We start from the raw sequence: 48,066 nt of genomic DNA on the forward strand, positions 1-48,066 counted from the left end.
CCCGGCACCAGCACCACCCGCAGACGGGGTAAATGGCACTGACTTCTATGGCACGCTGTTGAGTTCTCAAGGAGCGGACGCATGAACCGGATCCACACCCTACCAGGCGAATCACCGGCGCGATTGTTCACTCGCGCTTTTCCGAAGTATTCGGAAGGATCGTGTCTGGCCTCTCCGATTGCTCGGTGACCGCCACGTCCCATACGCCCAGATTGGGGCGCTACCGGCACCGGGGCGAAGCCCGAGATTTCTCGGGTGAGCCCTAGGGGCTCCGCTGTCCGCCGTGTCCGGCGCTGTGGAGAGAACATTACGGTCGCGCGGCGGCAAGCGTCAAACGCAGACGGCCCGAATCGCTGTGACCTCCGTCACATCGCAGGCGACCAGCTGGACGACCTCCCGGGACATGGGAGGCTGGTTAGCCGGGCCCTGAACAGGATCCGCCTCTGGCGGCCCGCCTGCACGGCGTCCGTCGGCACGGCATCCGTCGCACAGCATCCGTCTGCGCAGCGCCCCTTGGCCCGGCAAGCCCTGGCCATCGGCCCGGCGGCCTCCGCGCCCGCCGACGCATCCGACGCGATCAGGTCCAGACCCGCCTCCACGGCCCGCGATCCCGCCCGCCTCCTCAGCGTGGCCGCAAGCACCGCCCGCGGCTGAAGCACCGCCCGCCGTCAGGGCACCGCCGGCCTTCGCCCCGGCCCGCGCCACGCGCTGACCGTCGGGTTGTCGGCGAGCCAGAAACGCCAGGGCCGGTCATGGGCGGCGCGTACTCCGACCCTCGGGCCCACCAGCACCGGGCCCGCCGGACCGTCCGCGGCCGGTTCGACCACGAGCGGGCCGTCCCCGGTGACCGGGCAGCCGGTCAGGGTGCCGTCGATGCCCAGGGCACGCGCGAGGCGGCCTGGGCCGCGAGCGAGGTCCCGGTCGGCCAGCCGGGGCGCGCGGGCGCGCGCCGTCTCCAGCCCGTCGATCACCGCGCCCGCCCGGATCAGGACGGCGGCGGCCGATCCGGCCGGCTCGCAGACCAGGTTGAGGCACCAGTGCGTGCCGTAGATGAAGTACACGTAGGCCCGCCCGGGCGGCCCGAACATCACGGCCGCCCGCGGCGTCGGGCCGCGGGCCGCGTGCGAGGCCGGGTCGTCCAGGCCCGCGTACGCCTCCACCTCCGTGATCCGGACGGCGACCGGCCCGTGCCGGACCGTCGCGCCGAGCAGGTCGCGCGCGACGGCCAGCACGGGCCGGTCGAAGAACTCGTCCGCGACCGACGGCGCGGACGGGCCATGATCCCCGCCTCCGGTCATGTGCCACCCCGTACCTTCCGCATCAGCCCGGGATCGGGTCCGGGCGGGCACGAAGCGCCCGGCCACGCGGAGCACCCGCGGTTCCCGCTGGCTCGGCGAAGCCGATCCGGCAAGCAAGCGATCTGGGAGGTCCGGGGCGCGCCAGCGCCCTTCTAGCGATCGCCCCATTTCCGGTCGGTGGCGAGCGTCGGGCGCAGCGCCGCGATCTGCTCCCGCACCCGCGACGGCGCCGTGCCACCGGGCGCGGACCGCGCCTCGAGGGCACCGGCGACCGACAGCACGGCGCGCACGTCCGGGCCGAGCACCGGGTCGATGGCCGCGAGCCGCTCGTCGGACACCTCGTGGAGGTCGACGTCGTGCTCGACGCACCAGGCGACGAGCGCGCCGACCGCCTCGTGCGCCGACCGGAACGGCACCCCCCGGCGGACCAGGTGCTCCGCCACGTCGGTGGCCAGCGAGAAGCCGTCCGGCGCCGCGGCCGCGAGCCGCTCGGCGCGGACCCGCATGGTCGCCACGGTCCCGGTGACCGCGGGCAGCACGACCAGGAGCGTGTCGACGGCGTCGAAGACCGGCTCCTTGTCCTCCTGCAGGTCCCGGTCGTAGGCCAGCGGCAGGCCCTTGAGCGTCGTCAGCAGGCCGGTGAGCGCGCCGATGAGCCGACCGGACTTGCCCCGCGCGAGCTCGCCGACGTCGGGGTTCTTCTTCTGCGGCATGATCGAGCTGCCGGTGGCGAACGCGTCGTCGAGCTCGACCCAGCCGAACTCGCGGCTGGTCCAGAGCACGAGCTCCTCGCCGAGCCGGGACAGGTGCACACCGATCATGGCCGCGGCGAAGAGGAACTCCGCGGCGAAGTCCCGGTCCGACACGGCATCGATGGAGTTCGCGAACGCCCGGGAGAAGCCGAGCTCGGCGGCGACGCCCTCCGGGTCGAGCGGCAGCGACGACCCGGCGAGCGCGCCGGCGCCGAGCGCGCAGACCGCGGCCCGCCGGTCCCAGTCGCGCAGCCGGTCCACGTCACGGACGAACGCGTGCACGTGGGCGAGCACCTGGTGGCCGAACGAGATCGGCTGGGCGTGCTGCAGGTGGGTCATCCCGGGGGCCGGGGTGTCGACGTGCGCCTCGGCGACGTCGACGAGCGCCTCCGACAGGTCGGTCACCGCCGCGGCGACCTGGCGGGCGGCCTCGCGCAGGTACAGGCGCAGGTCGGTGGCGACCTGGTCGTTGCGGCTGCGGCCGGCGCGCAGCTTGCCGCCGAGCGCGCCGAGCCGTTCCACCAGCGCCCGTTCGAGCGCGGTGTGCACGTCCTCGTCCTCGATGGTCGGCAGAAACCGGCCGGCCGCGACGTCGCCGGCCACCTCGTCGAGGGCGCCGAGCATCGCCGCGAGCTCCGCGTCGTCGAGCAGGCCCGCGCGGTGCAGCACCCGGGCATGCGCCTTCGAGGCCAGCAGGTCGTACGGGGCGAGCCGCCAGTCGAAGTGGACGCTCACGGAAAGCCGGGCGAGCGCCTCGGCCGGGCCGCCGGCGAACCGCCCGCCCCACAGCCGCAGCGGCGCTCCCCCGGCCTGCTCCACGCTCTGTCCAGCCGTCTCGCCCGTCCCGGCCGGGCCGGTGCCGGTCGTGTTCACCTCAGTTGCTCCCTATGTCGCTGATGGCCACATGCGGCCGGTGTCCCTGGTGGCCGGCCGGACGAGGACCAGACCCGGACGAGGATCCGTGTCCGAGGTCCTTCGTGGCCGGGCTCGGGCCTGTGCCCACGCGGGCCTGCCCGCGTGGTGGTCTCGACCGTCCTGTCCGCCGTCCTCGGACGCGGCCCCGCCGTCGTCCTCTTTCGGCTTCACGTCCGCTGGGCGTGGGCCCGTTCTCCCACGGGCATCGGCACCGACGGCACCCCGGCGACGGGTGGGTCCTCGCCCGGCCGGTCGCGCCCCTCGGCGAGGCCGAGCAGGCGGTCGGCCAGCCGCGGGCCACTCGGGGCGGCGGCCCGGGCCAGGCCCCGCTGGACCGTCCCCTCGAGGACGCCCCCGCCTTCCGGGCCGGGTTCCTGGTCGGACAGCGGCAGGGCGCGGCAGACGACCAGGATGGTGTCGTCGCCGGCGATTGTGCCCATGATCTCCGGCAGCGCGGCGCGGTCGAGCGCGGAGGCGAACAGCTGCGCGGCGCCCGGCGGGGTGCGCAGCACGACGAGGTCGCCGTTGGCCTCGGCGGAGACGAGCAGGTCCTCACACAGCCGGGACAGCGGCAGGCGCACCGTCTCGGCCGGGGCGAGCCCCGCGTCGACGGTGTAGACGAGCGTGCCGTCCTGTCCGCGAACCTTCGTGGCCCCCAGCTCCTCCAGGTCCCGCGACAGGGTCGCCTGGGTGACCCGGACGCCCTCGACGGCCAGCAGCCTGGCGAGTTCCGTCTGGGAGCGGACCGGGTGCGCCGAGATCAGTGCCGCGAGCCGCGCGTGCCGGGCGCGTTTGGTCAGCGGCGCCGCTGGCCTGGTCCCTGATGTCATGCCCGTCCCGGTGGTGTCCTGCGAGTGGAGGGTCCGTGAGTGGGGGTCCGTGAGTGGGGTCATGGTCGGTGGTGAGCGTCGTTCGGCGCTGACGGCCGGGCCGGCCGTTAGGCGGCGGGCGACGGCGGAGTCGGGCGAGGTCAGACGCCGGCGCCCGCCACGGCGGTCGTCGGGGTGGCCGTGTTCGCGCCGTCCTGGCGGGTCAGCAGGAAGGTGAGCAGGGCCTTCTGGGCATGCAGCCGGTTCTCGGCCTGGTCGAAGACGACCGAGGCCGGGCCGTCCATCACGCCGGCGGAGATCTCCTCGCCACGGTGCGCAGGCAGGCAGTGCATCACGATCGCCGACCGCTTGGCCGCGGCGAGCACGGACTCGTCGAGCCGGAACGGCTGGAAGGCCGCGAGACGGCTGACCGCGTCGGCCTCCTGGCCCATCGACGCCCAGACGTCGGTGTAGAGCACGTCGGCGCCCTCGGCGGCGGCGTGGGCGTCGTCTCGGACCTCGACCGCGCCGCCGGTGCGGGCACCGATCTCGGCGGCCTGGCGGACGACCTTCGGGTCCGGCTCATAGCCGGGCGGGGTCGCGACCCGCACCCGCAGGCCGGCCATCGCGCCGGCGAGCAGCAGCGAGTGCGCGACGTTGTTCCCGTCGCCGACGTAGGCCAGCGTCACGCCGGCGAGCCGGCCCGTGGCGGCGCGGATGGTCTGCAGGTCGGCGAGTCCCTGGCAGGGATGGGCGTGGTCGGAGAGCGCGTTGACCACTGGCACGGTCGCGGCGGCGGCCAGGCGCTCGATCCGGTCCTGGCCGAAGGTGCGGATCACGATCGCGTCGACGTACCGGCTGAGCACCCGGGCCGTGTCCTCGATCGTCTCGCCGCGGCCGAGCTGGGTGGTCGCGGCGTCGATGACGACCGGGTGCCCGCCGAGCTCGGCGACCCCGACCTCGAAGGACAGCCGGGTCCGCGTCGACGGCTTCTCGAAGATCAGCGCGACCGACCTGCCGGCCAGCGGGCGCTGGGCTTCGGGCGAGCGCCGCTGGGCCCTGAACCGGTCGGCCGAGTCGAGCAGCGCCGCCTGCTCGGCCGGCGTCAGATCGGTGTCGAGGAGGAAGTGGCGGACGGTCATGAGCTGACCCTACGGCCAGGCGTCGCCGGCCCGCCGGCCTCGGCGCCCGCGGCGACCGCCGCCGCCGCGATGCCCGGGAGGGCGGCCACGAACGCGTCGGCGTCGGCGTCGGTGAGCACCAGGGGCGGGGCGAGCCGGACGGTGGCCGGGGCGATCCCGTTGACCAGGAACCCGGCGGCGCGGGCCGCCGTCTCGAACGCCGCCGCGGTCACGGGCGCCTCGGCGGCCTCGGACCCGGTGGACAGCTCGATCGCCAGCCACAGGCCCACGCCGCGCACCCCGGCGATGCCGGGCACGCCGGACGCCGCGGCGGCGCGGATGCCGTCGGCGAGCCGCTCGCCGACCCGGGTCGCCGAGGCGAGCAGCCCCTCGGACTCGATCGTGTCGAGCACCGCGAGCGCGGCGGCGCAGACGACGGGGCCACCGCCGAAGGTCGAGCCGTGCTCGCCGGGGCCGAGCAGCCGGCCGGCGGCGCCGATGCCGACGCAGGCGCCGATCGGCAGCCCGCCGCCCAGGCCCTTGGCCAGGGTCAGCACGTCGGGCAGCACGCCCTCGGTCTGGTGGGCGAACCAGGCGCCCGTGCGGCCGATGCCGCTTTGCACCTCGTCGAGGACCAGCAGCGCGCCGGTCTCGTCGCACAGCGCCCGGGCGGCGGCGAGGTAGCCGGGCGGTGGCGGGATGATGCCCGCCTCGCCGAGCGTGGGCTCCAGGAACACCCCGGCGGTGCGCTCGCTGATCGCGGCTTTCAGCGCGGAGACGTCGCCGTAGGGCACGAACGTCACGCCGGGCAGCAGCGGTTCGAACGGCGCCCGCTTGCCGGGCTGGCCGGTGATCGACAGGGCGCCCAGAGTCCGGCCGTGGAACGAGCCCTCGGTGGCGATGAGCTCCGTCCGGCCCGTCTTTCGGGTGATCTTGATGGCGCACTCGTTCGCCTCGGCGCCCGAGTTGGCGAAGAAGATCCGCGCGTCGACGCCCAGCAGGCCGACCAGCCGCTCGGCGAGCAGCACCTGCGGCTCGTTGACGTACAGGTTGGACGTGTGGCCAAGCTGGGAGAGCTGGGCGGTGACGGCGTCGCGGACGGCGGGGTGGGCGTGGCCGAGGGCGCTGACGGCGATCCCGGCGAGCAGGTCGAGGTACTCCTTGCCGTCGACGTCCCACACCCGGCTGCCTGCGCCGCGGGCCAACGCGACGGCCGGCCGGCCATAGGTGCCCATGACGACCGCGTCCCGCCGGTCGTACAGGTCGGGCCCGACGCCCGGCTGGGCCGCGGGGGTGCCGGCCGCCGTGGAGGTGGCGATACCGGTGGAGGTGGCGATGTTGGTGGTCACGCGTGGCCTCCGGTCGGCGCGGTCGGCGCGGCGGGCTCGCCCGCGTCCTGTTGGTCGGGGCGCTGGGGGTCGGTTCCCCCGGAGGGCTTCGTCTTGAGGGCCGGGGTGATCAGGGTGCCCACGCCCTCGTCGGTGAAGATCTCCAGCAGGACGGCGTGCGGGACGCGGCCGTCGAGCACGTGGGCCTGCGGCACGCCGCCCTGGACGGCGCGCAGGCAGGCCTCCATCTTCGGGATCATCCCGGCGGTCAGGGTCGGGAGCATCGCCTCGAGCTCGATGGCGTCCAGCTCGCTGATCACCTCTTCGGAGCTCGGCCAGTCGGCGTAGAGCCCTTCGACGTCGGTGAGCACGACGAACTTCCCGGCGCCGAGCGCGACCGCGAGCGCGGCGGCGGCCGTGTCCGCGTTGACGTTGTAGACGCCGCCGTCCTCGCCGCGGGCGACCGTGGCGATCACCGGGACCTTGCCCGAGTCCAGCAGCGCGTTGACCGTCTCCGGCGCGACCTCGACGACGTCGCCGACGAGGCCGATGTCGACCTCCTCGCCGTCGACGACCGCGGGGCGGCGCCGCGCGGTGAACATGTTCGCGTCCTCGCCGGACAGCCCGACGGCGAACGCGCCGTGGTTGTTCACCAGGCCGACGACGTCGCGGTTCACCTGGCCGACGAGCACCATCCGGACGATCTGCATCGTCTCGGGCGTCGTGACCCGCAGGCCGCCGGTGAACTCGGACTTCACGCCCAGCCGGTCGAGGTGCGCGGTGATCTGCGGGCCGCCACCGTGCACGACGACGACCCGGATACCGGCGAGGCGCAGGAACACGACGTCCTCGGCGAACGCCTCCCGCAGCGCCGGTGAGGTCATCGCGTGGCCGCCGTATTTGATCACCACGGTGGCGCCGTGGAAGCGGGCGAGCCAGGGCAGCGCCTCGACGAGCACCCGCGTCTTCGGCAGCGCCGCGTGGCCCCGCGCGAGCGCGGACGGCTCGCGCGGCGGGACCGCGCGAGCCATCCGCGCGGCGGCCTCCGTGGCCGGCGGAGCGGTGGACGCGTCCTCGGCGTCGTTCGCGACCGTCATGACCCCATCCCCCGCATCCACGCCGTCTCGCGCGCCGTCTCGCGCCTGTCCGTGCTCGCGCGGCCCGCGCCGCGGACGCTGGGCGCGCTCACGTCGAGTACGCCGAGTTCTCGTAGACGTAGCCGTCGGTCAGATCGTTGGTCCAGATCGTCGCCTCGGCGGCGCCGGCGTGCAGGTTGGCGACGATGGTGATCTCACGGCCGGACAGGTCGACGAGGTCACGGGACTGGCCCGGCGCGCCGGCCCTGCACACCCAGATGCCATTCATCGCCACGTCGAGCTCGTCGGGCTCGAAGGCGGCGCTGGTGGTGCCGATCGCGGCGAGCACCCGGCCCCAGTTGGGGTCCTTGCCGTAGAGCGCGCACTTGAGCAGGTTGTTACGGGCGATGGACCGGCCGACCTCGAGCGCGTCGTCCTCGGACGCGGCGCCGGTCACGGTGATCGCGATGTCCTTGGTGGCGCCCTCGGCGTCGCCGATCATCTGCTTGCCGAGGTCCATGCAGACGTCGGTGACCAGCGCCGTGAGCTCCTCCTCGGGCAGGGTCACCCCGGACGCGCCGGAGGCCAGCAGCAGCACGGTGTCGTTGGTGGACAGGCAGCCGTCGGAGTCGATCCGCTGGAACGTCAGCCGGGTCGCCTCCGTCACCGCCCGGCGCAGCGTCCCCGCGTCGGCGACCGCGTCGGTCGTAACGACGACGAGCATGGTCGCGAGTGACGGCGCGAGCATCGCGGCGCCCTTGCCCATGCCACCCACCGTCACCGAGCCGTCCGCGGACGTCCGCGCCGCCTGCTTGCTGACGGTGTCGGTGGTCCGGATCGCCTCCGCGGCCGCCGGGCCGCCGTCCGTCGACAGCAGGTTCGTGACCCTGGTGACTCCGTTGAGCAGCAGGTCCATGGGCAGCCGGACGCCGATCAGGCCGGTCGAGCAGACTCCGACGTCGCCGGCGCCGATCCCGATCGCCCTGGCGACGTGCTCGGCGGTGTGGTGGGTGTCGGCGAACCCGTCCGGCCCCGTACAGGCGTTGGCGCCGCCGGAGTTGAGGACGACCGCGCGCAGGCGCCCGTCCGCCAGCGCCTGGCGGGTCCACTGGACGGGCGCGGCCTGCACCCGGTTGGTGGTGAACACGCCGGCCGCGGCGTCCGACGGCCCGTCGTTGACGACGAGCGCGACATCCGGACGCCCGGACGGCTTCAGCCCGGCCGCGACACCCGCGGCCCGGAAGCCCTTCGGGGCGGTGACGCTCACGCGCTTCCTCGATTCGTTTTCGGTCGACCGTTGTGTCGCACTTCTGGTTGCCGCTGGGACTCTGGTTACCGCTGGAACGCCCGCCTCAGGTCCAGGCCCCGCTGAGGCCGGTCCTGTTCTGGGGCGTGCCTGCCGGCCCGGGGCCGCGGCGTGGAGGCACCGGGGGCGCGGGGCGTGTCAGGGCGCGAGGCCGGTGACGGGCAGGCCCAGGGTCTCGGGCAGGCCGAGCATCAGGTTGGCGCACTGGATCGCCTGCCCGGCGGCGCCCTTGGTGAGGTTGTCGATCGCCGAGATGACGACCACCCGGCCCGCGCCCTCGTCGAACGTCGCCTGGAGATGGACGGTGTTGCTCCCGAGGGTGGCCGACGTGCGCGGCCACCGCCCGGCGGGCAGCACCTTCACGAACGGCTCGTCGGCGTAGAAGGCCCGCAGGATCCCGGTGATCAGCTCGTCGTCGAAGGCGAGGCCGACCCCGAGCTCGTCGGTGCCCGCCTTCGACGAGGGCCGCGCGGTGCACGTCGCGAGGATGCCGCGCGGCATCGGGGCGAGTGTCGTGGTGAACGAGAGCGTCACCGGCGCGCCCGCGACGCGGCCCAGGTTCTGGACGATCTCCGGGCCGTGCTGGTGGCGGCCGACCTTGTAGGCGGTCACGTCGCCCATCACCTCGCTGCCGAGCAGGTTCACCTTGGCCGACCGGCCGGCGCCGGAGGTTCCGCTCGCCGCGACGGTCACCAGGTCCGCCGGCTCGATGACACCGGCGGCCAGCAGCGGGGCGTAGGCCAGCGAGACCGCGGTCGGGTAGCAGCCGGGGGCCGCCACCCGCTCGGCCGCGGCGATCTCGGCCCGCGCGCCGGGCAGTTCCGGCATGCCGTAGGTCCAGGTGCCGGCGTGCGGCACGCCGTAGGCCCTGGCCCACTCGTCGGCGTTCGCGAGCCGGAAGTCGGCGCCCAGATCGACGACCTTGACGCCCGCCGGGATGGTGGCCGCGACCTCGGCCGACCGGCCGTGCGGCAGCGCCAGGAAGATCAGGCCGGCCCCGGACGCGACGGCCGCCGCCGTGTCGACGAAGGTCCGCCCGGCCAGGTCCGGCAGGTGTGGGTGGACGTCGGCGATGTCCTCGCCGGCGTTGCTGTGCGCCGCCACCGCCCCGATCTCGATCTCCGGGTGCGCGAGCAGCAGGCGCAGGAGTTCGCCGCCGCCATACCCGCTGCCGCCGATGACCGCCGCCGTCATGCCCATGGCCGCAATTCTATGCACACGCACGTATGGACATCCAGTCTTTTCCTGTTCCCAGCACGACTGGTCGGCGGCCGGTCGGGTCAAGGACAGCAGCGTCTGGTCCACGCGCCGCTCTGCCACGATCGCGGTGTGACCGGGTTGATCAGCCTTGGCGAGCGCGGACCATGGCGCTGACCATCCTGTTCGCCGTCTGCTATCCGGTCGCCGTCGGCGTGACCGGCCTCGCGCTGTTGGCCCTGCGCCAGCGGATCCGCGGGCCGGGCTACTGGCCGCCGGTGGATCCCCAGCTGGTGCCGGTCGAGGAGCTCGCCCTGCTCGCCGGCGGGCCGCGCCGCGCCGCCGCCACCGCCGTCGTCCGGCTCTATGAGGCCGGCGCGATCGCGCCGTCTCAGGCCACCGGACTCCTCGCGCCCGTCGGGCTGCCACCGATCGGGACGCACCCGATCTCCGCCGGCTGCTACGACCTGGTCCGCCAGGCGGGCCACGTGGACCCGCTCGCGGTCCGCCGCGCGGTCGCGACCAGCCCCGCGACGGACGCCACCCGCCGCGCCCTGGTGGCCAGCGGCCTGCTGCCCAGCCCGGCCAGCCGGCGGCTGCTGCTCGGTCTGCGTCGGCTCGCCGTCGCGCTGGCCGTCCTGGGTGTGGCGGCCTTTCTGGTGTCCGCCGTCGTCGACAGCCCGGTGAGCGCGGTGTTTGGCTTTCTGGTCCCGCTGACCGTGTTCATCGCGCTGGGGACCTCCCCGCCGCACCGCCGGTCCGGCGCCGCGCTGCTCGCCGCGGCCCGCCACCGGGCCTGGGCGCTGGCTGGCGGCGGGCTACCCGGCCAGCGGGCGCTGGCGGTGGCGGTGTTCGGCCCGGAGGCGCTCTGGAGCGCGGATCCGCGCCTCGCCGCCGGCCTCGGCGTCGTCCCAGCGGCACCGCGGCGAGGCGGCTCAGGTGGCGGCCACGGCTATCGAGGGGACTCCGGCTGTGCCAGCGCGGCCGGCTGCGGCGGGGGCGGCGGCTGCGGCACCGGTGGAGACGGCGGATCCAGTGACAGCGGATCCGGTGATAGCGGCGGATCCGGTGGCAGCGGGGGCGGCTGCGGCGGAGGCGGAGGCGGGGACTGAGGCCACCGAGCCCCCTCCCACCGCGGCGCCGCTCCCGCCGGCGCTCCGCACGGGTGCGGCGGTCCAACCGCCGCACCCGCACTGGATGTCGCATACCGGACAGCACCAGGCGCGACAGTTGCTCATCATCAGGATGCTCCCCAGCCCGAGACCGTCAGCTCCCTGCCCTCGTCCTCGGGATCCGCCCGTTCCACACGCGACAAGGACACCGCCCATGTCGTCCGCCACGCTGGGCCTGTTGTGCTCCGTCGGCTTCCTCGCGCTGCTGTTCGCGGGAGCGTTGACCGCCCGGCGTCGCGCCCTCGCCCCGCGGCGACTGGCGCCGCGGGACCCGCGGCTGGTGTCGGTCGAGGACCTGGCGCTGCTCGGCGAGCAGTCCCCGACCGTCGCGACGGTCCTGCGCCTGCACGAGGCCGGGACCATCGGCCCAGGCCCGACGCCGGGCCGGCTGATGGTGACCGGCCGGCCACCCCCCGATCCGCGTCCGGTCGCGGCGTGCTGCGTCGAGGCCATCCGGTCAGCCGGGGAGTTGCCGTTCTCAGCCGTGTGCGGCGACGTGTCGTTCTCGACGTCCGACGGCGCGGCGGCGCCGTCGGTGCGCGGCGCCCCGGCAGAGGTCGCCGGGGCGATCGCCGCGAGCCATGACGGCCTGGTCGCCCGCGGGCTGGCCTGGAGGCCGGGCGGGCGCCGGCTGGCCCAGCACGCGGCCCGCGTCGGCTTCGCCGTCATGTACCTGGCCACCACCGCGCTCGTCGCGAACTTCGTCCTGCTCGCCATGGACCGGCCCGACTGGCCGGTCCTGCTTGGCCTGCTCGCCGTCACGGTGTTTCTGATGTTCGCGGCGCCCATCTCGCTCGGGGACCTCCACGAGCGCCCGCCAGCCGCCGGGGCGCTGCTGAAAGCGGCCCGCGAGCAGACCAGGCAGTCCTACGGCCGAGGCGACACCGGCCAGCTCGCGATCGTGGCGGCGCTGCTCGGCCCGTCCTACGTCTGGGATGTCGATCCCGAGCTCGCGCCCCGTCTCGGCGTGCCCGATGGACGGTATGGCTACCAAGCGCCGATCCCGCGTCCAGGAGCAACTGACAGTGCTCCCGGCGGAGCGACGAGCCATGCGGCCAGCGGCTCCTCCGACGACGCCCGCGGCGCGGCCTGGATGGCCATCCTGACGGCACTGTCCGACGCGGACCGTCAGGACAGTGGAGGCGGGAGCTGCGGAAGCGGATGCGGAGGCTGTGGCTGAGCCGTCGGCCGGGTCCGCGAACCCGTGGGAGCGGCCCGGCGGGAGCCGGCCAGCGGGCAGGCCGGGCAGGACCGCCACCGCCGCGTTCCGCCCCGCGTCGGTTTCCGGACAGCGCCGGGGCGGCCCGTTGCGCACCATCTGTGGCGAAGGCACACCTGCGCACTCCGGTAACCCGCGCCGACGCGCGTCCACCTCGCAAGGAGGACAAGCCGGATGATCTCTCCTCCCGCCACGAGACGCCGGGCCGACATCCCGGCTACGCCGGGTGACCCCGAGCCGCGCTCCGCCCCGGGGGCGGCGGTGACCGGGTTCGGGGTCGGGTGGCGGCCGGAGATCGCCGGGATGCTCGCGGCTCGCGCCGACCTCGGGTTCGTCGAGGTGATCGTCGAGAACATGCCCGGACGCGGCCCGCTGCCGCCGGCGCTGCTCGGCCTCGGCGTGCCGGTCGTGCCGCACGGCATCGGCCTGTCGCTGGGTGGCGCCGAGCCGCCCGAGGCAGCGCGGCTGCGCCGGATCGCGACCCTGGCCCAGGCCCTGGACGCGCCGCTCGTGAGCGAGCACGCCGCCTTCGTGCGCACCGGCGGGCACGAGGCCGGGCACCTGCTGCCGGTCCCCCACACCCGGGACGCGCTGGCCGTGCTGACCGCCAACGTCCGGATCGCGCGGGCCGAGCTGCCGGTGCCGCTCGCCCTGGAGAATCCCGCGTCGCTGCTGCGCTGGCCGGACAACGAGCTCACCCTCGCGGACTTCCTCACCGAGCTGGCCGAACGGACGGACGCCCCGCTGCTCCTCGACATCTCGAACCTCTACGGCGACACCGTCAACCACGGCCTCGACCCGGCCACCACGTTCGACCGGCTCCCCTGGGAACGCGTCGCCTACCTGCACGTCGCCGGGGGCGTCATGCTCGGTGAGCACTACCACGACACCCACCTGCACCGCGTCGGCCCGGGCCCGCTGGAGCTGCTGGCGGAGGCCGTCCGCCGGCTGCGCGCGCACGGCCGCTCGGGCCCCGGCCAGGCGGCCTACCTGCTGGAACGCGACGGCCACTACCCGCCGCCCAGCCGGTTGCACGACGAGCTCGACGAGGTCGTCACCGCCGCCGGCGACCGACCAGCCCGCCGCCCCCTGGCCCCGCCTCCGCCCGGAGCGCTCTGGTGACCGCGGTCGGGCCGCCCTGCCCGGTCGGCCCGGTCGGCCCGGCCGGGCCGGCCGGCCTGCCGGACGTGGAGGCCGCGCGGACCCGGCTGGCGGCGGCGCAGGCGGAGCTGCTCGCGGCGCTCGTCGCCGGTGGCCCGGATCCCGACGGCTTCGACCGGGCGGCGCTGGCGGTCACCCGGCGCGCGCTGCTCGACAAGCGGCTGGCCGGCGTCGCCCGCCGGTGGCCCGCGCTCGCCGCCGAGCCTGGCTTCGCCGAGAAGTTCGCCGCCTTCGCCGCGACCAGGCCGCCGCTGGGCTCCCACCAGGACGGCCTGGCGTTCGCGGGGGCGCACCGCGCCGGGCTCACCGGGAACGCCCGCCGCGAGCTGCTGCTCGCGCGCGCCGCCACGCGCCGGTTCGCCCTCCTGGCCGACCGCCCCGGCGGCCGTGCCCTGGTCGCGGTCCGCGCCCCCGGCCTGGGCACCCGCCTCCTGTCCTTCCGTCTGTCCCTCCGTACGTCCCCGCGCGCTCCAGGACACGACAGCGACCCCGCCTGACCACGACGGCTCCCTCGCCCACGACGGTGACAAGGACGTCCTGCCATGTCGACGATCACGTTGGTCTTCGTCTGCTACGTCGGGCTGCTCGCGCTGCTGTTCGCGGGAGCGCTCGCCGTCCGGCCGTGGCTGCTCCGCCAGGAGCGAGCACGGCCGGACCCGCGCCGGGTACCCATCGAGGACCTGGCGCTGCTCAACCGGCAGCCGGTGGTCCTCGTCGGGATCCTGCGCCTGTACGACGCCGGCACGATCGGCCCGGCCGCGGCGCCCGGGAAGCTGACGGTGACCGCGCAGCCGCCGGACGCCCTGCATCCGGTCACCGCGAGCTGCTACGAGGCGGTCCGCTCGGCCGGCGAGCTGCCGTTGTCCGCCATCCGTGACCACGCACAGGTCCTCGCGGCGAGGAACGCCGCGCGCAAGGCGCTGGACGCCTCGCTGCTCCCCAGCCCGGTCTATCGGCGGTTCGTCGGGGTGCTGGCCGCGTGCGCCGGCGGCCTGGGGCTCCTCACCAGCCTGGCGGTGCTCGCGGACATCGTCACGATCGCGGTCGATTCCGCCGATGTACCGCTTCTCCTGGGACTGATCGTCCCGATGATCGGCCTCACCCGGGGCGTCGGTGCCGCGCTCCCGCCGTCGGCACGCGCGAAGGACGGGGCGGCGCGGCTTGGCGCCGCCTCGCTCGTCGCGCCCGCCCGCGAGCAGGTCCGACGGTCCTACGACGCCGGTGAGCTGGTCCCGCTCGCGGTCATCGCCGCGTTGCTCGGCACGTCCGAGCTCTGGAAGGCCAATCCCGATCTCGCGCCGCGTCTCGGAGTGCCGGACGGGTCGTTCGGCTACCGGTCGCCGGACAGGAAGATCCCGCCGAGAAGCTCCTCGAGGACCACGACGGGCTTCCCCGGCGCCACGGCCTACGTCCCCAGGAGCAGGACCGCCGCCTCTGCCTCCTCTGCCGCCTCCGACGGCTCCGACGGCTCCGACGGCTCCTCCCGGACCACGAGTGGCGGAAGCGGCCGCTCGTGGCGCCCAGCCGCGGGTGGCGTCTCCTGGGCCGACATCGCGCACGACCAGGCCACCTCGAACGACTCCGGCGGCCACAGCTGCGGCAGTGGGTGCGGCGGCGGCTGTGGTGGCTGCGGCTGACAGCCACCGGTGACAGAAATCACCACGACCGAGCGAGCCGCGCCGCCCGCCGGGAGCCGGCGGGAGGCACGCTCGCTGTCCGCTTCCGTCAGGCGCGCAGGCTCGCGCCGGTGCGGCGGGTGGCCTCGGCGACGGCGGCGTCGCGGACGCCGTTGGCCTCCTCGGCGGTGAGGGTGCGGTCGGTGGCCCGTAGCCGCAGGCCGAAGGCCAGCGAGCGCCGGCCCGCGCCGACCTGGGCACCCTCGAAGACGTCGAACAGGGTCAACGACTCGAGCAACTCGCCGGCGCCGTCGCGCAGCGCCGCCGTCACCTGGGCCACCGGCGTGCCGGCCTCGACGACGAGCGCGACGTCCCGGTCGGCCGGCGGGTACTGCGAGACCACCGGGGCGGTCACCGGGCCGCGCCGAGCCGCCGCCTCGATCAGCTCCTCCAGACCCAGCTCGAAGGCCACCGACCGCTCCGGCAGGCCGAGGTGGGCCACGACCCGGGGATGCAGCTCACCGGCGTGGCCGACCAGCTCCCCGTCGGCGCGCAGCGCCGCGCACCGGCCGGGATGCCACGGAGCGTGCTCGTCGGGGGCCGCGGTGAGCTCCACGCCCACGGCGCGCGCCGCGACGCGCGCCGCCTCGACGGCGTCCGCCCAGTCCGCCCGGCGGCCCCCGGCCAGCGCGCCGCCGGCGACTCCGGCCGGCTCGCGCAGGCCGGCGAGCACGCCCGCGACCCGACGCGGCTGCTCGGGCAGCGCCGCGTTCAGCGCCGCGACCTGCCCGTCGGACGGGCGGTCGAGCACCGACGGCGTCGGCACCGGCGCCGCGGGCGCCGCCAGCTCGCGAAACACCTGGCCGATCTCGAACAGCGCGACGTCGGCCTGGCCACGGCCGATGTTGCGCGCCGCCGCGTCGAACAGCCCCGGCAGCAGGGTGGTGCGCAGGTAGGCCGCGTCCTCGGCGATCGGGTTGGCGATCCGCACCGCCGCCGCGCGCCGGTCGTCCTCCGGCAGACCGAGCGCGTCGGCCACGCCGGCGCCGACGAACGGCAGCGTCATGACCTCGGTGAGGCCGTCGTAGGCAAGCGCCCGGGAGATCGCCCGCACCATCCGCTGAGCCGGGGTGAGCCCCCGCCCGGCGGGCAGCCGCGGCAGCGTCACCGGGATCGTGTCGTAGCCCTCCAGCCGCATGACCTCCTCGACGAGGTCGGCCGGCCGGGTCAGGTCGGGCCGCCAGGAGGGCGGCGTCACCGTGACCACGCCCGGCACGTCGCTGTCCTCGACCGCGCAGCCGACCTCGGCCAGGCGGGCGCGCACGACCTCGTCCGGGTAGAGCCGGCCGCCGAGCCGGGTCGGCTCGGCGAGCGGGAAGGCCACCGTGACCGGCTCCCCCCGGTGGTCGACGTCGGTGACGCCGGGCTCGGCGCGCCCGCCGGCGAGCTCCCCGAACAGCCGGACCGCCGCCTCGGCGGCGACGGGCGCGAGCGCGGGGTCGACGCCGCGCTCGAACCGGCGGGACGCCTCGGAGAACAGCCGGTGCCGCCGCGCGGCGCGGGCGACCGTGACCGGGTCGAAGTGCGCGGCCTCCAGCACGATGTCGGCCGTCGTCTCGGAGATCTCGGTGCTCGCGCCGCCCATGACGCCGGCGAGAGCGATCGGCCCCGAGTCGTCGGCGATGACCAGGTCCTCGGGGTCGAGCGCCCGGTCGACCCCGTCCAGGGTCAGCAGCCGCTCGCCGGCGCGCGCCCGGCGGACCACGATCGGCCCGGTGAGCTTGGCCCTGTCGAACGCGTGCAGCGGCTGGCCCAGCCCCAGCATGACCGCGTTCGTCACGTCGACGGCCGCGGAGATCGGCCGCATGCCGGACAGCGTGAGCCGGCGGGCCCAGCGCAGCGGGGTGACGGCCGCCAGGTCGACCCCGGTGATCACCCGGGCGACGTAGCGGTCGCAGGCGGCGGTGTCCTCGACGGTCACCGGGTATCCGTCGCCCGGGGCGGCGGTCCCGACGGGCGACCCCGGGTCGGTGAACGGCAGGCCGGACGCGGTGGCCGCCTCCCGGGCGATGCCGCGGATCGACAGGCCGTAGCCCCGGTCGGGCGTGACGGCGATGTCGAGCACGTCGTCGACCAGGTCGAGCAGCTCGGCGACGTGCGCGCCCAGCGGGGCGTCCTTCGGCAGGATCAGGATGCCGTCGTGGTCCTCGCCGATGCCCAGCTCGCGCGCCGAGCAGATCATGCCGTCGGACACGTGCCCGTAGGTCTTGCGCGCGGTGATCTCGAACCCGCCGGGCAGCACCGCGCCGGGCAGCGCGACGGCCACCCGGTCACCCACCTCGAAGTTGAACGCCCCGCAGATGACCCCCCGGCTGCCGGGGTCGGTCTCGCCGGTGACCGGCTCGGCGACCCGGACCTGGCACCAGCGGACGTTCTTCTTCTTGGCGGCGACGACCTCGATCGAGGTCACCTCGCCGACGACCACGCCGGCGAGCCCGCCGACGGCCTCGACACCCTCGACCTCGAAGCCGGCGCGGATGAGGGCATCCGCGACGGCCCGTGCCGGCGGCAGCCCGGGCACGTGCTCGCGCAGCCACGACATCAGGATCAGCACGGCGTCAGCCCTCGATTCCGAAGGGGAGGCTGAAACGGACGTCGCCGTCGACGAAGTCGCGGATCTCACGGACCCCGTGGCGCATCATCGCGGCCCGCTCCAGGCCCATGCCGAACGCGAAGCCGCTGTACCGGGTCGCGTCGATCCCGACCGCGCGCAGCACGTTCGGGTCGACCATGCCGCAGCCACCCAGCTCGATCCATCCCTCGTCGGAGCAGACCCGGCAGGGCTGGCGGCTCGCCTCGCCGCGGCAGTTGAAGCACTGCACGTCGAGTTCGGCGCTCGGCTCGGTGAACGGGAAGAACGACGGGCGCAGCCGGGTCGCCAGGCCCGTGCCGAACAGCGAGGCCGCGAACGTCGCCAGCGTGCCGCGCAGGTCCGCCATCGTGATGCCCTCGTCGACGGCGAGGCATTCCAGCTGGCCGAACACCGGCGAGTGGGTCGCGTCGACCGTGTCGTTGCGGTACGTCCGCCCGGGGGCGACCACGTAGACCGGCAGCGGGCGGGACAGCAGCGCGCGGATCTGCACCGGCGAGGTGTGCGTGCGCATCACCCGGCCCGCGCCCTCCGGCTCGACATAGAGGGTGTCGTGCTCGCTGCGCGCCGGGTGGTCCGGGTGCATGTTGAGCGCCTCGAAATTGAACCAGTCGTGCTCGAGCTCCGGGCCCTCGGCGACCTCGTAGCCCATCGCGACGAACGTGTCGACGAGGCGTTCGGAGAGCACCGCGAGCGGGTGGCGGGCACCGACGGGCCGCCGACGGGTCGGCATGGTCACGTCGACCCGTTCCTCGACCAGCACGCGGGCGTCGCGCTCGGCGGTCAGCTCGGCGAGCCGGGCCGTGTGCGCGTCGCGGACGGTGGCCAGCGCGTCGTTGAGCCGGCGGCCGGCGTCGGCGCGGTCCTCGCGCGGCAGCGAGCCGAGCTTCTGGCGGGCCAGCACGAGCGGCGCCGAGCGGCCGTCGACGTGCGCGGCCCTGGCGGCCGCGAGTTCGGTGAGGTCGGTGGCCGCGGCGAGCGTGGCGAGCGCCTCGGCCACGGCCGCCGCGAGGCTGCTGGGGTCGAGCGGCCCGCCCGCCGCGGCGGGCTGCGGATCGGTCATCGTCTCTGTCATCGTCAAATCCGGTGTCAGCCTCTTGAGTTGGTGGAGCTCGTCTCCCGGGCGCTCGTCAGCATCCTCACCCGGACAGCCGAGTCGGCGTTCCGTAGGCCGTCCCGCGACGGCTCGCCGCGTTCGACCCAAGATCGGTGACCCTCAGCCCGGCGCGGACCTGACCTCGTCCGGGCAGCGTCACGGGCTTCGGGGAGCTGGCTGGAAGCCAGCGAACAGGGGCATCCGCCACGCCCGCCGGGCTCACGCGGTGTTCGGGTCTACCCGAACACCGGGGCGCCGGCGGGCAGGGAAAATCGGAACTCGGCGCCGCCGGCGGCGGCACGGCCCACCGTGATGGTGCCGCCGTGCGCCTCGATCAGCGCCTTGGCGATGTAGAGGCCAAGCCCGGTGCCGTTGCCCCGGCTCGCTCCCCGCCAGAACTTGGTGAAGACCCGGGAGGTGTTGGCCTCCGGCACGCCTTCGCCCTCGTCGGCCACGCTCACCTCGGCTCCCGTCGAAAGGCCCCTCAGGACAACGGTCACGGTACCCGCCCCGTGACGCAGGGCGTTGTCCACGAGGTTGTGCAGCACCTGCTCGATCTTGTCCGGGTCGATCCACATCTCCGGCAGCTCGCCGTCCTCGTGCACGACGAACCGGTCCGGGCCGGCCGTGCCGGACGCGACCTTGCCCGCGAGCACCCGGTGCAGGATGACGCTTGGATCCGCGATCTGCTTGCGCATCTGGATCCGGCCGGCGTCGATCCGGGACACGTCCAGCAACTCGGTGAGCAGCCGGGTGACCCGGTCGGCGTCCGTGTTGACCGTGTTGAGCATGAGCTTCTTCTGCTCGTCGGTGAACCGCTCCCACTTGGCCAGCAGCGTCGCGGTGAAGCCCTTGACGCTGGTCAGCGGCGAGCGCAGCTCATGCGCGACGGTGGCGACCAGGTCGGATCGGTTGCGCTCGATGCGCTCCCGGCTGGCCGTGTCCCGCAGGCACAGCGCGACCTGGACGAGCTGGCCCGCCTCGCGGGTGTAGCGCACCGTCACGTTGAAGTCGTGGTCGCGCGCCGGGCCGGCGAAGGTGAGCCGCCGCTCGGGCTGTCCGGTGACCCGCGGCAGCCGCCGGCCCGGGCCAGAGGCCTCCCACCAGTCGTTGCCGCGCTCGTCGACCAGCGGCAGCACCTCACAGATGTGCCGGCCGCTGACGGCGCGCTGGTCGATGCTCGTGAGCGACGCGGCCGCGGCGTTGAAGACCAGGACGACGCCATCCGCGTCGGTGACCACGACCGCGTCCGGCAGGCCGTCGTAGGCCGCGGCGAGCACGACGGGACCGGCTGTGGCCTCAGAGGCCGCCACGCCGGCCTGTCCCATGGTGACGGCCGGCGCGTCCGCCTGGCCGGCGACGTCGTCCGAGCCCGCGGTCTGCGTGCCCACACGCGTGGGCGCCGAGGTGACCGTAGCCGACGTGACCGTATGCGTCACCGCCGCCCACCTCCCCCGGTGCCGTGAGTACCGGATCTGGCCATTCTGCGCGCCCGCGCGGACGCGTAAAGACAGAGCGCTGTCGCGACCGCGAGATTCAACGACTCGGCCTGACCGTACACCGGCACCCGAAGCACCGCGTCCGCGGCGGCCAGTACATCGGTGGACAGGCCGTGCGCCTCGTTGCCGAACAGCCATCCGGTCGGCCCGTCGAGCTCACCGGAGTCGGCGGCGTCGTAGAGGTCACGGGCGCCATGGCCCGAGGTCGCGACGACCTGACAGCCGACGGCGCGCAGCCAGTCGAGCGCCGCGCCGAGATCCGGTTCGACGATGACCGGAAGGTGGAAGAGACTGCCCGCGCTGGCGCGGACGCACTTGCCGCCGAACGGGTCGACGCCCTCGCCGGCGAACACGACCACGTCGGCGCCGGCGGCGTCCGCGGTGCGGATCACCGTGCCGGCGTTGCCCGGGTCGTTCGCGGCGACGCAGACGGCGACCAGCGTGGGCCGCCCGTGGCGGCCCGCGCCGTCCGCGGCCGCCCCGGCCCGTACGACACCGCGCGCGACGCCCTGCCCACCGGGGACACCCAGGTCGGTGAGCCGGACGCCGGACAGGGTGGCGACGCCGACCAGACCCTGGGGAGTGACCGTCTCGGACAGCGCCGCCGCGGCCTGATCGGTGACCCGCCGCACCGGCAGCCCGGCGGCCGTCACCTCGGCGACGAGTCCGCCGTGGCGCGCCGCGGCGGACTCGCCGACGAACAGCTCGGTGAGCCGGCCCGTGGCCAACGCCGCCTCGACGGCCTGGAAGCCCTCGGCGAGGAACCGACCCTCGGCCCGGCGGGCCGAGGGACGCCGCAACTGCCGGGCGGCCGCGACGCTGGCCGCGCGCGGGCTCAGCGGCGCCGTGACCGGCCGCCGAGGACCGGCCGGCGGGCCGCCGCCAACGGCTCCGCGGGGATTCACCGCGGCCGCGACGCTCAGGCCGCCGACGGCTCCGCCGCGACCGGCGGCACAGCGGCCCGGGCGACCTCGACCAGCGCGGTGAACGCGACCGGGTCGGTGACCGCGAGGTCCGCCAGGATCTTGCGGTCGACCTCGACGCCCGCGACCTTCAGGCCCTGGATGAAGCGGTTGTAGGTCATGCCGTTGGCGCGCGCCGCCGCGTTGATACGGGTGATCCACAGCTGCCGGAAGTCGCCCTTGCGGGCACGACGGTCCCGGTAGGCGTAGTTCATCGAGTGGAGCATCTGCTCCTTGGCCTTGCGGTACAGCCGGGACCGCTGGCCGCGGTAGCCGCTCGCCTGCTCGAGCGTGGTGCGGCGCTTCTTCTGGGCGTTGACCGCCCGCTTCACGCGTGCCATGAGGGCACTGTCTCCTTAACGTTCTTCGTGGTCCGTCACCGGGCCGGACGGGACGCCGTCCTGGGCGGGCGGCCGGACGGCCGCCGTCGTCCCGTTCGCCTGTCCGTTCGCCGAGCCCGGGGACTACGACCTGGTCGCGCGCAACGCGAGTTCGGGGGTCCGGGGGTCGCCCCCCGGGGCAGACATCCTGAGCGGGTGGTGTGGGCAGACCGACCGAGGTCAGCGACCGCGGCCCACCCGCCGGCCCACTAGCGGGCGAGCAGGCGCGAGATGCGGCGGTTGTCCGCCGGAGCGAGCACGACCTCGGGGTCGAGCCGCCGGGTACGCCGGGACGGCTTGTGCTCGAAGAGGTGCGCGCGGTTGGCCCGGCGACGCATGATCTTGCCTGACCCGGTGACGCGGAACCGCTTCGAGGCTCCGCTGTGCGGCTTCATCTTGGGCATGTCGTGTCTCGTCCTGTGTGAGTGGAGGGAACTTGTCGTCGGGTCCGGAAGCCGCACCCAGGGGCAGTCGTCAGGGCCCCAGAAAACCGTCTCGACCAACCGCCGGCCCCGCCCCGGCGGCCCGGCGCAGCCGCCGGTGGGCCGGCACCCTGCCGGCCTCTCGCGAGGCCAGCCGAGGCCTCCCCGGGCGCGGACGGCGGCCGGGGCCAGCCGGCCCCCGCGCACGGACTCCGCGGCGGAGCTGTCCTCGGCGGCCTCGTGGGCCGGCCCCCGGTGAGGTGGCCAGAAGGTCCGCGAGCGGGGTTACCCCAGCACGGCACGCCCCTCGGTCGGCTCGCCCCGCAGCTGGCGGGCACCCTTGTGCGGAGCCATGACCATGGTCATGTTCCGCCCGTCCTGCTTGGGCTGGGCCTCGACGTATCCGAGTTCGGCGACGTCGGTCGAAAGCCGCTGCAGCAGCCGGATACCAAGCTCCGGCCGCGACTGCTCCCGGCCGCGGAACATGATGGTGATCTTCACCTTGTCGCCGGCCTTGAGGAAGCGCACGACGTGACCCTTCTTGGTCTCGTAGTCATGCGGGTCGATCTTCGGTCGGAGCTTCATCTCCTTGATGACCGTCTGGACCTGGTTCTTCCGAGCCTCGCGCCGCTTCTGGTCGGACTCGTACTTGAACTTCCCATAGTCCATCAGCTTGCAGACGGGCGGCCGGGCGGTCGGGGCGACCTCGACCAGGTCGAGATCGGCCTCCTGTGCCAGCCGCATGGCCTCCTGGATGGAGACGATGCCGATCTGCTCGCCCTCCGCGCCGACGAGGCGAACCTCCGGCACGCGGATGCGGTCGTTGATGCGTGACTCTGTGCTGATCTGGTTTCCTCCGTGGCTCGACGCGCGGGCACGACCTCACCGCAGCGGAGCACCAAGCCCGAAATACGGGCTCCCGGCCGTCATACCGTCCAAAGGGAACGGTTCGGCCGACCGGCGACCCGGTCACCTTCAGGGACCGATCGTACCGATCGGTCAAACCCGGCGGTTGTCCGGGCGGTGACTCAGGTGGAGGGCGAACCCCCGCTTGGCCCTGCCAAGCGCCGGGCCAACCCACGCGGGCTGTCCCAAGCGCCGCCCCGGTGAGGGCGCGAGCGCGACATGTATGGGTCGCTGTCCTGGGTGTGACCAGAACGCCGGGCCACGAACGTCGGAACTACCAACCTCAGGCGGAGAACGCCTCAGGCTCACGTTCGGGACCGAGGACTGGAACGTCCAGTAGCGGTGCCCTATGCCGACCGTCGGCAGGCGGTCCGACCCAGCGTAGCAAACTGACCGCCAGAGGTCTGGGCGAGCCACCGAACACGCTCAGCGAGCGCCGCTCCCACCCCTCAGGCGGGTGCCCCCGCCGCCACCCGCGGCCGCCAGCGGCGTGGGGTGAGCCCGCGGCCGAGCGCGCGGCGCAGCGCCGGGGCGTCCACCGGGTCGACGAACACCACCGGCGGCGCCGCGCCGGCCCCGCCCCCTGGCGCCGCCACGGCGCGCAGCCGGCGGGCGACCTCGTCGAGCCGGTCGTCCGGGAGAGCGGCCGGCGCGGCGAACGCGAGCACCTCGTCCGCCCCGCCGGCCGCCGTGACGAGCTCGGCCGGCCACAGCCGCGTGCCCCGCGGGAGCCCGGCGGCCAGCGCGTCCAGCTCGGCGGCCAGCCGGGACAGGCGGGCGGGCTCCCACGGCCGCGCGGGCCGGCGCAGGCCGTTCGCGCCCGAAGCGTCGCCGCCCGCCCGCGCGCCGGCGGCGCGAACTGGCCCGTCCGCCCCCATCGAGGCCGATCCGGGCACCGCGTCCGCCGGGTCACGCCGCGCCGGGCCGGCGGCGACCGGGCCGGCCAGGGCGCTGACGTCGAGCGTGGCGGTCACCGGGCCGGCCACGTCGATGACGACGGTCGGATGGCCGAGCCGAGACGCCTCGGCGCAGGCGTCCACCGCCGACACCGGCACCGGCCGGGCCGCCGAGCGCCAGGCGGACAGCGCGGCGACGCTGGAGAACACCGGAAGGGCGGTCGCGCCGGACGGCAGCCGCAAGGTCGCGAGCACCATTTCCGACTTCTTCTCACCCCGGAGCCCGGGTTTCCCGCCGGCCGGCCGCTCGTGGGCGGCGCACGCGCCCGCCGGCTGCTCGGCGGGGTCGACCGGGTCGGCGAGCTCCAGCAGGCGGGACTCGACGCCGACGAAGACCCGGGCACCCGGCAACGCGGCCGCCACGGCGCCCTCGTCGCCGGACCTGAGGGCCGCCAGCAGCCGCGGGTCCCCCTCGCCGGCGTCGCCCTGCCCTGGCGGGGTCATCAGGTCCACTGCCACCGGCTCACCCTACGGGCCGCGCTCGGGCCCGCGGCCCGGCCGCCGGGGCCGTGCCGGGTGCCCAGGGGCCCGGCCGCTACCAGGCCGACCCGGACGACCGGGACCGGTCGCGCGGCCGGGGCACCGTCGGGTCCTCGGACAGGTCACCCGGAGGGCCGGGCAGGGCGCCCGCCGCGCGGTGCTCGGCGGACGGCGGTCGTGGATCGAGCGGGGCCGCGTCGACGATCTCGGCCAGCTCGTCGAACGCGGCCCTGGTGCGCGAACGCAGCCGGTCCCAGCGCGGCGGGACGCCACCGGCGAGCGCCGGGTCGTACGGGATGGTCACCACGGCGTGCACGGGCTCGACCAGCGCCGGTGGCTGGGCCGGGGCCGGTCGCGCCCAGTTCCTGGCGGAAGGCGTCGTCTCCACGTGGACGACGACCGCCCCGTCGGGCAGGTCCGCCCGGGCGGCGGCGAGGGCGGTGAGCGCGTCCTGGGCGCAGCCGGCCTCCGTCAGCCCGGCCTTGGCGGCGAGCACCACGGTGTCGGCCCGGGCCAGCAGGACCGCCGGCACCGGCTGTGTCCAGCCCGGAGGGCCGTCGATGACGACCACGGGGAAGAGCCGCCCGAGCAGGTCGACCGCCCAGGCCGCCTCGGCCGGGGTCAGCCCGGGCGCGGTCAGGTCGCGCAGGCCCGGCAGCACCTCCAGCCCCGACGGTTGCGCGGTGGCCAGGAACCGGCGCACCTCGGCGAGGGAGGCGACCCGCGGGTCGGCGGCGGCGAGCTCGCGCAGTCCGACGCCGCGGCCGGGCACCCCGGCCCGGTCGGCGAGCGGGCCGCCCTGGTCGGGGCAGGCGTCGACGGCCACCACGCGCCCGCCCCGCAGCGCGGCCAGCGCCATGCCCAGGCCGGCCGCGACCGTGGTCCGCCCGCTGCCGCCGCCGAACCCGCCGACGAGCACCCGGCGCCCGCCGAGCCGCGTCGACGGCACGGGCGCGAGGATCCCCTTCCCGGCCAGCTCCAGCCCACGCAACCATGCCGCCGTGAAGGCCCCTGGACAGGCGAGAGGCGGGGACTGCCGCGTCTTCGCGGGCAGGGCGGCGGCCGCCCCCGGGTGGTCGTCCTGTCCGCTGCTCCAGGTATCGCCCGGAAGGATCTGGTAGGCGCGCGGGGACTCCGGCCGGGCCGGCTCCAGCGGCGCCGGACGGCTGGCCGACTCCAGGCCGCCCCGCGGTGGCACCAGCTCCGCGGCCGGCCGTGGCGCCGGCGCCGGGGTGTAGACCACGGGCGTGGTCGACTCCCCCGGCGGCGGGAACGGCGGTCTTGGCGGCTCCCCGTACCCGAACCAGGCACGCGGCGAGACCGGGCTCGCGGCCGGCTCGGCCGCGTCGGCGCGAGCCGTGGAACCGGGGCCCGCCTCGCCCGACTCGTCACCGCCCGGCCCGGGCACGGCCGGCCCGGGCACGGCCGGCTCGGCGGCGGCCGGGGCGTCCTTCGCGCCCTGGCCGGCCATGGGGCGCCCGGACGGCTCGGCCGGACGCGGCCCGAGCCAGGCGGCGTAGCCGCTCTGGTCGACGAGATCGTCCTGGTCGTCGGGCGCGGGTGGCTCCGGCGGATCCGTGGCCGCGGCGGCGGGGTCGACCGCCGGGGCCGCGAGGTCGGCGGTCGCGAGGTCGGCGGTCGCGGCGGGGCCGGGCGCGCCGGCCTGGCCGGCGGGCAGCGGCAGGCCCAGCGGGTCCCACCAGGCGCCGCGCGGCGGGGCGGCGGGGGCCGGGACCAGGCCGACGTCGGGAACCCAGCCACCGCCGGCCGGGGCCGGCCGGACCGCGGGCTGGCGACCAGCTTCCGAGCCGCTGGCGCCGCGAGGGGCGGGCCCGGTCACGGGGCCGGTGCTGTCGGGTTCCGCCGCCGGCCGGGGAGGAGGCCCGGCGGGCACCGGGCGGATGGCCGGCGGCGCGGTGCGCACCGGCGGCGGCGCGGCGGGCGCGGCGGGCGCGGCCGGCAAAGCGGTGCGCGCGGCGGGCAGAGCGGCACGCGCGGCAGGCCCGGATGGCGACGCGGCAGGCCTGGGTGGCGACGCGGCAGGCCTGGGTGGCGACGCGGCAGGCCTGGGTGGCGGCGCGGTGGCCCGACCGGGCGGCGGCACGTCGCCGCCGGCCGCGCCCTGCCCGGCCGCCCCGGCCGGGCGAGCCGCGGCGGCCGCGTCGCCGGGTATGGCGGTCAGCCGCCGGTCGCCGTCCCGGCGGGACCCGGCGGCCGCGCCCCGGGCACGCGACGACGGGCGGCGCACGACCGCGCGGTCGCCGCCCCCGCCGGTCAGCCGCACGCCGAGCAGCGAGACCGGGCGGGCGTCACCGCCCCCACCGGCCGTCGACACCGGGTCGGCCAGGTCCTCGCCGCCCGACCGGGCGGCCCTGGGCACGCCCGGAGTGGGCTCGTCCTCGTCGTCGCCCGTCACCGGCGCCACCCGCACGCTGCCGTCACCTCGTCCCGTCTCCCCCTGCTCGCACCCACGACAGGTCGACTATCTCCGCCGACCCACGCCGGGTGTCGTACCGCAAGGAGCCCGATACACCGAGACAACACGGTCTCTCGCCGATGCCGGTCCGACAAGTCCGGACGGGCCGGGGTTCCCACCGGATCGACTTTGTCGATCCGGGACCGGGTCCTGGATCGCTCTCTCAGGCCAACGGCTGCAGGTCGGTGAGGACGACGGCGGTCTCGAGGGCGGCGAGGGCCGCCTCGCGGCCCTTGTCCTCGCCCGAGCCGGCCAGGCCGGCCCGTTCCCTGGCCTGCTCGAGCGTGTCGCAGGTGAGCACGCCGAATCCGACCGGAACCCCGTTGTCAAGCGTCACCCGGAGCAGGCCCTCGGTGACGAACTTGCAGACGTAGTCGAAGTGCGGCGTGCCGCCGCGGATCACGACGCCGAGCGCGACCACCGCGTCGTGGTGGGCGGCCAGCCGGTCGGCGACGACCGGGAGCTCCACCGCGCCCGAGACCCGGACCACCGTCGGCTCGTGGGCGAGCTTCACGTCACGCGCGGCCCGCAGCGCGCCCTCGAGCAGCGCGTCGGTGATCTCGCTGTGCCACCGGGTGGCGACGATCCCGAGCCGGACGTCGGAGGCCACTGGCAGCACCTCCTCGGGTGCCCCTGTCCCGCTCACCGGCTGTCTCCCTTCCCGCATGCCTCGGCCACCCTGCGGTGGCCCAGGCGCCGGCCGTGTCCTCGTCCGTTGACCGCTCCGTTGCCGTTGACCGCCGCGTTGCCGCCGCCCGCCGCGCCGTTACCGCCGTGCCCGTTCCCCCGGGTGCCTCCGGAGCCGTCGGGGCCCTCGGCCGGGCCGTCGCCGTCGGTGGCCGCCGCGTCGAGCGCGTCGGGGGCACCGGCCAGCACGTCGGCCTCCCGAGCGTCGGCCTCCCGAGCGTCGAGCGCGTCGGCGGCGGTGGCGACCGCGCCGGCCACCACCTGGGCGACGACGTCGGCCGGGACGGCCGGCACCGCGGTCGCGACCGCGTCCGCCACTGCCTCGGCGACCACCTCGGGCAGCTCCGGCAGCCCGGGGATCTCGTGACCCATCCGGTCCCGCTTGGTGGTCAGGTAGCGCAGGTTCTCCGGCGTGTGGCTGACCGGCAGCGCGACCCGGCCCACGATGGCCAGGCCGTAGCCCTCCAGCCCGGCGCGCTTCGCCGGGTTGTTCGACATCAGGCGCAGCCCGCGCACGCCGAGGTCGACGAGGATCTGGGCGCCGATGCCGTAGTCGCGCGCGTCGGCCGGCAGGCCCAGCGCCAGGTTGGCGTCGACCGTGTCGTGCCCGGCGTCCTGCAGCTGGTAGGCGGCGAGCTTGTGCGCCAGCCCGATGCCCCGGCCTTCGTGACCGCGCATGTAGAGCACGACGCCTCGGCCCTCGGCGGCGACCAGGCGCAGCGCGGCGTCGAGCTGGGTGCCGCAGTCGCAGCGCAGCGAGCCGAAGACGTCGCCGGTGAGGCACTCGCTGTGCACCCGGACCAGCACGTTCTCGCCGTCGCCGAGGTCCCCGCGGATGAGCGCCACGTGCTCGACGCCGTCGAGCGTGCCGCGGTAGCCGACCGCGCGGAACGCGCCGTACCTGGTGGGGATGCTCGCCTCGGCGACCCGCTCGACCTGCCGCTCGGTCCGCCGCCGGTGCGTGATGAGATCCGCGATCGAGATCAGCACCAGCCCATGGTCGCGCGCGAACGTGACCAGCTCGGGCAGGCGGGCCATGGTGCCGTCGTCGTTCACGATCTCGCAGATCGCCCCCGCGGGCCGCAGCCCCGCGAGCCGGGCGAGGTCGACCGCCGCCTCGGTGTGGCCCGGCCGGCGCAGCACGCCGCCCTCGCGGGCCCGCAGCGGGAAGATGTGGCCTGGCCGGGCCAGGTCGCCGGCGGTGGTCGCCGGGTCGGCGAGCAGCCGCAGCGTGCGTGCCCGGTCCGCCGCGGAGATGCCGGTGGTGATGCCCTCGCGGGCGTCGACGGAGACGGTGAACGCCGTGCCCATCCGGTCGGTGTTGAGCGGGACCATCTGGCCGAGGCCCAGGCGGTCGGTGTCGCCTGGGTCCAGCGGGGCGCACACGACCCCGGAGGTGTGCCGGACCATGAAGGCGACCAGCTCCGGGGTCGCCATCTCGGCCGCGAAGATCAGATCGCCCTCGTTCTCGCGGTCGGCGTCGTCGACGACCACCACAGGCCGGCCGGCGGCGATCGCGGCGATCGCCTCGGGAACCGTGCCGAGGGCCGCGGCGAGGTCCTCGTCGATGTCCGGTCCGGGCGCGCTGGTCGGGGTGCTCGTGACGCTCATCGGCCCGTTCCCTTCCCAGTGGTGACGATCGGCCCGGTGGGAGGCACCGGGAACGGCGGTGACGGGTCGAACCGGCCAAGCACGCTCGGCAGCGCCCCGACGCCGAGCGACGCGCTCGGCGCGACCAGCTTCTCGACGTACTTGGCGACGACGTCCACCTCGAGGTTCACGGGGGCGCCGATCTGCCGGGCACCCAGCGTGGTCTCGGCGAGCGTCGTCGGGATCAGGCTGACGGTGAAGCTGGCTGGTTCGCCGGCCGCCGTGGCGGGCGTGACCTCGACGACGGTGAGGCTCACCCCGTCGACGGTGATCGAGCCCTTCTCGACGAGGTAGCGGTCGAGTCCCTCGGGCAGCTCGATCCGGACGACCTCCCAGTGTTCGTCCGGCGCGCGGTGCGCGATCGTCCCGACGCCGTCGACGTGCCCCTGGACCAGGTGGCCGCCGAGCCGGTCGGCGAGGCGCACCGGCCGCTCCAGGTTGACCCGCTCACCCGGGACGAGAGCGCCGAGCGCCGAGCGGCGCAGCGTCTCCAGCATCACGTCGGCGGTGAACACCCGGAGGCCCACACGCTCGTCGACCTCGCCCTGTGGGGTGAAGGAGGTGACGGTGAGACACACACCGTTGACGGCGATCGACGCGCCGTGACGTACGTCCTCGAGTACGGCCGAACAGCCGATGGTCAGCTCGGCCGCGGATTCGTGTTCTGTGACCGCGACGATGGTGCCGAGCTCTTCGACGATGCCGGTGAACATCCGCCCCTGCGTCCTTCCCGTCCGGCGCACGGGCCGGGATGCGACGGGAGACGCCACGCGGGTCCATCGTCGACATGGCGGGCCCTGAGGGCCGGACGCCGACGCGACGGGCGCACGGAGCGACGGGCATGCCCGCCCCGTGACCCGGGGTCCCCGCGCGCTGCCTCCCATCCGGACTTTCACCGTCGGTCCCGGAATTCCACCGGGTCCACCGCCCACTGGTTGTGGGACGGGTCGCGGACTGTCACCGCCGGCTCGGAGTTTCACCGACCCCGGAGCGCGCGTGCTGCTGTGTGTTGCCCGGCCGGTTCCCCGGCCCGGGCTTTTTGGCGGGCACCGTGGTGCCCACGGACGAGTCTGGCACACAAGCCGGGCCAACGTCGCAGCTCGGCTGTCCGAGATGTCCCCGACGCGCCAATTGCGCGCCGGCGCGCGCACGACGTGGGCGACGTCACCAATCCCCCGTCACCCGCCGGTCCGCCGTCACCCGCCGGTTCGACGGGTCACCGGCCGGGCAGCCAGGTCACCGGCCGGGCAGCAGGTGGGCGTTGGCCTCGCGTACTCCGCCGGCGAGGTCGGGGCGCTCGACGACGGTGACACCGGCGGCGGCGAGCAGCTCGGCGCCCTGGCAGTCGACGAACAGCGCCGGCTCCCGCCAGGCGAACACGACCCGGCCGATCCCGGCCTCGATCGTCAGCTCGGCGCAGGTGCGCGGGCGCGAAGCCCGGGCGCTGCACGGCTCCAGCGAGCTGTACAGCGTGGCGCCGGCCAGGCGCGGGTCGCGCGGCGCGAAGTCGCGCAGCGCGGCCTCCTCGGCGTGGTCGTGGGGGTCGGCGGCCCGCGACCAGCCCTCGGCGAGCACCGCCTCGCCGTCAGGGCCGACGATCACCGCGCCGACCGAGAACGCCGTCGCCGACGGGGGGCAGCGGCGCGCCAGCTCGACGGCGCGCGCCAGCCACCGGCCGTCGACGTCCGTTCCCGCCTGGTCCGTTCCCGCCTGGTCCATGGCCACCAGTCTGTCGGTCGGCCGGCCGTCGGTCAGCCGGCCGCCTCGCGGGCCGGCGGGCGCAGCCGCGGGGCGGCGCGCAGCGCCTGGGCACGCAGCGCCTCGACGGCGGCCGCCGGGTCGGCCGCGCCGTAGACGGCGGTGCCGGCGACGAAGACGTCGACCCCGGCGGCGGCGGCCCGCTCGATCGTCTCGGCGTTCACCCCGCCGTCGATCTGCAGCCACAGGTCCAGGTCACGCTCGTCGAGCAGCCGGCGGGCGGCCTCGATCTTGGGCAGCACGCTGTCCATGAACTTCTGGCCGCCGAACCCGGGATCGATCGTCATCAGCAGCAGCAGGTCGAACCGGTGCAGGTCGTCGAGGTAGTGCTCGACCGGAGTGGCCGGCTTGACGGCGAGCCCGGTGCGCGCGCCCTCCGCCCTGATCGCCGCCGTGGTGGCCGGCAGGTTGTCGACCGCCTCCGCGTGGATGGTCACGTTGGCGGCGCCGCGCTCGGCGAACCCGGGGGCCCAGCGGTCCGGGTCCTCGATCATCAGGTGGCAGTCGAGCGGGATGTCGGTCACCGAGCGCAGCGCGGTGACCGTGTCGCCGGAGAAGGCCAGGTTCGGCACGAAGTGGTAGTCCATGACGTCCACGTGCAGCCAGTCGGCCCGGCCCTCGACCACCAGCGCCGCGTCCGCGATCCGGGCGAAGTCGGCGGCGAGCAAGCTGGGATAGATCTGTGCGATGGCCACGCCGCCGAGCGTATCCAGCGCGTGGACGCCACCGTCCCGCCAAGCGGGCCACGCCACGGCCACCGCCACGGCCACCGCGCCACAGCCACAGCGCCACGCCCCCGCCGCCGTCTCGGCCACCCCGAGCCCGGCGCGCCTGGCCGCGCCGACCGGTCCTCCGCGCCGCCGCGCGCGGGACGGGACCGGCGCGTTCGCGCCGTAGCATGGGTTCATCCCCGTGCCGAAGGAGTCAGACTTGTCCGTTCGTGAGATCCGACTGTTCGGGGATCCGGTGCTACGCACGAAGGCCGGCGAGGTGACGACCTTCGACAAGGAGCTGCGCAAGCTCGTCCGCGACCTCGGCGACACCATGTGGGAGGCCAGCGGCGCCGGGCTCGCCGCGCCGCAGCTGGGCGTATCGCTGCGGGTGTTCACCTACCTCAATGACGACGACGAGATCGACCACCTGGTCAACCCGGTGCTCGGGCCGTTCAGCGAGGAAATGCAGGACGGCGAGGAGGGCTGCCTGTCGCTGCCCGGCCTCGCGTTCGAGCTGCGCCGGCCGGAGCGGGTGCTCGCCGTCGGTCAGAACATGTATGGCGACCCGGTGACGGTCGAGGGGAGCGGCATCGTCTCCCGCTGCCTGCAGCACGAGACGGACCACCTCGACGGCGTCCTGTTCATCGACAAGCTCGACCGCGAGACCAAGAAGGCCGCGATGAAGGCGATTCGTGAGGCCGAGTGGGCCAACGAGGCCAAGCCCGTCATCAAGACCTCTCCGCACCCGCTCTTCGGCGGTCACGCCACCTGAGCACCGTTCCAGTCCACAATTGAGCCGCTCATCCTGGCAAACACGCTCATTGGCATGTCTCCGTTCCGGACCCGCAGCGAGCGCCCTAACAACTGACAACCGCCACGGACTCGGCAAACGCGCCTCGCTGGCGGTCGGACCCGCTCTTGGCGCACGGCGCGGTCCGGTCCTGGCCGAGTCGGCCGGGCCGTAGGTTAGGTTCCGGATTTCAGCAACCTACGGACGGCCGGGCGGCAGCGACCACGTTCCCGGCGGATCGGTACGGCTCATGCGTCTTGTGTTCGCCGGCACGCCGGCGGTGGCCCTCCCCAGCCTGCGCCGGCTGCTCGACAGCCCGCGCCACGAGGTGGTCGCCGTCGTGACGAGGCCGGACCGACCCGCCGGCCGGGGGCGCAGGATCGCGCGTTCCCCGGTCGCGGAGCTCGCGGACGAGGCCGGGATCCGGGTGCTCACGCCCGAGCGGCCACGCGACCCCGAGTTCCTCGAGACGCTGGCCGGGATCGCCCCCGACTGCGCCCCGGTGGTCGCCTACGGCGCCCTGCTGCCCAAGGCGGCGCTCGACATCCCCCGGCGCGGCTGGGTGAACCTGCACTTCTCGCTGCTGCCGGCCTACCGGGGCGCCGCCCCCGTGCAGCGGGCCCTGCTCGCCGGCGAGGACGTCACCGGCGCGAGCGTCTTCCAGATCGAGGAGGGGCTCGACTCCGGCCCGGTCTTCGGCGCGCTCACCGAACGGGTCCGCCCCCGCGACACCGCCGGCGACCTGCTCGACCGGCTCGCCATCGCCGGCGCCGAGCTGCTGGCCGCGACGATGGACGGCCTGGACGACGGCATCCTCGAGGCGCGTCCCCAGCCGGCGGACGGGGTCTCGCTCGCCCCGAAGCTCACCGTCGACGACGTCCGGATCGACTGGACGCTGCCCGACTACGCGGTCGACCGGCTCATCCGCGCCGCCACCCCGGCCCCCGGCGCCTGGACCACCTTCCGCGACCACCGGGTCAAGCTGGGCCCGGTCCGCCCGGCCGTGGCCAGCGAGGCCCGCTCGTCACTCGCCAGGGACCTGGCGCCCGGACAGCTCGCCGTGCTCGGGAAGGACACCGTCGCGGCCGGCACCGGGACGGGGGCTGTCACGCTCGGCGAGGTCCGCCCCGAGGGCAAGGCCGCGATGCCGGCCGTGGCCTGGGCCCGGGGCCTGCGCCCCACCGAGGGCGAGGCCTTCCAGTGACGGCGACGGTTCCCCCGGTCCGCCTCGGGCGCGCCGCCACGTGGCGCGCGCGGGCCGGGTCGGCGGGCCCGAGGCCGTCGGCGGCCGGCGCGTGACCGCGCATGGCGGCCGCGGCGGCCAGGGTGGTCACCGCGGCGACCGGCCCCGGGGCTCCGGGGGCCCCGGCGGGCCCGCAGGTCAGGGAGCGGGAATCGACGGCGCCAGGATGGTGGCCTGGGAGGTGCTGCGGGCCGTCGACGAGCGCGGTGCCTACGCCAACCTGCTGCTGCCCGCCCTGCTGTCCCAGCGCCGGCTGTCCGGCCTCGACCGCGGCTTCGCGACCGAGCTGACCTACGGGGCGCTGCGCGCGCAGGGCCTGATCGACGGCGTGCTCGACACGGTGACGAGCCGGCCGGTGGCCACCGTCGACGCCGGCCTGCGCGACGCGCTTCGCCTGGGCACCTACCAGCTGCTGCGAACCCGGGTGCCCGCGCGCGCCGCCGTCGGCACCACCGTCGAGCTGGTCCGCGCGACCAGCGGCGAGCGGCCGGTCCGGTTCGCCAACGCGGTGCTGCGCCGGGTCGCCGACCGGGTCGCCGAGACCGGCGGGGACGTCGCCGCGCTGCTGTCCGCGCCGCCGTTCGCGCGCGACCCGTTCGGTCACCTCGCGGTGGTCACGGCGCATCCGCGCTGGATCGTCGAGGTGATCGCCGACGCGCTCGGCGGCGACCTCGACGAGACCCGCGCCGCGCTTGAGGCCGACGACGCCCGCCCCGCCGTCCACCTGGTCGCGCCGCCCGACCGGCTGAGCCGCGACGACCTGCTCGCCGAGACGGCCGAAGCGGGGTTCTCGGCCGAGCCGGGCCGCCACTCGCCGTTCGCCGTCGTCCTCGGCGGCGGCGACCCGGGGGCGTTGCCGTCGGTCGCCGCCGGGCGGGCCGCCGTCCAGGACGAGGGCAGCCAGCTGATGGCGCTCGCGCTCGCCCGCACCCCGACGGTCGGCGCGGACAGCGGCGTCACCGTCGACCTGTGCGCCGGCCCCGGGGGCAAGGCCGCGCTGCTCGCCGCGCTGCTGACGACGGGCGGCGCGGGCGTCGGCGACGGTCTCGGCCTGCCGGAGCCGGCGCTGCTGGCCTGCGAGCCGCGGGCGACGCGGGCGGCGATGGTCGCCGCGGCGCTCGGCGGCCGGCCGGGCGCGTTCGTGGTCCGCGCCGACGGCCGGTACCCGCCGCTGCCAGCGGGCCGGGTCGACCGGGTGCTGGTCGACGCGCCGTGCACCGGGCTGGGCGCGCTGCGCCGCCGGCCCGAGGCCCGCTGGCGCAAGCTAGCCGCCGACGCGACGGCGCTGTCCGGCCTGCAGCGCCAGTTGCTGGTCAGCGCGCTCGACCTGGTCCGCCCGGGTGGCGTCGTCGCCTACGTCACCTGCTCACCGCACCCGGCGGAGACCACCGAGGTGGTTGGCGCGGTCGTCGAGCAGCGCGGCGGCGCGGTCGGGGTGCTCGACGCCCGCGCGGCGCTTCCCGGCGTACCGGCCCTCGGCGACGGCCCCTACGTCCAGCTCTGGCCCCACCGCCACGGCACCGACGCCATGTTCCTGGCCCTGCTGCGCGGCTGAGCCCCGGGCAGGGGTCAGCCGAGAGCCAGCGGGTCCAGGTGGACGCGCAGGCCGGAGGCGGCGCGGCGGGCGTCGAGGACGCCGTTGGCGGCCCGCAGGGCGGCGGCGAGCTCGCCGCCCTGCTTGCGGGGCACCCGGATCAGCAGCCGTTCCCCAGGGCCGTCGGCCCCCGGGCCCCCTGAGCCAAAACCCTCGGGGCCGGGGACGACGGCGCCCGGGCCGGCGGAGCCGGCTCGCGGGCGGGCCGGCTCGGGCAGCGGGACCGGGCCGAGCACGTCGGCGGCGGCGGGCAGCGCCGCCGCGTCGAGGAAGGCGGCGAGCGTGGCCGCGGAGCCCTCGACGGCCGCCATCCTCGTCGCGGGCGGGAAGCCCAGCTCGGCGCGCTCGTCGGCCTCGCGGGCCACGAACCCCGCCGGGTCCCAGCGCACGAGCGCCTGCACGCCGGCGAGGCCCTCGTCGGCGACGACCACGACCCGCCCGCCCGCCGGCCCGGGCCGGGCCAGCGCCGCCGCGTTCATCCAGCGACGCAGCGTCTCCTCGCCGGCGCGCAGGTCAGGACGGCCGAGCAGCGCCCAGCCGTCGAGCAGCAGCACCGCGCCGTAGCCGCCGTCGGCGACCGGCTCGGCGCCCGGGGTAGCCACCACCAGCGCGGGGCCGGCGGGCACGGTGGCCAACACCTCGTCTCGCCCGGAAGTGCGCAGCGCCACGCCGGAAAAGGCCCGGCCCAGCTCCTCGGCGGTGCGCCGGTCGCCGGTGACCGACACCCGCGTCCGCGGGTCGGAACATCCCGGGCAGGCCCAGTCGGCGGCCGGGCGGCCGCACCACCTGCACGTCGACACGCTGCCGCGGCCCGCCCGCCCCAACGGGCCGCGGCAGTGGGCGCACCGCGCCGGGCGGCGGCAGGACGCGCAGGCAAGCGATGGCTGGTAACCGCGTCTCGGCACCTGCACGAGCACGGGGTGGCCCGCCGCCAGCGCCTCCCGGGCGGCGCGGACCGCCAGCGACGGCAGCCGCGCCGTGCGGGCCGCCTCGTCACGGGCCGCCTCCCAGTCCGATCCGGTCGCCCGGACGAGCGGCGCCAGCTCCCGCGTCCGCGTCCTGGGCAGCACGAGCGGATGCGCCCAGCCGGAACGGGTCAGCGCCTCGGCGTCGGTGGAGGGGGCGTGACCGCCGATGAGGAGCCCCGCCTCCTCCAGGCGGGAACGCAGGACCGCGACGTCACGGGTGTGCGGGTAGGGAGCGAGACGCTCGGCGTGCAGGTCGTCGCCGTCGTCCCAGACCACCACGAGGCCGAGGCGCTCGACCGGCGCGAACACGGCCGCCCTGGTGCCCACGACGACCCGCGCCGCGCCGCGCCGGACCTCCAGGAACCGCCGGTACCGCTCGGCCGGTCCCAGGTCCGCCCGCAGGGTCACCACCAGCCGCGGATCCGCCAGCCCTGGATCCGCGTCGGCTCCAGGCGCCGTCTCGCCGTCCCGAGCCAGCGCCCCGAGGCCGCTCTCCAGGGCGGCCGCCACCCGGTCGACGTCCCGGTGATCCGGCACCACGACCAGCACGCCGCGCCCGCCGGCGACGGTGGCCCGGGCCGCCGTCGCGACCATCGCGGGCCAGGCCGGCCCTGGCGGCGCCCACCACACCGCCCGCGGCGCCCGCCCGTCGCCGAGCGCCGCCAGCAGGGGGGTTCCCGACTGGTAGAGCCGCCACTCCCCCGGATCCGCGGCGGGCTGGACGGCCACGGCCACGGCGGCCGCCGGCGCCGGCTCCCGCTCGGCGCGCGCGTGCCGGGGCGGGACGGCGAGGCGCAGGACGTCGGCCAGGGTGCCGGCGTACCGGTCCGCGACCGCCCGGGCGAGCCGCGCCACCGCCGGCGACAGCACCGGCTCGGGCGAGACGACCTTCGTCAGCGGCGCGAGCCGGCCACCGTGATCGGAACGCTCGAGCCGTTCGAGGACGAAGCCGTCGACGAGCCGGCCGGCGAAGCGGACCCGCACCCGAGCCCCCGGCACGGCGTCCGCGGCCATCGACGCGGGCACCAGATAGTCGAACGGCCGGTCCAGGTGCGCGAAGGGCACCATCGCCGCGACCCGCGCCACCGGCAACTCGGCCGCGATCTCGGCATCCCGGCTCACCGGCCGCGCCTTCGGCGCCTTCGGCCGGCGCGCCGCCGCGGGCTCCTCGGCCTCGTCGCCACCACCGGGGTCGGCCTCGGGCCCGGACAGCGGGCTGTCCAGCGGCTTCATGCCCACGTTCGTACCAGCCCCCACCGACACCTCCGCCGGCGGTCCCAACGGGGCCGGGACGCTGGGGAGGGCCGGGTCAGCCCTTGACGGCCTTGGCGAGGGCCTCGGCGCGGCTGGTGGACTCCCAGGTGAAGTCCAGCTCGGGGCGGCCGAAGTGGCCGTAGGCGGCGGTCGGCGCGTAGATCGGGCGGAGCAGGTCGAGGTCGCGGATGATCGCGGCCGGGCGCAGGTCGAAGACCTGGGTGATGGCGTCGGAGATCTGCTCCTCGGGGACCGTGGCGGTGCCAAAGGTCTCGACGAACAGGCCGACCGGGTGCGCCTTGCCGATCGCGTAGGCGACCTGGACCTCGCACTTGGTGGCCAGTCCGGCGGCGACGACGTTCTTGGCGACCCAGCGGGTGGCGTAGGCGGCGGACCGGTCGACCTTGGAGGGGTCCTTGCCGGAGAAGGCGCCGCCGCCGTGGCGGGCGTAGCCGCCGTAGGTGTCGACGATGATCTTACGGCCGGTCAGGCCGGCGTCACCCATCGGGCCGCCGATCTCGAAGCGGCCGGTCGGGTTCACCAGCAGCCGGACGCCCTCGGTGGAGATGCCGAGCGTCGCCAGCTCGGGGTCGACGACGTACTCCTTGATGTCGGGCGCCAGCAGCGTGTCGAGGTCGATATCGGCCGCGTGCTGGGTGGAGACGACGACCGTGTCGAGCCGGACCGGCTTGCCGTCGACGTACTCGATGGTGACCTGCGTCTTGCCGTCGGGGCGCAGGTAGCCGACCTGGCCATCCTTGCGGACCGCGGACAGCCGTCGGGCGAGCCGGTGCGCGAGCGCGATCGGCAGCGGCATGAGCTCAGGGGTCTCGTCGACGGCGAAGCCGAACATCAGGCCCTGGTCGCCGGCGCCCTGCTTGTCGAGGTCGTCCTCGGTGGAGCCGCCGACGCGCGTCTCGTGGGCGTCGTCGACGCCCTGGGCGATGTCCGGCGACTGCGCGCCGATCGAGACGCTCACGCCGCAGGAGTGGCCGTCGAAGCCCTTCTTGGACGAGTCGTAGCCGATCTCCAGGATCCGCTCCCGGACGACCGAGGCGATGTCGACGTAGGTCTTGGTGGTCACCTCGCCGGCGACGTGCACCTGACCGGTGGTGATCAGCGTCTCGACGGCGACCCGGCTCTTCGGGTCGTCCTTGAGCATCGCGTCCAGGATGGAGTCGCTGATCTGGTCAGCGATCTTGTCCGGGTGTCCCTCGGTGACGGACTCGGACGTGAACAGGCGCGTCGCCACTTGGTGGTACCCCCTGAAGGATCCGGCAGATTCTGACGAAGTTTACCGATGAGGTCCCGGGGGTACGGAGCGTGCCCGGCGCGGTGGCGCCGATGTCACCGTCGTACCTCGTGGCGCTCACATCCGCGCAACATTGCCAGCGAGGGCGTCGTTCCCACCGGGGCCGGCCAGGCGGTCGACGACCAGGTCGAGAACCCGGTGGGCCAGCAGGTCCTTGGTGGTGTGCTCGATCGTGGTGGCGGAGCCGTCGGCCCCGAGCACCACCGCGGCGTTGTGCTCGACCTCGAAGCCGCGCCCGGCGCCGACCTCGTTGACGACCAGCAGGTCGGCGCGCTTGCGGGCGAGCTTCGCCCGGCCGAGCTCCAGCACAGAGCCGTCCGGCCCGCCCGTCTCGGCGGCGAAGCCGACCAGGAGCTGCCCGGCCGGGCGGCGCTCGCGGGTGGCGCACAGCTCTGCGAGCACGTCCGGGTTCGGCTCCAGCTCCACCGGGATGGGCGGCCCGCCCGCTTTTTTGATCTTGTGGTCGGCCCGCTTGGCCGGGCGGAAGTCCGCGACGGCCGCCGCCATCACGACCACGTCGGCCTCGGCGGCGGCCGCGTGCACGGCGGCGCCCAGGTCGAGGGCGGAGGTCACGCGCACGACCGTGGCGCCCGCGGGGTCGGGCAGGGCGACGTTCGCCGCCACGACGGTCACCCGCGCGCCGCGGGCGAGCGCCGCGCGGGCCAGCGCGTAGCCCTGCCGGCCGCTGGACGAGTTGCCCAGGAAGCGCACCGGGTCCAGGTGCTCGCGGGTACCGCCGGCGCTCACGACGACGTGGCGGCCGGCGAGGTCGGGGCGGGCGGCGGCCGGGCCGAGCGCCAGCACCGCGCGGGCGAGCGTGGCGATCTCGGCGGGCTCGGGCAGCCGCCCAGGGCCGGAGTCCGGACCGGTGAGCCGGCCGACCGCCGGCTCGACCACGATCGCGCCGCGTTCCCGCAGGGTCGCCACGTTGGCCCTGGTCGCCGGGTGCTCCCACATCTCGGTGTGCATCGCCGGGGCGAAGACGACCGGGCAGGTCGCGGTGAGCAGCGTCGCGGTGAGCAGGTCGTCGGCGCGGCCGGCCACGGCCCGGCTCATCAGGTCGGCGGTCGCGGGAACGACGAGCACCAGTTCGGCCTCCCGGCCGATCCGGACGTGGGCGACCTCGTCCGCGTCCGCCCACACGTCGGTGTGCACCGGGTTGCCCGACAGGGCGGCCCAGGTCACCTCGCCGACGAAGCGCAGCGCCGCCGGTGTCGGCACCACCCGGACGTCATGACCGGACTCGGTGAGCCGGCGGAGCACCTCCAGCGCCTTGTAGGCGGCGATCCCGCCCGAGACGCCGAGCACGACCCGAGGACGGCGGCTCGCCCCGATCACCATCGGGGGTTCCAGGGGGTCGCCCCCTGGGTCAGCATCACGTGGGAGCCGGGGAGCTTCCCCGAAGGGGAAGCGAACAGGCTCGCCCCGATCGCGACCACCGCTAGGAAACGGGCGGCAGCGGCTCGGGAGTGGCCTCGTGGGTGAGAAGACCGGCGTTGATCTCGCGCAGCGCGATCGACAGCGGCTTCTCCTGGGCGCTGGTGGGCTCGACCAGCGGGCCGACGTACTCCAGCAGGCCCTCGCCGAGCTGCGAGTAGTACGCGTTGATCTGGCGGGCGCGCTTCGCCGCGTAGATCACCAGGCTGTACTTCGAGTCGGTCGCCTCGAGCAGCTCGTCGATCGGCGGGTTGGTGATGCCCTCGGGGTGGGCGGCGGTACCGGACAAGGTGGTCCTTCCGGTGGTTAGGGTGCTCGGGTCTGGCGGTTCGATGACGGCGTCCGGGTCGGTCTCCTCGTCGGAGCCCCGGGAACCCGGCCTCGCGTGCTCCAGGAGACGCCTCAGAATTGTGGCATTCGGAGGGCGACCGGAGGGTCACTCGGCGCAGTCGGGAGGTCCTGGGAGTCGGAAGGCCAGGGAGGTCGTCCCCCAGGGGTCACTCAGTAGTCATCAACGATACCAACCTGGAAGCGGCGACCTCGACATCGTCGTTGACGACGACGGCGTCGAACTCCTTCTCGGCGGCGAGCTCCACCCGGGCGCGCTCGAGGCGGCGCGCCACCACCTCGGGGGCCTCGGTGCCCCGGCCGGTCAGCCGGCGGACGAGCTCGTCCCAGCTGGGCGGGGCGAGAAAGACGAACCGACTGGCGGGCATCGCCGCGCGCACCTGGCGGGCTCCCTGCAGTTCGATCTCGAGCAGGGCGGGCAGCCCCGCGGCGAGCCGGCGCTCCAGCGGGGCGCGCGGCGTGCCGTAGCTGTTGCCGGCGAACTCCGCGTGCTCGACGAACTCGTCGTCCTTGACCATGCGTTCGAACTGGTCCCGGTCGACGAAGTGGTACTCGACGCCCTCGGTCTCCCCCGGCCTCGGCTCCCGGGTGGTCACGCTGACGGACACCCAGACGTCCGGGAACAGCCGGCGCACCGCGGCGACGACCGTGCCTTTCCCCACTCCGGACGGCCCGGAGAGAACGGTGAGACCCATCCGCCCACCTTAGGTGGACCACCGGTGCTTCCCCGGCGCGGGTCGCCGGGTCCGGGGACTCCACGCGCCACGTCCGGACAGCGCGCCGGCCCGCGCGCTCGCGGGCGGAGGCTTCGCGGACGCAGGCACGGCCAGCGAGCGGGGACATCCCGGTGACGGAAGGTCCCACCCGGTCCGGCCGAGCCTCGTCGTTGCTCCTGGCCGAGCCGGCGGGGCATACAACGCCCCGCCGGTCCGACGCCATGTGGCCCCCGGCCGCGACGCGGCCGGGTGCCCCACCTTGCCGGCGCCGCCGGCGCCCGTAAGGGTCCCCGGACACCGCGCCGACGTCCTCGCGTCGCGCCGAGGGCGCCACGCGAGGACCCGGCATACGCGGCGGCGCGGGGAGACGCGCCGACGCCACCGGTCAGGATGCCGCGCCGAACTCCTCCAGGAGCGCGGCCCGCTGCTTGGCCCCGAGGCCACGCAGCCGGCGGGTGGGGCTGATGCCGAGTCGCTCCCGGATGCGCTGGGCCCTGACGCGGCCCACGCCCGGAAGTGCCTCCAGCACCGCCGAGACCTTCATCTTGCCGACGACCTCGTCTTCCTCGGCCTGTTCCAGCACCGCGGCCAAGGTCGTCTCCGCCTTCTTGAGCCGTTCCTTGAGATCGGCACGCTGCTTACGAGCAAGTGCGGCCTTCTCGAGGGCGGCTGCCCGCTGCTCGGGCGTCAGGGGCGGCAGGGGCACGGTTACGCCTCCTCAAATGGGGTGATCGCGACGCGCAACCTAGCGAGTACTGTCGCGCTGGTCTAGCGGTGGCTACTCCACGCGAGGTGGGTTTACCCGGTCGAAACGTGAAATCACCGGACGTCACCGGCCCGTCTAACCCAAGCCCGGCCAGGCCGGGCAGGCCGCTCCGCGAGCCACGCCGGGACGGCCGAGCGTCACCGTCGCCGGTCGGGCCGACCGGCCGCCCCGGTCGGCGCCGCGCCGCATTACCGCAGGTCAGCGACCCGTGAGACACCGTTCAGGGTGGCCGCGAGCCTCGCCGCGACCGCCGCGGGATCGGCCGCGGCAGTGATCGGCCGGCCCATCACGACGAGGTCCGCGCCGGCCGCGAGGGCCTCCTCGGCGGTCGCCACCCTGGTCTGGTCGGCCCGTTCGCCCCCCTTTGACCGCACTCCCGGAGTGATGAGAGTCACATTTTTTCCGACCTCATTTCGGAGCACCTCGGCCTCCCATGGGCTTGCGACCAGCGCGGTCGCGCCCGCCTCGACGGCCAGTGCGGCGAGCCTGCGGGCCGCGTCGAGAGCCGGTCCGGCAAGCCCGACGGCGGCGAGGTCCGCCTCGCCGAGCGATGTGAGCACAGTCACAGCGGCGATCGCGATCGGCGTGCCGGTCGACGCGGCGGCGGCCTCCTCGACGGCGGCTCGGATCATCGCCCGGCCGCCCGCCGCGTGCACCGTGAGGAACCGCGGCCCGAGCCCGGCGACGGAACGCACGCCGCCAGCGACCGTCGCCGGGATGTCGTGCAGCTTCAGGTCGAGGAACAGCCCTGGCGCGGCCGGCGCGGGGCCCGTCCGCCCCTCTGGGGCCGCGAGCAGGCCCTCGGCGCGCAGGGCGGCGACGACCGCGGGCCCCTCGCGGTAGAACAGCTCCATCCCGACCTTGAGCACCGCCACGTGCGGCGCGACCGCCCGGCCCCAGCGCAGCGCCGTCGCGGTGTCCGGGGCGTCCAGCGCGACCGCCACCGGCGCCCGGCGCCCGTTCGGCGTGCCGGCCGGGGCCCCGCCCGCCGGCACGCTCACGGCCGCGTCCCGGCTCCGGGGGCGCCGACCGCCGCGGCCCAGGTGGCGTGCAGCTCCTCGTGGTAGGACTGCAACGGCCGCACACCCAGCTCACCCCGCGCCAGCGCCTCGATGCCCTGCACGCAGGCCGCCGCGGCCTGGATCGTCGTGATGCAGGGCACGCCGGCGGTGACGCACGCGGTGCGGATCTCGTAGCCGTCGAGGCGCGGCCCCACCCCCCACGGAGTGTTGATCACCAGGTCGATCTGCCGCGAGCTGATCATGTCGACGCAGTCGACCAGGCCGTCGGCCGGCGCGCGGTGCTTGCCGAGCACCACCGCCTTCACGCCGTTGCGGCGCAGCACCGCGGCCGTGCCCTCGGTGGCGTAGACGGCGAAGCCCAGGTCCGCCAGCCGCTTGACCGGAAAGATCATCGCCCGCTTGTCCCGGTTCGCGACCGACACGAACACCCGGCCGGACGTCGGCAGCGACGCGTACGCGGCCGCCTGCGACTTCGCGTACGCCGTGCCGAACCCGCCGTCGATGCCCATCACCTCGCCGGTGGACTTCATCTCCGGCCCGAGCACGGTGTCCACGCCGTGCCCGCCGGCGTCGCGGAACCGGCCGAAGGGCAGCACGGCCTCCTTGACGGCGATGTGCGAGTCCAGCGGCAGCGTCGCGCCGTCGCCGGCCGCCGGCAGCAGCCCCTCGACGCGCAGCTCGGCGACCGTCGCGCCGAGCATCACCCGGCTGGCCGCCTTCGCCAGCGGCACCGCCGTCGCCTTCGAGACGAACGGGACGGTGCGGGACGCCCGCGGGTTGGCCTCCAGGACGTACAGCACGTCGGACTGCAGCGCGTACTGGACGTTGAGCAGGCCGCGCACGCCCACGCCCTTGGCGATCGCCAGCGTGGAGGCGCGGATCCGGTCGAGCTCGGAGCGGCCCAGCGTGATCGGGGGCAGCGCGCAGGCCGAGTCGCCCGAGTGCACCCCGGCCTCCTCGATGTGCTCCATCACCCCGGCGAGGTACAGCTCCTCGCCGTCGTAGAGCGCGTCCACGTCGATCTCGACGGCGTCGTCGAGGAACCGGTCGACGAGCACCGGGTGCTCCGGCGAGATCTGGGTGGCCCGGTCGATGTAGTCGCGCAGCATCTCGTCGTCGTAGACGATCTCCATGCCGCGCCCGCCGAGCACGTAGCTCGGGCGGACCAGCACCGGGTAACCGATCCGTTCCGCGACCGCGTGCGCCTGGTCGTAGGAGATGGCCACGCCGTGCGGCGGCGAGGGCAGGCCGGCCGCGGCGAGCACCTCGCCGAACTGGCCGCGGTCCTCGGCGAGGTGGATCGCCGCCGGGGAGGTGCCGACGACCGGCACCCCGGCCGCCGCCAGCCGCGCGGCGATGCCGAGCGGGGTCTGGCCGCCCAGCTGGACGATCACCCCGGCCAGCGGCCCCGCCTGCTGCTCGGCGTGCACGACCTCCAGCACGTCCTCGACCGTGAGCGGCTCGACGTAGAGCCGGTCGGCGGTGTCGTAGTCCGTCGAGACCGTCTCCGGGTTGCAGTTGACCATGATGGTCTCGTAGCCGGCGTCGGACAGCGCCATGACCGCGTGGCAGCAGGCGTAGTCGAACTCGATGCCCTGCCCGATCCGGTTCGGGCCGCTGCCGAGCACGATCACCCGGGGCTTCTCCCCCGGGGCGACCTCGGTCTCCTCGTCGTAGGCCGAGTAGTGGTACGGCGTGGCCGAGGCGAACTCGGCGGCGCAGGTGTCGACGGTCTTGAAGACCGGCCGGATCCCGTGCTCGTACCGGAACGCGCGGACGTCCTCCTCGCTGGTCCCGAACAGCTCGGCGAGCTGGGCGTCGGAGAAGCCGGCCCGCTTGGCCCGCCGCAGCGCCGCCACGTCGGCCGGCCCGGCCGCGGCGGTGGCGGCCGCGACCTCGTTCAGCAGCACCAGCTGGTCGACGAACCACGGGTCCATGCCCGTGGCCGCGACGAGCTCGGCCGGCTCGGCGCCGGCCAGCAGCGCCTGCTGCATGGTCGTCAGCCGGCCGTCACGCGGGGCGGCCGACGCCTCGACCAGCTCGGCCGCCGGGCGGCCCGGCGGGAGGAACGAGAACACGGCCGCCGGGCGCTCCAGCGAGCGCAGCGCCTTCTGCAGCGCCTCGGCGTAGCTGCGCCCCACGCCCATCGCCTCGCCGACCGACTTCATGTGGGTCGTCAGCGTCTCGTCGGCGCCGGGGAACTTCTCGAACGCGAACCGCGGCACCTTGACGACGACGTAGTCCAGCGTCGGCTCGAAGGCCGCCGGCGTCGTGCGGGTGATGTCGTTCGGGATCTCGTCGAGGGTGTAGCCGAGCGCCAGCTTCGCCGAGATCTTCGCGATCGGGAAGCCCGTCGCCTTCGACGCGAGCGCCGACGAGCGCGACACCCGCGGGTTCATCTCGATGACGACGATCCGGCCGGTGCGCGGGCTGACGGCGAACTGGATGTTGCAGCCGCCGGCGTCGACGCCGACCTGGCGCATCACGGCGAGCGCCAGGTCGCGCATGGCCTGGTACTCGCGGTCGGTGAGCGTCATCGCCGGCGCGACCGTGATCGAGTCGCCGGTGTGCACGCCCATCGGGTCGACGTTCTCGATCGAGCAGACGACGACCACGTTGTCGGCGCGGTCACGCATCAGCTCGAGCTCGAACTCCTTCCAGCCGAGCACCGACTCCTCGACGAGCACCTGGGTCGCGGGAGACGCGGCCAGCCCGTCGGCGGCCATCCTGGCGAGCTCGTCCGGGTCGTGCGCGAAGCCGCTGCCGGCGCCGCCGAGGGTGAAGCTCGGCCGGACGACCACCGGGTAGCTGAACTCGTCCGCGGCGGCCAGGCACTCCTCGACGGTCACGCAGATCGCGCTGCGCGCGGTCTCGCCGCCGACGGTGGCGACGATCTCCTTGAACAGCTGGCGGTCCTCGCCACGGCGGATCGCGTCGATGTTCGCGCCGATGAGCTGGACGCCGAACCGCTCCAGCACCCCGGCGTCGTAGAGCGCGACGGCGGTGTTCAGCGCCGTCTGGCCGCCCATGGTGGCCAGCAGCGCGTCCGGGCGCTCCTTCTCGATGATCTTCGCCACGATCTCGGGCGTGATGGGCTCGACGTAGGTCGCGTCGGCCAGCTCCGGGTCCGTCATGATCGTCGCGGGGTTGCTGTTGACCAGCACCACCCGCAGGCCCTCGGCGCGCAGCACCCGGCAGGCCTGCGTGCCGGAGTAGTCGAACTCGCAGGCCTGGCCGATCACGATCGGCCCGGAGCCGATCACCAGCACGCTGCGAAGATCCGTCCGCTTCGGCATCAGGGGGTCCCTTTCCGGCCGGAGGCCATGAGCTCGCAGAACCGGTCGAACAGGCTCTGGGCGTCGTGCGGGCCCGCCGCCGCCTCCGGGTGGTACTGAACGCTGAACGCGGGCACGTCCAGGCAGGCGATGCCCTCGACGACGCCGTCGTTGAGGGCGACGTGACTGACCGCCACCCGGCCGAACGGGGTGTCCGTGTGGGTCCCGTCGGCGGGCGCCGCGACGGCGAAGCCGTGGTTGTGGCAGGTGACCGCGATCTGCCCGGTCGTGAGGTCCTGGACCGGCTGGTTGATGCCCCGGTGGCCATAGACCAGCTTGTAGGTGCCGAAGCCGAGAGCGCGGCCGAGCACCTGGTTGCCGAAGCAGATCCCGAACAGCGGCACGCCGGCGGCCAGCACGCCCGTGGCCGCGGCGACCGCGTAGTCGGCGGTCGCCGGGTCACCGGGGCCGTTGGACAGGAACACGCCGTCCGGCCCGAGCGCCAGCAGGTCGTCGGCGGTGGCCGTCGCCGGCAGGACGTGCACCTCGCAGCCCCTGGCCGCCATCGACAGCGGCGTGTTGCGCTTGATCCCCAGGTCAAGGGCGGCGACCCGGAACCGGCGCTCGCCGCCGGCCGGGGCGACGACGTACGGCTCGCGGGTGCTCACCTCGGGCGCGAGGTCGGCGCCGACCATCGCCGGGCTCGCGAGCACCTTCGCCAGCAGCGCGGCCGGGTCGGCGTCGAGGCTCGAGACACCGCAGCGCATCGCGCCGCGCTCCCGCAGGTGGCGGGTGAGCGCCCGGGTGTCCACCCCGCTGATGCCGACGACGCCGGCGCGCGCCAGTTCGCCGCCCAGGTCCCGCTGGGCACGCCAGCTGGAGGCGATCCGGCTCGGGTCGCGCACGACGTAGCCGGCGACCTGGATCCGGGTCGACTCGTAGTCGAGGTCGTTGACCCCGGTGTTGCCGACGTGCGGCGCGGTCATCACCACCACCTGCCGGTGGTACGACGGGTCGCTCAGCGTCTCCTGGTACCCGGTCATGCCGGTGGAGAACACCGCCTCGCCGAACGTCTCGCCGACGGCGCCGAACGCCTCGCCGGCGAACGCCCGGCCGTCCTCCAGGACCAGCACCGCCGGCTGCCCCGGTCTGGCCTGTTCCCCTGTTCCCACCTGTGCCCTCGTTCCCTGCTCGCTCACTGAGGCTCGTCTGTTGGGCCCGGTCTGTTGGGCCGGGTCACGGCGCCGCGGCCACCGGCCGCGCGCCACGATGTCAGGCGGCGTCCCGCGGCGGCCCCGCCCCGCGACGACCACGCGGCCGGTCGGGGCCTGCCCGTCGGCGCCCTGCCCGTGGTTCGGGTGCCCGCGGTTCGGGTGTTCCTGGTCCTGGCCGGCGGCTCACTGCTCGCCGCGGCCGCGGCGACGCGGCGCGTCGCCGTACGGGTCCGGGTCGTACGGGTCGGGGTCGTACGGGTCGGGGCTCTGCCCGTCCGCCCTGCCCGGCCGCGCGTACGGGTCCGCGGGCCACGGCGCCTGCTCGCCCGGCCGGGCCGCGTACGGGTCCCCCAGGTCCGGCGGCGCCGCGGCGTACGGGTCGCGCGGCGTCGGGCGCGGTCGCGCCGCCGGCGGGGGCGAGGCCGGCGGTACCGGTGCCTGGTAGGCGCGAGGCGGCGTCCGCTGCCCCGACCCATAGGGGTCGTACCCACCACCGGCGGCCGGCCGCGCGCCGGCCGGGCC

Annotated in this window: 39 protein-coding genes, 1 pseudogene and 1 riboswitch; of the genes and pseudogenes, 8 read left to right on the forward strand and 32 right to left on the reverse strand. The window is 75.4% G+C overall.

The genetic code is table 11. From position 1 onward, the window contains the following. Positions 1–668: 668 nt before the first annotated feature. From I6A81_RS35360 to argC, 8 genes are all read right to left on the reverse strand, one after another. A complete protein-coding gene (locus tag I6A81_RS35360; RefSeq protein ID WP_203004984.1) occupies positions 669–1,298 on the reverse strand; it encodes a DNA-3-methyladenine glycosylase in 630 nt (209 codons plus the stop codon). 152 nt (positions 1,299–1,450) lie between these two features. Beyond that, positions 1,451–2,923 (reverse strand): argininosuccinate lyase, encoded by a 1,473-nt coding sequence (gene argH / locus I6A81_RS35365; protein ID WP_407661432.1) that lies wholly within the window; start codon positions 2,921–2,923, stop codon positions 1,451–1,453. Positions 2,924–3,132: 209 nt separating this feature from the next. Then, the gene (gene argR / locus I6A81_RS35370; RefSeq protein WP_203004983.1) at positions 3,133–3,795 is read right to left on the reverse strand and encodes an arginine repressor; all 663 of its coding nucleotides are present in this window, start codon (positions 3,793–3,795) and stop codon (positions 3,133–3,135) included. A gap of 140 nt (positions 3,796–3,935) precedes the next feature. Further along, complete coding sequence (gene argF / locus I6A81_RS35375; RefSeq protein ID WP_203004982.1) at positions 3,936–4,916, reverse strand: ornithine carbamoyltransferase; 981 nt, start codon at positions 4,914–4,916, stop codon at positions 3,936–3,938. Further along, positions 4,913–6,214 carry an acetylornithine transaminase gene (locus I6A81_RS35380; RefSeq protein ID WP_307875141.1) on the reverse strand — a complete coding sequence of 434 codons (1,302 nt, stop codon included), beginning with the start codon at positions 6,212–6,214 and terminating at the stop codon, positions 4,913–4,915. Before I6A81_RS35380 ends, argF begins: the two co-directional genes overlap by 4 nt. A gap of 26 nt (positions 6,215–6,240) precedes the next feature. Next, a complete protein-coding gene (argB, locus tag I6A81_RS35385; protein WP_238429729.1) occupies positions 6,241–7,254 on the reverse strand; it encodes an acetylglutamate kinase in 1,014 nt (337 codons plus the stop codon). A gap of 154 nt (positions 7,255–7,408) precedes the next feature. After that, positions 7,409–8,566, reverse strand: a complete 1,158-nt coding sequence (gene argJ, locus I6A81_RS35390) for a bifunctional glutamate N-acetyltransferase/amino-acid acetyltransferase ArgJ (RefSeq protein ID WP_203004981.1) — start codon at positions 8,564–8,566, stop codon at positions 7,409–7,411. A 177-nt stretch (positions 8,567–8,743) separates the two neighbouring features. Beyond that, on the reverse strand, positions 8,744–9,805 hold the full coding sequence (gene argC / locus I6A81_RS35395) for an N-acetyl-gamma-glutamyl-phosphate reductase (RefSeq protein WP_203004980.1): 1,062 nt from the start codon (positions 9,803–9,805) through the stop codon (positions 8,744–8,746). 164 nt (positions 9,806–9,969) lie between these two features. Here argC and I6A81_RS35400 point away from each other — a divergent pair, with 164 nt between their 5' ends. The 5 genes from I6A81_RS35400 to I6A81_RS35420 all read left to right on the forward strand — a co-directional run bounded on the left by I6A81_RS35400 (position 9,970) and on the right by I6A81_RS35420 (position 14,991). Then, positions 9,970–10,914: a TIGR04222 domain-containing membrane protein gene (locus tag I6A81_RS35400; protein WP_203004979.1), complete on the forward strand. Its 945-nt coding sequence runs from the start codon at positions 9,970–9,972 to the stop codon at positions 10,912–10,914. 214 nt (positions 10,915–11,128) lie between these two features. Further along, positions 11,129–12,154, forward strand: a complete 1,026-nt coding sequence (locus I6A81_RS35405) for a hypothetical protein (RefSeq protein WP_203004978.1) — start codon at positions 11,129–11,131, stop codon at positions 12,152–12,154. Positions 12,155–12,367: 213 nt separating this feature from the next. Further along, positions 12,368–13,315 (forward strand): DUF692 domain-containing protein, encoded by a 948-nt coding sequence (locus I6A81_RS35410; RefSeq protein ID WP_203004977.1) that lies wholly within the window; start codon positions 12,368–12,370, stop codon positions 13,313–13,315. After that, positions 13,312–13,851 carry a hypothetical protein gene (locus I6A81_RS35415; RefSeq protein ID WP_203010425.1) on the forward strand — a complete coding sequence of 180 codons (540 nt, stop codon included), beginning with the start codon at positions 13,312–13,314 and terminating at the stop codon, positions 13,849–13,851. Before I6A81_RS35410 ends, I6A81_RS35415 begins: the two co-directional genes overlap by 4 nt. Positions 13,852–13,896: 45 nt before the next feature. Beyond that, positions 13,897–14,991, forward strand: coding sequence for a hypothetical protein (locus I6A81_RS35420; RefSeq protein ID WP_203007525.1), 1,095 nt, complete (start codon positions 13,897–13,899; stop codon positions 14,989–14,991). 88 nt (positions 14,992–15,079) lie between these two features. On the opposite strand, the gene pheT is transcribed toward I6A81_RS35420, so the two are convergent. The 14 genes from pheT to rpe form a co-directional block, all read right to left on the reverse strand. After that, on the reverse strand, positions 15,080–17,584 hold the full coding sequence (gene pheT, locus I6A81_RS35425; protein ID WP_203007526.1) for a phenylalanine--tRNA ligase subunit beta: 2,505 nt from the start codon (positions 17,582–17,584) through the stop codon (positions 15,080–15,082). A 4-nt stretch (positions 17,585–17,588) separates the two neighbouring features. After that, positions 17,589–18,683, reverse strand: coding sequence for a phenylalanine--tRNA ligase subunit alpha (gene pheS / locus I6A81_RS35430; protein ID WP_238430997.1), 1,095 nt, complete (start codon positions 18,681–18,683; stop codon positions 17,589–17,591). Positions 18,684–18,952: 269 nt separating this feature from the next. Further along, entirely contained in the window at positions 18,953–20,044 is a 1,092-nt protein-coding gene (locus tag I6A81_RS35435) for a sensor histidine kinase (protein WP_203007529.1), read from the reverse strand. Positions 20,045–20,151: 107 nt separating this feature from the next. Further along, the gene (locus I6A81_RS35440) at positions 20,152–21,015 is read right to left on the reverse strand and encodes a TrmH family RNA methyltransferase (RefSeq protein WP_407661433.1); all 864 of its coding nucleotides are present in this window, start codon (positions 21,013–21,015) and stop codon (positions 20,152–20,154) included. Positions 21,016–21,134: 119 nt separating this feature from the next. Beyond that, entirely contained in the window at positions 21,135–21,518 is a 384-nt protein-coding gene (rplT, locus tag I6A81_RS35445; RefSeq protein ID WP_203007770.1) for a 50S ribosomal protein L20, read from the reverse strand. A gap of 248 nt (positions 21,519–21,766) precedes the next feature. Next, positions 21,767–21,961: a 50S ribosomal protein L35 gene (rpmI, locus tag I6A81_RS35450; protein WP_203007769.1), complete on the reverse strand. Its 195-nt coding sequence runs from the start codon at positions 21,959–21,961 to the stop codon at positions 21,767–21,769. Between the two features lie 303 nt (positions 21,962–22,264). Continuing rightward, complete coding sequence (infC, locus tag I6A81_RS35455) at positions 22,265–22,789, reverse strand: translation initiation factor IF-3 (RefSeq protein ID WP_311445753.1); 525 nt, start codon at positions 22,787–22,789, stop codon at positions 22,265–22,267. Positions 22,790–23,334: 545 nt separating this feature from the next. Continuing rightward, on the reverse strand, positions 23,335–24,300 hold the full coding sequence (locus tag I6A81_RS35460) for an SseB family protein (protein ID WP_203007768.1): 966 nt from the start codon (positions 24,298–24,300) through the stop codon (positions 23,335–23,337). A gap of 76 nt (positions 24,301–24,376) precedes the next feature. Then, complete coding sequence (locus I6A81_RS35465; RefSeq protein WP_203010427.1) at positions 24,377–26,752, reverse strand: MinD/ParA family ATP-binding protein; 2,376 nt, start codon at positions 26,750–26,752, stop codon at positions 24,377–24,379. A gap of 208 nt (positions 26,753–26,960) precedes the next feature. Next, on the reverse strand, positions 26,961–27,443 hold the full coding sequence (gene ribH, locus I6A81_RS35470; protein ID WP_203007485.1) for a 6,7-dimethyl-8-ribityllumazine synthase: 483 nt from the start codon (positions 27,441–27,443) through the stop codon (positions 26,961–26,963). Beyond that, positions 27,440–29,095 carry a bifunctional 3,4-dihydroxy-2-butanone-4-phosphate synthase/GTP cyclohydrolase II gene (locus I6A81_RS35475; RefSeq protein ID WP_203007484.1) on the reverse strand — a complete coding sequence of 552 codons (1,656 nt, stop codon included), beginning with the start codon at positions 29,093–29,095 and terminating at the stop codon, positions 27,440–27,442. The genes ribH and I6A81_RS35475 overlap by 4 nt, the downstream gene beginning before the upstream one ends. Beyond that, positions 29,092–29,847 (reverse strand): riboflavin synthase, encoded by a 756-nt coding sequence (locus I6A81_RS35480; protein WP_203007483.1) that lies wholly within the window; start codon positions 29,845–29,847, stop codon positions 29,092–29,094. Before I6A81_RS35480 ends, I6A81_RS35475 begins: the two co-directional genes overlap by 4 nt. A gap of 155 nt (positions 29,848–30,002) precedes the next feature. Beyond that, a riboswitch (FMN riboswitch) is annotated at positions 30,003–30,132 on the reverse strand. Positions 30,133–30,370: 238 nt separating this feature from the next. After that, the gene (locus tag I6A81_RS35485; RefSeq protein ID WP_203007482.1) at positions 30,371–30,853 is read right to left on the reverse strand and encodes a cytidine/deoxycytidylate deaminase family protein; all 483 of its coding nucleotides are present in this window, start codon (positions 30,851–30,853) and stop codon (positions 30,371–30,373) included. Between the two features lie 32 nt (positions 30,854–30,885). Then, entirely contained in the window at positions 30,886–31,587 is a 702-nt protein-coding gene (gene rpe, locus I6A81_RS35490) for a ribulose-phosphate 3-epimerase (RefSeq protein ID WP_203007481.1), read from the reverse strand. Positions 31,588–31,822: 235 nt separating this feature from the next. On the opposite strand from rpe, the gene def reads away from it, so the two are divergent. The 3 genes from def (at position 31,823) to I6A81_RS35505 (ending at position 35,193) form a co-directional block, all read left to right on the forward strand. Further along, complete coding sequence (def, locus tag I6A81_RS35495; protein WP_203007480.1) at positions 31,823–32,377, forward strand: peptide deformylase; 555 nt, start codon at positions 31,823–31,825, stop codon at positions 32,375–32,377. A gap of 268 nt (positions 32,378–32,645) precedes the next feature. Then, the gene (gene fmt / locus I6A81_RS35500) at positions 32,646–33,599 is read left to right on the forward strand and encodes a methionyl-tRNA formyltransferase (RefSeq protein WP_203007479.1); all 954 of its coding nucleotides are present in this window, start codon (positions 32,646–32,648) and stop codon (positions 33,597–33,599) included. Between the two features lie 205 nt (positions 33,600–33,804). Beyond that, positions 33,805–35,193 (forward strand): RsmB/NOP family class I SAM-dependent RNA methyltransferase, encoded by a 1,389-nt coding sequence (locus I6A81_RS35505; protein WP_203010428.1) that lies wholly within the window; start codon positions 33,805–33,807, stop codon positions 35,191–35,193. A 14-nt stretch (positions 35,194–35,207) separates the two neighbouring features. On the opposite strand, the gene I6A81_RS35510 is transcribed toward I6A81_RS35505, so the two are convergent. The 10 genes and pseudogenes from I6A81_RS35510 to I6A81_RS35555 all read right to left on the reverse strand — a co-directional run. Then, a complete protein-coding gene (locus I6A81_RS35510) occupies positions 35,208–37,433 on the reverse strand; it encodes a primosomal protein N' (RefSeq protein ID WP_203010429.1) in 2,226 nt (741 codons plus the stop codon). 76 nt (positions 37,434–37,509) lie between these two features. Beyond that, positions 37,510–38,706 (reverse strand): methionine adenosyltransferase, encoded by a 1,197-nt coding sequence (metK, locus tag I6A81_RS35515; RefSeq protein WP_203007692.1) that lies wholly within the window; start codon positions 38,704–38,706, stop codon positions 37,510–37,512. Positions 38,707–38,823: 117 nt separating this feature from the next. Further along, complete coding sequence (coaBC, locus tag I6A81_RS35520; RefSeq protein ID WP_203007691.1) at positions 38,824–40,107, reverse strand: bifunctional phosphopantothenoylcysteine decarboxylase/phosphopantothenate--cysteine ligase CoaBC; 1,284 nt, start codon at positions 40,105–40,107, stop codon at positions 38,824–38,826. 100 nt (positions 40,108–40,207) lie between these two features. Then, positions 40,208–40,492: a DNA-directed RNA polymerase subunit omega gene (gene rpoZ / locus I6A81_RS35525; RefSeq protein WP_203007690.1), complete on the reverse strand. Its 285-nt coding sequence runs from the start codon at positions 40,490–40,492 to the stop codon at positions 40,208–40,210. Between the two features lie 208 nt (positions 40,493–40,700). Next, positions 40,701–41,246 (reverse strand): guanylate kinase, encoded by a 546-nt coding sequence (gmk, locus tag I6A81_RS35530; protein WP_203007689.1) that lies wholly within the window; start codon positions 41,244–41,246, stop codon positions 40,701–40,703. A 406-nt stretch (positions 41,247–41,652) separates the two neighbouring features. Then, positions 41,653–41,973: an integration host factor, actinobacterial type gene (gene mihF / locus I6A81_RS35535; protein ID WP_203007612.1), complete on the reverse strand. Its 321-nt coding sequence runs from the start codon at positions 41,971–41,973 to the stop codon at positions 41,653–41,655. Between the two features lie 248 nt (positions 41,974–42,221). Then, the gene (gene pyrF, locus I6A81_RS35540) at positions 42,222–43,028 is read right to left on the reverse strand and encodes an orotidine-5'-phosphate decarboxylase (RefSeq protein ID WP_203007615.1); all 807 of its coding nucleotides are present in this window, start codon (positions 43,026–43,028) and stop codon (positions 42,222–42,224) included. Positions 43,029–43,030: 2 nt separating this feature from the next. Further along, positions 43,031–46,351, reverse strand: coding sequence for a carbamoyl-phosphate synthase large subunit (gene carB / locus I6A81_RS35545; RefSeq protein WP_203007613.1), 3,321 nt, complete (start codon positions 46,349–46,351; stop codon positions 43,031–43,033). Next, entirely contained in the window at positions 46,351–47,502 is a 1,152-nt protein-coding gene (carA, locus tag I6A81_RS35550; RefSeq protein WP_307875139.1) for a glutamine-hydrolyzing carbamoyl-phosphate synthase small subunit, read from the reverse strand. Before carA ends, carB begins: the two co-directional genes overlap by 1 nt. A gap of 225 nt (positions 47,503–47,727) precedes the next feature. Further along, positions 47,728–48,066: pseudogene (locus I6A81_RS35555) on the reverse strand (hypothetical protein); the annotation flags it as partial.

The sequence above is a fragment of the Frankia nepalensis genome (assembly GCF_016786325.1).
GTDB lineage: Bacteria > Actinomycetota > Actinomycetes > Frankiales > Frankiaceae > Pseudofrankia > Pseudofrankia nepalensis.

Excerpts from the sequence above, each read along its gene's own strand:
- I6A81_RS35420 (WP_203007525.1), top strand. The coding sequence starts at position 13,897 with ATGTCGACGATCACGTTGGTCTTCGTCTGCTACGTCGGGCTGCTCGCG.
- I6A81_RS35485 (WP_203007482.1), bottom strand. The coding sequence starts at position 30,853 with ATGGACCAGGCGGGAACGGACCAGGCGGGAACGGACGTCGACGGCCGG.
- rpmI (WP_203007769.1), bottom strand. The coding sequence starts at position 21,961 with ATGCCCAAGATGAAGCCGCACAGCGGAGCCTCGAAGCGGTTCCGCGTC.
- argF (WP_203004982.1), bottom strand. The coding sequence starts at position 4,916 with ATGACCGTCCGCCACTTCCTCCTCGACACCGATCTGACGCCGGCCGAG.
- I6A81_RS35480 (WP_203007483.1), bottom strand. The coding sequence starts at position 29,847 with ATGTTCACCGGCATCGTCGAAGAGCTCGGCACCATCGTCGCGGTCACA.
- fmt (WP_203007479.1), top strand. The coding sequence starts at position 32,646 with ATGCGTCTTGTGTTCGCCGGCACGCCGGCGGTGGCCCTCCCCAGCCTG.
- argR (WP_203004983.1), bottom strand. The coding sequence starts at position 3,795 with ATGACATCAGGGACCAGGCCAGCGGCGCCGCTGACCAAACGCGCCCGG.
- pheS (WP_238430997.1), bottom strand. The coding sequence starts at position 18,683 with ATGACCGATCCGCAGCCCGCCGCGGCGGGCGGGCCGCTCGACCCCAGC.
- carB (WP_203007613.1), bottom strand. The coding sequence starts at position 46,351 with ATGCCGAAGCGGACGGATCTTCGCAGCGTGCTGGTGATCGGCTCCGGG.
- I6A81_RS35405 (WP_203004978.1), top strand. The coding sequence starts at position 11,129 with ATGTCGTCCGCCACGCTGGGCCTGTTGTGCTCCGTCGGCTTCCTCGCG.
- argB (WP_238429729.1), bottom strand. The coding sequence starts at position 7,254 with ATGGCTCGCGCGGTCCCGCCGCGCGAGCCGTCCGCGCTCGCGCGGGGC.
- I6A81_RS35505 (WP_203010428.1), top strand. The coding sequence starts at position 33,805 with ATGGTGGCCTGGGAGGTGCTGCGGGCCGTCGACGAGCGCGGTGCCTAC.
- I6A81_RS35475 (WP_203007484.1), bottom strand. The coding sequence starts at position 29,095 with ATGAGCGTCACGAGCACCCCGACCAGCGCGCCCGGACCGGACATCGAC.
- I6A81_RS35435 (WP_203007529.1), bottom strand. The coding sequence starts at position 20,044 with ATGGGACAGGCCGGCGTGGCGGCCTCTGAGGCCACAGCCGGTCCCGTC.
- I6A81_RS35410 (WP_203004977.1), top strand. The coding sequence starts at position 12,368 with ATGATCTCTCCTCCCGCCACGAGACGCCGGGCCGACATCCCGGCTACG.
- rplT (WP_203007770.1), bottom strand. The coding sequence starts at position 21,518 with ATGGCACGCGTGAAGCGGGCGGTCAACGCCCAGAAGAAGCGCCGCACC.
- coaBC (WP_203007691.1), bottom strand. The coding sequence starts at position 40,107 with ATGGTGATCGGGGCGAGCCGCCGTCCTCGGGTCGTGCTCGGCGTCTCG.
- I6A81_RS35360 (WP_203004984.1), bottom strand. The coding sequence starts at position 1,298 with ATGACCGGAGGCGGGGATCATGGCCCGTCCGCGCCGTCGGTCGCGGAC.
- gmk (WP_203007689.1), bottom strand. The coding sequence starts at position 41,246 with ATGGGTCTCACCGTTCTCTCCGGGCCGTCCGGAGTGGGGAAAGGCACG.
- I6A81_RS35400 (WP_203004979.1), top strand. The coding sequence starts at position 9,970 with ATGGCGCTGACCATCCTGTTCGCCGTCTGCTATCCGGTCGCCGTCGGC.
- I6A81_RS35510 (WP_203010429.1), bottom strand. The coding sequence starts at position 37,433 with ATGAAGCCGCTGGACAGCCCGCTGTCCGGGCCCGAGGCCGACCCCGGT.
- argC (WP_203004980.1), bottom strand. The coding sequence starts at position 9,805 with ATGGGCATGACGGCGGCGGTCATCGGCGGCAGCGGGTATGGCGGCGGC.